Genomic DNA, 55,650 nt, shown 5'->3' on the forward strand with positions numbered 1-55,650 from the left:
GCCGGCGCCGTGTGGCGGGTCGTGGTCTTCTTCCTCGAAGCCGTGGTGTTCGCGCTCATCGGGCTGCAGCTCGTACCCGTGATCAAAGGCATCACCGGCTACCGGCCCTGGGAGGTCGCCCTCTACGCGGTGGCGGTGCTCGCCGCCGTCATCGCCGCCAGGTTCGGCTGGATCTTCGCGCTGGCGCCGCTCATCAGGGCGGCCCGCCGCACCCACGTCCCGCAGGCCGTCGTGCTCGGCTGGGCGGGCATGCGCGGCGTGGTCTCGCTGGCGGCCGCGTTCGCGATCCCCGAGAGCGTGCCCGCGCGCGACCGGGCGCTGCTGCTGTTCCTCACGTTCACCACCGTGATCGGCACGCTGCTCATCCAGGGCACCACGTTCCCCGCACTGATCAGGAAACTGCACGTCTCGAGCGAGAAGGAGCGCTACGACGACCTGCTCGCCGAGGCCGCCGCCCAGCAGGCGGCTCTGGAGGCGGGCCTGGCGGAGCTCGACCGGCTCGTCGCCGAGCTGGGCGACGAGCCCGACGAGATCCAGAAACAGGTCATCGACCAGCTCAGGGAGAAGTCGTGGCGGCGGTCGCTGACCGCCTGGGAACGCCTCGGCGGCGGCACCGGGCCCGGCGGCTCCGAGACGCCGAGTACGCTCTACCGCCGGTTGCGGCGCGAGATGCTGAAGGCCGAACGGCAGGTCTTCGTCCGCCTGCGCGACGAACGGCGGCTGGACGACGAGGTGCTGCGGCAGGTGATGACCCAGCTCGACTTCGAAGAGGCCATGCTCGACCGCTGACGTTTCCTGACAAGCGCGGCTGATAGACCGCTTCGGGCAGTGGTGCTCCGATGGGGCGGTCTCAGCCCATCTGGTTGTCCACGAAGCACCAGCGCCAGGTCTCGCCCGGCTGGAACGACTGGATGACGGGATGTCCCGTCTCATGGAAGTGCGCGGTGGCGTGCTTGCCGGGGGAGGAGTCGCAGCAGCCGATGTGGCCGCACTCCAGGCAGCGCCGCAGGTGCACCCACTGCCGCCCGTCGGCCAGGCACTCCTCGCACCCTTCCGGCGTCTTCGCGGGCGGGTCGCCCGCCTGTGACAGATGCTCGCACGTCGCCATGCGGAAATCCTATGCGCAGCCCGATGATCTTCCCCGGGCCGGGGCGAGGCGGGGGCCTGGGGACGCGTAGGATGCCTGCGCACGTCGAGGAGGCTGACATGGGAGTCACAGAGGGGACGACGACCGGGGTCCCGCCGGTCGTGGTGCGCCGGGCGCTGCCGACCGAGCCCGCCGTGCGCGCCTCGAAGTCCCTGTTCCTGGCCGAGGCCGAGCGGCAGGGGCTCAAGGCGGGCCGCCGCATGCTGTACGTGGGCCAGGAGCCCGCCCCCGCGCACATCGCCGAAGGCCTGCGCGTGCCGGCGGGCACCGGCGTCATCGCGCGGCGCAAGCTGCTGACCGCCTCCGACGTCCCCGTACGCATCGCCACCAGCTACTTCCGCGCCGACCTGTTCGCCGGCACGCGCATCGCCGAGCCCGGGTTCGTGCAGCCGTCGCTGCAGTCGGCGATCGAGTCGCTCGGCCACGCGTTCGGGCACGCCGAGGAGACGCTGATCGCCCGGCCGCCGACGGACTTCGAGCGCGAGACGCTGGAGCTGGCGGCGGGGGAGTGGGTCGTCCAGGTGCTGCGGACCAGCTACTCGGCGCAGGACGCCCCGATCCACGCCCTGGAGACGATCTGCGCCGCCACCCGGCACGTCTTCACCATCACCCAGGTGACGGGGCACGACGAGTTCTGACCTCTCCCGTGAGGGCGGAAAGTGTCGGTGGGCGGTGGAAGGATGCCGGGCATGCTCGTGAAGAACGTCGTGCTCACCGGCGCCGCCGGGCGGGTCGGGTCAGTGCTGCGCGAGCCCTTGCTGCGGCGGGTGCGCCGGTTGGTCTCGGTCGATCGGGTGCCGCTTGCCGCGCTCGCCGCGCACGAGGAGGTCGTGCGCGCCGAGCTGGGCAGCGCCGACGACGTGATGCCGCTGGTCGAGGGCGCCGACGCGGTGGTGCACCTCGCGGGCGTGCCGGACGAGGCGCCGCTGCCCGGCCTGCTCGAGGGCAACGTGCTCGGCACCCACCACGTGCTCGAGGCGGCCCGCCGCACCGGCGTGCGGCGCGTCGTGCTGGCCAGCAGCAACCGCCTCACGGGCTGCTACCCGGCCGCGCAGACCGTCTCGCCCGCGATGCCGCCCAGGCCCGACGGGCTCTACGGCGTCAGCAAGGTCGCCGTCGAGGCCTTGGGGCGGCTCTACGCCGACAAGTTCGGGCTCGAGGTGGTGTGCCTGCGCATCGGCAGCCTGGAGCCCGAGCCTTCCGATCCCCGCCACCTCGCCACCTGGCTCAGCCCGCGCGACTGCGCCGGGTTCGTCTGGGCCGCCGTGACCTGCCCCTCGGTGTCGTTCCTCGCCGCGTACGCGGTGTCGGCCAACACCCGCCGCTTCTGGGAGCTGGACGAGCGTCTGGGCTACCGTCCCGTCGACGACGCCGAGACGTACCTCGACCGGCTCCCCGGCGAGGCGGCCTCCTACCCGGGCGAAGAGCTCCAGGGAGGCGTCTACGCCTCCCCCGATTTCACCCTCCCGCATCTGCTCAGCCCGCAAAGGGCCCGAGGCTGACCCACTGCCCCGCGTGTCGGGGACAGTGGACCGCGGGTGAGCTCCGCGTCCGGCTGGTCCGGGTCTGGATCGGGTGAGTTGCCGTCCCTGGTGTGTCGGGGTCGTGGGTTGCTGGTGAGGCCCGTGTCCGGCTGGTCCGGGTCTGGATCGGGTGAGTTGCCGCCTCTCGCGTGTTGGGGCAGTGGGTTGCTGGTGAGGCCCGTGTCCGGCTGGTCCGGGTCAGGACCGGGCGCGCCGCGGCTCGCGCCGGGCTGCCTGCCCGCACTGACACCGGCGTCGGCCGGCACAGGCCTGCCTCCGCCGGCGGGGCGTCTGCCGAAGCCGGCGCTGGCGGCGGCTACGGCACAGGCCTGCCTCTGCCGGCGGTTCGGGCTTCGGCTCGGCGACGGCTCGGCGCTGGGCGGTCTCTGGCGGCGGGACGCATGCGCCGGGCGCGGCACCGACGCCGAGCCCGGCGCACCCCTGCTCGCGGGGCGTTCTGCGGCGGGCGCGGCACCGGCGGCGCAGGTCAGCGCTTGGGGTTCGGGCGCGGGGTCGGGGCCCTGGAGGCGGATGTGGAGGCGGATGTGGAGGCGGATGTGGAGGCGGATGTGGTGGCAGTGGGGGAGGGGGTGGCCGTGGTGGCCTCCTCGCCCTCGCCGTCCTTCTCCTTCTTGTCCTTCTTCTCCTTCGGGTCCGGCTCGGGGCGGCAGCCGATCGTGCAGCCCTCGAAGCGGCTGGTGATGATCGGCGTGAACGGGGTGGGCGGGACCTTGCGCAGCGCCTGGATCATGGTGTCGCGCCAGATCGGCCCGGGGACGCTGGCCCCCTGCACCGATCCGTAGTAGCGGCCCCCGATGGTCACTCCGGTCAGCTTGTACTGCTGCGAGCCGCGCGGGTCGCCGAGGCTGACGGCGCCCGCCAGGTCGGGGGTGAAGCCGGCGAACCAGGCCGAGGCGTACCCGTCGGTGGTGCCGGTCTTGCCGGCGGCGGGCCGCCCGATGCCGCCGACGCCCCGCATGGTGCCCTCGGTGAACACGCCGGACAGCACCTCGGCGGTGGCGTCGGCGATGGCGGGCTCCAGCGCCTGGCGGCACTTGGGGCGGTAGCGGGTGGTCTTGCCGTCCCTGTCGGTGATGTGGGTGATGGCCATCGGCGCGCAGTACGTGCCGCGCGCACCGATCGCCGCGTAGGCGGCGGCCACCGTCACCGGGTCGGTCTCGTTGATGCCGAGCGTGAACGTCTCGTACTCCTGCAGCTTCTTGCCGTCCGCGCGCCTGATGCCGAGCGACTTGGCGGTCTTGACGGTGTCGCAGAGGCCGACCCGCTGCTCCAGCTCCATGAAGAAGGTGTTCACGGAGTTCCAGGTGCCGCTGCGCAGCGTCTTCCAGCCGGGCGAGCCCTCGTCGTTGGTGACGGTGTGGGAAGGGTCGCCGATGTTCTGGCCCGCGCAGTTCTTGAACGTGGAGTACGCCGGCGCCCGGTAGCCCGCGCCCGCGGCGAGCCCGTCGTCCAGCTTCATGCCTTTCTTCAAGGCGGTGATCAGCGTGAACGTCTTCATCGTCGAGCCCGGCTGGAACCCGACTCCGCCTCCGTGCGCGGCGTCGGCGACCACGTTGTAGGAGATCTCGTTCTTGGCGGCGTCGGTGCCGTAGCGGCGGCTGGCGGCCATCGCCTTGATCGCGCCGCTGCCCGGCTCGACCAGGGCCTCGGCGGCCACGGGCCGGTCGGAGGCGTGGACGTAGCGCTTGATGGCGCGTTCGGCGGCGGCCTGCGCGACCGGGTCGAGCGTGGTCTTGATGGTCAGCCCGCCCCGGTTGAGCATGGCCAGCCGGGCCTTCGCGGTGCGGCCGAAGTCCGGGTTGCTGAGAATCTCATGCCGCATATAAAGGCAGAAGTAGGGATATTTGCTGCTTTCGCAGCCTCCGGGAAGCCGTGTCCCCTTGTATCCCAGCTTGGTCGCCTTGGCCGCGGCCGCCTCCTCCGGCGTGATCTTGCCCAGCTCCGCCATCCGGTTGAGCACCACGTTCCTGCGGTTCAGCAGCCGTTCGCGATGCTCAGGGCCGAGGTTGGGATCGGTGGCGTTCGGGTCCTGCACCGCGCCCGCCAGCGTGGCGGCCTGCGCCAGCGTCAGGTCGGCCGCGTGCACGCCGAAGAACCGCTTGGCGGCGGCTTCGACGCCGTACGCGCTCGCGCCGAAGTACGCGATGTTCAGGTACTTCTCGAGGATCTGGTCCTTGGTGTACTTCTGCTCGATCCCCATGGCGTAGCGCAGCTCGTTGAGCTTGCGCGTGTAGCTGGCCTCGACGGCCGCGTTCCGCTCCTCCTCGGTGTCGGCCGAGTTGAGCAGCACCTGCTTGACGTACTGCTGGGTGATGCTCGACCCGCCCTGGCTGGTGCGGCCCGTCTGCAGGTTGGTGGCCAGGGCGCGCAGCGTGCCCTCGATGTCGATCGCCCCGTGCTCGTAGAAGCGGTAGTCCTCGATGGCCACGATCGCGGTCCGCATCACCTCGGCGATCTCGTCGAGGCGGACGACCTCGCGGTACTCCTCGTAGAAGCGGGCGATCTCGTTGCCCTTGGCGTCCTGCACGATCGTGACCTCGGCCGGCGGTGGCTCGGCGAGGTCCACCGGCCTGAGGTTCACCTCGTCGGCCGCGGCCACGAACCCGGCCCCCATGCCCCCGACGGCCGGGATCACGATCCCGGCCACCAGGACACCCGCCCCTGCGGCGGCCGCGGCGAGCCGCAGCAACATGGTCCCCCGTCCGCGCATCAGAGCCTGCCGAGCCCGCGGGCCAGGACCGTCGCGGTCCGCGCGATCACCTTGTCGTCGACCGGCTGAGCGGCGTCCTTGCGGTTGGTGTAGATGGCGAGGATGATCGGCGCGCCGGACCGTCCGGACGGCCAGACGATCGCGATGTCGTTGGCCAGACCGCTTTCCCCGTTGGTGCCGGTCTTGTCGCCGATCGTCCATTTCTTCGGCAGCCCGGCGCGGATGCGCGCGTCGCCGGTCTCGTTCGCGATGAGCCAGCCGTTGAGCCGTGCGCGGTCCTTCGGGTGCAGCGCGTCGCCGTCGGCGAGCCTGCGCAGGTCACGGGCGGCGGCCGCGGGGGTGGTGGTGTCGCGCTTCTCCTTCGGCGTCCAGACGTTCAGCTCGATCTCCCAGCGGTCCAGCCGCGAGACCGGGTCCTTGAGCGTACGCAGGTACGTGGTCAGCCCGGCAGGACCGCCGATCTGCTTGAGCACCATGTTGCCCGCGGTGTTGTCGCTCTGCGTGATGGCCGCCTTGCAGAGCTGTGCGACCGTCAGCCCGTCCTTGACGTGCTTCTCCGTGGTCGGCGAGTGCGGCTTCAGCTCGGCCGCCGTCCACTTCACCCGCTTGCTCATCAGGCCGGGCGCGGAGGTGCGCGCCTTGTGCAGCGCGGCCCCGCACGCCAACGCCTTGAACGTCGACAGCAGCGGGAACCGCTCACCCGATCGGTAACCCACCGTCCTCCCCGTCGCCGTGTCGATCGCGTACGCCCCGATGCGCCCCTGGTAGGACGCCTCCAGCGCCCGCAGCTCCTTGCTCACCAACGCCTGCCCGGAAGGCTCCGCTGTGGCCGCCGCGGACGACGCGGTGGCCGGGCTCGCGGTCGCGGCCCCGCCCGCCAGCAGGGAGATCGTCAAAGCAGTCGCCTGCAGCGCGGCCGCAAGCCGCCGGGCACGAAGCTGTCGCATGCCATGTCCTTGCCGTCGTTCGATCAGATCAGAGGGCAGGAGCAAAGCAGACGCGAAAGCACCATGTCTAATAGCGATATCGCGAAAGCTTTCATATCGCTTTCCATATCTTTGCAGGTCAGAGTGGGTGATGGTGCTGAACGGAGGTCCGGTGGCGGGGGAGGTGCCCGGGTCGCGGGTGAGGGGACGGGTGGTGGGTGAGGGGTCCGGCGGTGGGTGGGTCTCGGGGGCAGGTCCGTGTCTCGGTAGGTGGGTGAGGTCCGGTGGTGGCTCGGGGTCTTGGAGGCGGGTTTGGGTGTCTCGGGGTGGCAGGTCCGGGTGTCGGTGGTGGGGTGAGGCCGGTGGTGGCGGGGGTGGTGGCGGGTCGGAGGGGCGGGGTCGGGTGCCGATGGTCCGGTGGGGGAGCCGAAGGTCGGACAGTGCAAGGGTGGGGGCGGATGGTGGAGTGTGCCGGGTGGTCGTGCGTGTCGCCGGACGCCACGGGATGGTGTCCGCTAGGTGTGCGTTCGGTCACGTCACGTGGCTGATCGCTTGGGTAGGGTCAAGGTATGCGTCCACTCAAGAGCCGGTATGTGCCCCTGGTCCTCGTCGCCTCGTGCGTGCTCGCCGCCGGTTGCAGCGACATCAACGAGACCATCGACAAGGCCCAGGCGTGCATCGAGGCGCCGAAGATCGTCTCTGAGCTGGCCGCCGAGCTCACCAAGCTGACCGACGACCCCAAGGCCATGGAGAAGGCGATCGACGACGCCGCGGCCAAGCTCAACGAGGTGGCCGACACTGCGGCCAACACCACGCTCAAGGAGGCGAGCGACAGCCTCGCCGCGACGCTGGCCGGCATCACGGTCGACGACGTCAACGACGCGGTCGACGCGGCGAAGAAGGTCGCCTCCGAAAGCGCCGATTACGTGGAACGGGTGGCCAAGGCCTGCAGCTGAGACACCGACAATCCCGGCTTCTCTAGGGGAAATGGGGACGAAATACCCTTTTTTCATGGAACCCGACCCGCGTTTCACCTTGGCCAATGAACGCACATTCCTCACCTGGCTGAGCACGGCGCTGGCGCTCAGCGCGGGTGGGGTGGCCATGGCGGCGGTGCCGGCCGACGTGTTCGTGCCGTGGATCCGTACGACGCTGGCCATCGTCCTCGTCACCCTGTCCGCGCTGGCGGCCGGCATGGCCTACCCGCGCTGGCGCAACATCCAGCGTGCGCTGCGCGACCAGGCGCCGCTTCCGCCGCCCGCGCTGGCGGCCGTCTTCGGTTACGGCGTCGCCGCCGTGGCCGTGGTCGCCCTCGTCCTGATCATTCTCTCGGCGCGGGCCTGACCGGCGAGGCCCGGCGTGGGGATGACCCCGGAAGAGGAGATCTGGGACCGGGGCCTGCAGAGCGAGCGCACCCGGCTGGCCTGGGTGCGCACGGCCGTGGCGCTGTCCACCGGCGGTCTCGGCGCGGCCGGCCTCGCATCGCGCAGCGGCCTGCCGGTGCCGGCGATCGCCGCGTTCGCGCTGGCCGCGCTCTGCGGCGGCGTGCTGCTGATCAGGACCAGACTGCGCTTCCGCCGGGTGCAGGCCGCCCTGCACCACGGCCGGCCCCTGCACTCCGGGGTGGACGCGCTCGCCGCCTGGCTCGGCACGCTCAGCGTGGTCGCGGGCGCTGTGATCTTCGTGTTCACCGTGAGGTGAGGCCGGGTTGCGGCAGGTCAGGAGGGAGGCGGACACTCGAAAGCAGGGGGTGACCTCATGAACGAAGAACTGAGGACCGTGCCTTTCGAGTGCCAGCGCTGCTGGTACGTCTGGGAGGAGGACTACGTCGTCAGGCACCAGGAGGATCAGCACGGCAACGCGGCCGAGATCTGGCTGCAGAACGGGCTGCCCGTCCCGCCGCCCTCGGCGGCCGCCGTCTGCCCGAAGTGCGGCTGCCAGAAGGCCAAGGTGTTCCCTGACGGCTACCTGACACGTCACCCGGAGCTGATCAAGCAGGCGGAGCCCGCACCCCCGGACGAGACGCCGCTGATCAGCCCGGTACGCCGGCCGCTGTACTGACGCCGGGTTCCGGCGCCGTGGTCGGCGCCGGAACCGGCCCGTTGAACCCCCTAGCTGAGGCTCTCCAGCCATGCCTGGTGCAGCCCGGCGAACCGGCCCGAGGCGGCGATGAGCTGGTCCGGCGGCCCGTCCTCGACGATGCGGCCGTGATCCATCACCAGCACCCGGTCCGCGATCTCCACGGTGGACAGCCGGTGCGCGATGATCAGCGCGGTGCGCTCGGCCAGGATCGTCCGCAGCGCCCGCTGCACCAGCCGCTCGCTCGGCACGTCGAGGCTGGAGGTGGCCTCGTCGAGGATGAGCACGGCGGGATCGGCGAGGAACGCCCGCGCGAACGCGACGAGCTGGCGCTGGCCCGCCGACATGCGGCCGCCGCGCTTGCCCACCTCGGTGTCGTAGCCGTCGGGCAGCGCCGAGATGAACTCGTGGGCGCCGATCGCCTTGGCGGCCTCGCGTACCTGGTGGTCGGTGGCGTCGGGGCGGCCGAACCTGATGTTGTCGGCGACCGTGCCCTCGAACAGGAAGTTCTCCTGCGTCACCATGACCACGGCCTGCCGCAGCGTGGCCTCGTCGAGCGAGCGGAGGTCCACGCCGTCGAGCAGGACGCGCCCCTCGGTCGGGTCGTAGAAGCGGGAGATCAGCTTGGCCAGCGTGGTCTTGCCCGCGCCGGTCGCGCCGACCAGCGCCACGCTCTGTCCTGCCGGGATGGTCAGGTCGAGGCGCGGCAGGATCGGCATCTCCTTGACGTAGGCGAACTCGACGCCGTCGAAGCGGACGTCGCCCTTGGCCCGGCCGCCCGGCAGCGCGGCGGGCTCGCGCGGCTCCGGCACGGAGGGCTCCTCCTCCAGCACGCCGGACAGCTTCTCCAGCGCCGCACCGGCCGACTGCAGCGTGTTGTAGAACTGGCTGATCTCCTGCATCGGCTCGTAGAACTGCCGCAGGTAGAGCATGAAACCGGCGAGCACGCCGACCTCCACCTCGCCGTGCAGGGCGAGGTAGCCGCCGTAGAGCAGCACCGCGCCGATCGTCATGTTGCCGATCAGCTTGATGCCGGTCATGAACGTCGCGCCGAGGATCATGCTGCGCGCGTTCGCCTCGCGGTAGTCCTCGTTGAGCTGCTCGAAGATTTCCTGGTTACGCGGCTCCCTGCGGAACGCCTGCACCGCGCGGATGCCGATCATCGACTCCACGAAGTGCACGATCACCAGGGCGACCGTCTCGCGGGTGCGCCGGTAGACGACCGCCGACTGCCGCTGGAACCACTTGGTGAACAGCAGCAGTAGCGGCAGCGGGATCAGCGCCACCAGACCGAGGTGGACGTCCAGCACCAGCAGCAGCACCGCCGTGCCGACCAGCGTCAGCACCGCCTTGACCAGCGCGTCGAAGCCCGACTGCACCAGCTCGGCGATGGCCTCGATGTCCGAGGTCAGCCGGGAGATCACCCGGCCTGAGGTGTACTGCTCGTGGAAGCTCAGCGACAGCCGCTGGAAGTGGTCGAACACCCTCCTGCGCAGCGTCAGCAGGATGTTCTGGCCGATCGCGCCCATCAGGCGCAGGAACGCCCGGCGGGTCAGCGCCTGGGTGACCGCGGCGGCCAGGATCACCGCGACCACGGTCACCAGCACCGTCGGGGCCTCGCCGCCGGTGATCGGCGGGATGCCCCGGTCGATGCCGATCGAGACCAGGAACGGGATCGACAGCCCGGCCGCGTTCGAGATCACGATGATCAGGACGAGCAGCGCGATCTTCTTGCGGTACGGCCTGAGCAGGTCGCCGAGCAGCCGCCGCGAGCGGGCCCGCAGCAGGACCGACACCTTCTCCGGCAGCTCGTCCTGGTCCTCGGACGCGACGCCGCGCCAGGAGGCGCTGGAGGCCTTCTTCTCGGGAGCCGTCGTGGTCATCGCAGCGCTCCTTCCGACGCGTCGTCGAAGTCGGCGTCCTGCGCCAGCAGCTCGCGGTACTCGGGCACCTCCGCCAGCAGCTCGCGGTGCTGGCCGACGTGGGTGATCGTGCCGTCGCGCAGCAGCGCGACCTTGTCGGCGAGCAGCACCGTCGAGGCGCGGTGCGCCACCACGATGCCGGTGGCGTCGCGCAGCACGTGGCGCAGCGCCTCCTCGACCAGGGCCTCGGTCTCGGCGTCGAGCGCGGACAGCGTGTCGTCGAGCACGAGGATGCGGGGCTTGCTGAGCACCGCCCTGGCCAGCGCGAGCCGCTGCCGCTGGCCGCCGGACAGCGACAGGCCCTGCTCGCCGATACGGGTGTCCAGGCCCCACGGCAGGTCGTAGACGAACATCGCCTGCGCGGTCTGGATGGCCTGCTCCAGCTCCTCCTCGGTGGCGTCGGACCGGCCGAGCATGAGGTTCTCGCGCACGCTCATCGAGAACAGCGTGGGCTCCTCGAACGCGGTGGCCACCACCTGGCGGAGCTGCTTCAGGTCGAGGTCGCGGATGTCCTGGCCGTCGATCGTGACCCGGCCCGATGTGGGGTCGAGCAGGCGGGGGACCAGCGCGGTGAGCGTGGTCTTGCCCGCGCCGGTCGCGCCGACGATGGCGACCGTCTCGCCGGGCTTCACCTCCAGCCAGACGTCGTGCAGCACCGGCTGCTCGGAGTCGGAGAAGCGGAAGCCCACGCCCTCGAAGCGCAGGTGGCCGCGGGGGTTCTCCAGCTTCTTCGTGCCGCTCTCGATGGCCGGGACGGTGTCCATGACCTCCATCACGCGGTCGGCGGAGGTCATCGCCTCCTGCGCCATGACCAGCAGGTAGCCGAGGCTCGCCACCGGCCAGACCAGCTGCAGCATCAGCGTCGTGAACGCGACCAGCGCGCCCAGCGTCAGCGCGCCGGAGCCGACGGCCAGCGCGCCCAGCAGCAGCACCAGCGCCAGCGTGATGTTGGGGACGATCTCCAGGAAGGAGAAAAACTTCGACGACAGGCGCACCTTGTCCATCGAGGAGTTGTAGACCTTGAGCGCGGCGTCGTCGTAGCGGTCGTAGACGTGGTGCCGGCGGCCGAACGCCTTGATCGTGCGGATGCCGATCGCCGACTCCTCGACGAACGTGGCGAGGTCACCCTGCTCGTCCTGGACCTGCCGGGAGATCTTGATGTAGCGCTTCTCGAAGCGCTGCGAGGTCCACACGATCGGCACGACCGAGGCCAGCACCAGCAGGCCGAGCGGCCAGTACTTGTTGAGCAGCAGGATCGTGACGGTGACGACCTGCAGCACGTTCATGACCAGGAACAACGCGCCGAACCCGAGGAAGCGGCGCATGGTCGACAGGTCGGTTGTGGCACGTGACAAAAGCTGGCCCGACTGCCAGTCGCCGTGGAAGGCCATGGGCAGCCGCTGCAGATGTGCGTACAGGTCGTTGCGGATGGCGGTCTCCAGGCCGAGCACCGGCTTGACCTGGATGTAGCGCCGGAAGAAGATCAGCAGCGCTTCGAGCGCGCCGACGCCGACCGCGAGCAGGCCCAGCGGGAGCAGCCCGTCGGAGTCGTGGTGGGCGATGGGCCCGTCGATGACCTTCTCGATGATGAGCGGAAAGATGATCACCATGGCGATGCCGACGAGAGCGGTCACCCAGATGGTGATCAGCCGTAAGACGTAGGGCCGTAGGTACGACCGCATGCGCCACAGGGAGTAGGCGCGGGATCGGGAGAGCCTGGAAGACGGCAGGGCAGGGCGAGGTTGGTGCGTATCGGGAGGCATCCCATCTAATCTAATACGTCGGATCAACCGATTTTCAGTGGCCTCCAGGTGGGTTTCCTGTACATGACGTGGGAAAACGTGAAAGGTCGTGCACTTTCGGCCGGTCCGTTAACCACGGTCGACGTCGGTGAAGGAGGGGGTCGATGATCGCGCAGAACGAGCTGCCATACCTGCGGCGCTGCGTCGAGCTGGCCCGTCAGGCGCTGGAGGAAGGCGACGAGCCGTTCGGCTCCGTCCTGGTTTCGGGCGACGGCAAGGTGCTCGCCGAAGATCACAACCGCGTCGCCTCCGGCGACCGCACGCGGCATCCCGAGTTCGCACTCGCCCGCTGGTCGGCCGAGAACCTCACGCCCACGGAACGTGCCAAGGCCACCGTCTACACCTCCGGCGAGCACTGCCCGATGTGCGCCGCCGCGCACGCCTGGGTCGGGCTCGGCCGCATCGTGTACGCCACATCCTCGGAACAGCTCGCCGCCTGGCTCGGCGAGCTGGGCGTGCCGCCACCACCCGTGCGCACGCTGCCGATCAACGAGGTCGCGCCCGGCGTGACCGTCGAAGGCCCGGTCCCCGAGCTGGCCGAGGAGGTGCACGAGCTGCACCGCCGGTTCCACGGCGGACGTCCGACACCCGTTTGACCTGGGGTTTGCTGGCAGCGTGGCACAGTCGGTCACATGGTCAACCGCCGCTCCATCAGGGCGAAGATGACGCTGGCGACCGTGGTGTCGTTCGGCGTCCTCCTGATGGGCGGAGCGGCCCTGATCTCGGTGACGTGGCCGACCAGGGCGCGAGCCGACCTGACGGAACAGGTGGCCACCGCCAGCCGGCACCTCACCACGATCATCGACAACCGGCGCTTCGACGACCCCATCCAGCCGCTGAACGGCATCGGCCTGCTGCAGGTCGTCACCTACGACGGCCGGGTGGTCGCCGCCAGCGCCGGGCTGGCCGGCCAGCCGCCGATCACGAACGCCCGGCCCACCGGCGGCGACTCCCAGGTGGAGACCCGCGTATGCCGGCCCGAGGGCTGCCTCATCGTGGTCGGCACCAGCAACCGCGCCACCGTCTACGGCCCCGTCGTCGCGTACGCGGCCGTCCGCGAGCCGTTCCTGCTGAACTCGCCGTACCTGCGCCTGGTGCTCTTCGCCTCGGCCGCGCTGCTGCTCGCGCTGATGGCGTGGGGCACCTGGTACGGCGTCGGCCGCGTGCTCGCCCCCGTCGAGGTGATCAGGAAGGGCCTGCAGCGGATCAACGCCGAGGACCTCAGCCGCCGCGTCGCCGTCCCCGACACCCAGGACGAGGTGGCCGAGCTCGCCCTCACCGTCAACGAGACCCTCGACCGGCTGGAAGACGCCGTCGACCGGCACCGGCGCTTCGTCTCCGACGCCTCCCACGAGCTGCGCACCCCCATCACCGGGCTCGTGGTCCGTCTGGAGGAAGGCCTGCACGACCGCAGCGAGGCCGACTGGCGGGCCGCGCTCGACGACGCGCGGCGGCTCGCCGACATCGTCGAGGACCTGCTGCTCATGGCCCGCCTCGACGCGGGCGCGCCGGTCAAGAAGAAACGCCTCGACCTCGACCGCCTCGTGGAAGATGAGGTGGCCCGCCGCCCCTCCCGGCTGCCCGTCACCGTACGCGCCGAGCCCGGCGTGTACGTCCGCGGCAACCGGCTCCGCCTCGCCCGCCTCCTCACCAACCTGCTCTCCAACGCCGACCGCTACGGGGACTCCAAGGTGGAGGTGCACGTGCGAAGCGACGGGGATCGGGCCGTGCTGGAGGTCGTCGACGATGGGCCCGGCATTCCCGAGGAGATGAGGGAGCGGGTGTTCGAGCGGTTCACCCGCCTCGACAAGACGCGGTCGCGGGACATCGGGGGGAGCGGGCTAGGGCTGCCGATCGCCAGGGACATCGCCAGGGAACACGGCGGGGACCTCACCATCGAAGGGCCGCAGACCCGCCTCGTCCTCCGCCTGCCCCGCGATTAGAGCTGCCGGTATCTTCACACGCTCGTCCACATCGGGCGTTCGTGCAGCGCCTCGAGCATGCGCAGCAACGGGTTGTACCTCGAATAGCGGCGGCCGGCCATGCGCATGAGCTCCTCGTAGCGGCGCAGCGCCCGGATCGGTATGTCGTCGCGCAGCCGGTCCCCTGTGGTCTCGTCCCAGCGGTCCCGGCACGCGAGTCCGGGCAGGACATCGAACAGTTCTGTCGTGTAGGTGCGGTCGTCGTGCTGGAGGAGCCCCATCGTGACCTCGAGCAGTTGCCGCATCCGTCACAGCCCGCCGGAGCCCGATGATCGCGTCCCTAGAATGAGCCATGCCCACTGAGCCTCTCTCCCGGAAACGGATCGTCGCCGCGGCCGTCGGGCTGATCGAGCGTGAGGGCGCGGACGCGGTCTCGATGAGGCGCATCGCGGCCGAGCTGGGCGTCGGCGTGATGTCGCTCTACAACCACGTCTCCAGCAAGGACGCGCTGCTCGACGGGGTGGCCGAGGCGGTGCTGAGCGAGATCGAGTTCACCGACGACCCGGGAGCGCCGTGGAGCGAGCGGGTGCGCGGCCAGGCGCGGGCGTTCCGGCAGATCGCGCATCACTACCCGCGCTGCACGATGCTCGTGGTCAGCAGGCAGCTGCGGTCGGCGGCCGGGCTGCTGCCGGTGGAGCGGGCGCTCGCGACGTTGCGCGAGGCCGGGTTCGACGGGCCAGGCGCGGTACGCGTGCTGCGCGTGTTCATCGCCTACATCGTGGGCTCGCTGCTGCGGGAGGTCGGGGTGACGCCGGCGTTCACGCCGGCGCAGACCAGGACGATCAGTGCGGACGGTGTGGATCCGGCGCTGTTCCCCGAGGTGACGTCGCTGGCTGGGCTCCTGGGGGAGTGCGATCACGAGGCGGAGTTCGAGTTCGGGCTCGACCTGCTGATCAGGGCGGTCGAAGAGATGGCGGGGAGGCGGGGGAGCGGAGCGGAGGAGGGCATCCGGTGAAGCGGCGCCGGATGCCCTCCGGAGCCTGCTAGTACCAGTTGTGTGCTCTGAAGTGTCCCCAGGCGCCGCAAGGCCTGCCGTACCTCCCCTTGATGTAGGCAAGGCCCCACCGGATCTGCGTCTCCGGGTTCGACTTCCAGTCGCGGCCGGCTCCGCGCATCTTGGTGGCCGGGAGGGCCTGCGGGATGCCGTACGCGCCGGATGACCGGTTGCGTGCCCGGTGGTTCCAGTTGCTCTCCCTGGTCCACAGGTTGTCGAGGCAGCGGAACTCGCGGAGGCTCCACGAGCGCTGGACGACGTGTCCCAGGGCGATCTTCTTGTTCCTGTTGGCCGGCCGGATGGCCGAGATCTTCGGCCGGGCCGATGTGGTCCAGGTCCTGACTTTGATCGGGTGCGTCTCGGCCGTGGCCTCGGTGACGCCCATGGCGGTGAATGCGCTGACAGAGATGATTGTGCCGGTGAGCACGCGTTTGCTGTCCAAATCGATCCTTGCTGCCGGGCCGCGTGCGGACGGGCGCGCTCGAGGCGCGCCCTGCCGGTCCGCGCCCGTGGCTCGGGCGCGGAGGGTCCGCGCGGCCCTCCGGGATCCTGCTACCGCCCGATCGCGCTGGGCGGCCCGGAGGGCACCGCGGCGTGTCCTTTAGCACGGTTTCTATTACGCACAGTCACCATCGGTCACTCACAGTGACACGCGAAGGGCGGGTGTTTGCGCGATCCTTGCGGATAAAAGGCCCCCTCGCTGGAGCGGGATTGCACGGTCCGCTCCGGAGCTGGGCGGGCCTTGGCGGAAAAAGCGCGCGAGCCTGGGGTTTGGGTCAGTACCAATGGTGGGACTGGAAGTGGCTCCAGGCCCGGCATGGCGTCTTGTAGCGCTGCTTGATGTAGCCGAGTCCCCAGCGGATCTGTGTGCGCGGGTTGGTGCGCCAGTCGCGCCCTGACGAGGCCATCTTGTGGCCGGGCAGCGCCTGCGGGATGCCGTAGGCGCCGGAGTAGCGGTTGCCCGCTCGGTGGTTCCAGCCGCTCTCCCGGGCCCAGAGCCTGACCAGGCACCTGAACTGGGCCGTGTCCCATCCGCGCTTGGCCACCATGGCCCGCGCGATGGACTTGTTCTTGCTGCTGGTCTGGGAGCTCTGCGCCTGTGCGGCCGAGGCGCCGCCGGCCGTCACGAGCGTGGCGGCCAGCACCAGTACGCCGGTACGGCGAAGCATGGGCATGCGGGTTCCCTTTCGAGGGGTTTCACGGACCGCGCCACAGTGCCCGAGCGATTTCCTTGACAGGGAATTGACCTTGTATACGAAGATCGTCAGTAAAGATCACGATATATACCGTCTTCTGGGGATTTGTCCGGAAAATGAGGACTGTGTCACAAATCTGGCCCTGACTCGTTCTGTAGGGTCGGATCATGAGCCTCAGTGACATCCCGCTGCGCACTCTCGACGACGCCCCCACCACGCTCGGCGCCCTCACCTCCGGCGGTCCCGCCCTGATCGTGAACGTGGCCTCGCGCTGCGGCCTGACCCCGCAGTACGCCGCTCTCGTCGAGCTCCAGCGCCGCTACGGCCCCCGCGGCTTCACCGTCGTCGGCATGCCCTGCAACCAGTTCGCCGGCCAGGAGCCCGGCACCGCCGAGGAGATCAAGGAGTTCTGCGCCACCACGTACGGCGTGGACTTCCCGCTCCTTGCGAAGGCCGACGTCAACGGCCCCGGCCGCCACCCCCTGTACGCCGAGCTGACCCAGGCCCCCGACGAGCAGGGCGAGGCCGGCGACGTGCAGTGGAACTTCGAGAAGTTCCTGGTGGACCGCGAGGGCAAGGTCGTGGCCCGCTTCCGCCCGCGCACCACACCCGACGACCCGGCGGTCATCGCCGCGATCGAGAAGCTCCTGTGAGCAAGCGGTCGCCAAGCGTTACGAAGTCATGACGCTAGGCGTGCCGGCCGGCGGGTAATCAACCCCGTTGTCTCAGGTCGGCCCGCAGGGAGCGTGATGACGATCAATACGTACGCCGGTAACCCGTACGCGGGATCGCCCTTCACCTACGCCGCCGAGCCCGCCGTGTCGCCGTATGCGATCGTCGAGCTCATGCCCGGTGTGCGCAACCTGTGCGAGTACGCCCGCGTGGCCCCGGGCGACCGGGTGCTGCTGCTCATGGAACACACCGTGGACCCGGTGGTCGTGCAGGCGATCGCCGCGGCGGCGGCGCTGCGCGACGCGGACGTGCGCATCCTGTCGGTGCCGCCGTTCAGCGCGGGCGGCTGGGACCGCGAGGCGCCGCTGCAGATCGAGACCGCCGCCTTCCACGAGGCCGACGTGGTGATCAGCGGCACCTGGTGGGGCGAGGTGCACACGGCGCCGCTGTTCTTCGACCAGATCAGGGCGCGCTCGGCCCGGTTCGTGTCGCTGCACATGACCGCGACGGCCGGCGCGCTGCTGACCGGTGCCCGGCTGCCCGTCGAGGTCTTCTACGCGCTGGTGGCCAGGGCGCTGCGGCAGCTCTCCACGGCCTCGACGATCAGGGTGACCTCCGCGCGCGGCACCGACCTGACGTTCGGCGGTTTCACGTTCGAAGACCCGGGGCCCGGCGGGCTGCGGCCAGGCGACTGGCGGCCGTTCCCGTACGGGGGCGTCAACTTCTGGCCGACCGAGACCGAGGGCGTGCTGGTCGTCGAGGACTCCACGGTCACCGGCGTCCCCGAGGAGCCGCTGCGCATCACGCTCGAAGGCAACCTCGTCCGCAAGATCGAGGGCGGGGCGGCCGCCGCGCAGCTGCGCAGGTACGCCCCCGAGGGCTTCTACATGCGACATGCGCTGTTCGGGCTCAACCCGAAGGTGCGGCTTTCCGGCGGCACCCAGTTCGAACGGGAGAAGCACGCCGGGGCCTTCTACTGCGGGCTCGACGGGCTCACCGGCGGCGTGCCGGTGACCTCGGGGCCCGGCTTCGCCCACTGCGACTGCCAGGTGGACCGGCCGACCGTGGTGGTGGACGGCGAGCTGTTCGTCGAGCACGGGCGGCTGCTGATGCTGGACGAGCCGGAGATCAAGCAGGTGGCCGCCAGGTTCGGCCCGCCCGAGGTGATCCTTGACGACAACCCGGTCCTGGTGCTGCCCCGCCGCTACACGGGCGGCGCCGCGTAACGAGAGCCGCCCGTCCGGCTCCCACGCCACGTGACAACGGCCGGCCGCGCAGGCTCAGACACCGCGCGAGAACGGCTCGTCGCGCAGGGCTCCGGCGTCGCGCGAACGGGCTCAGCGGCGCGGGCCGCAGCTGCCCCGGACGATCAGCTCCGTGGGCAGCACCACCGAGCGCTGCCGCCGCCCGCCCGAGCGCAGCACCAGCTCGGCCGCCCGATAGCCCATGTCGCGTCCCGGCTGCGCGACCACGGTCAGCGGCGGCGAGCACAGCTCGGCCCAGGGCACGTCGTCGTACATGATGAGCGAGACGTCCTTCGGCACCCGCAGGTCCAGCTCCCTGGCCGCGAGCACGGCCGCCTCGCCGAGCACGTTCCCGCCCGCCACCACCGCCGTCAGGTCGGGGCGGCTCTGGAACAGCCCGGAGGCGGCGGCGTAGGCGGAGTCGCGGCTGCCGGTGCCGAACACGATCAGCTCCTCGTCCACCGGCTCGCCCACCGCCTCCCGGAAGGCCGCCGCCCGCCGGTCGTGTCCGGGGCCGCCGATGAAGGCGATGCGCCGGTGGCCGAGCCCGCGCAGGTAGCGCACCGCCGTACGGATGCCGCCCCGGTCGTCGGCCACCACGGACGGCACGTCCAGCGGCTTCGAACGGGCGGGAGCGGGCGCGGCGCCGTCGAGCAGCAGCAGGTCGTTGACGGCGCTGACCGCGGGATCCTCCTCCGCGGGCGGCGCGGCGGGCAGCCGGTCGGCGAAGACCACCGTCATGCCGGCGCGGATCGCCGGCGCCCAGCTCTCCTCGTCGCCGGACGGCACCGCGATGAGCCGGTCGACGCTCTGCTCCAGCAGCATGCCGATCAGCTCGGACTCCTGCTCGGGGTCGCCTCCCGTGGAGCCGATCACCACCGGCTCGCCGGCCGAGCGGGCGCAGGCGAGCACGCCCTCGGCGAGCTGCGCGTGGAAGGTGTCGGTCAGGTCGGGGACGAGCAGGCCCATGCCGCCGGTGCGGCGCTGGCGCAGGTTCCTGCCGAGCGCGCTGGGGCGGTAGTCGAGCTGCGCGGCGACGGCCAGGACGCGCTCGCGGGTCTGCGGACTGGCCGAGCCTCCCGACAGCACCCGGGAGACGGTGGCGACGCCCACCCCGGCCGCCTCCGCCACATCTTTGATCGTCGCCCGCTTTGCCATGGAAACGATTCCATCATGGTTTCCGGTAAACGGAAAGTCTTAGAGGTGACAAAGGCTGGTCATGCCGTAACCCTTGACACTCATGTCCGTTTCGGGTGAGATGCTTGAAAACGTATCCACGCGAGTGGGAAACGGGACCAACATCCGGGCTGCCGCCCTGGAGCGCGAAGGAATGTCATGGCATCCATCGTTCTGACGAACGTCGACAAGGTCTACGCCGGTGGCGTCAAGGCCGTGAACGGACTCAACCTTGAAATCAAGGACGGCGAGTTCATGGTGCTCGTCGGCCCGTCCGGTTGCGGTAAGTCGACCGCGCTCCGGATGATCGCGGGTCTGGAGGACATCAGCGCCGGTGAGATCGCCATCGGCGGCAAGGTGGTCAACCACCTCCCGCCGAAGGACCGCGACATCGCGATGGTCTTCCAGAACTACGCGCTGTACCCGCACATGACGGTCGAGGAGAACCTCGCCTTCGGCCTCAAGCTCCGCAAGATGCCCAAGCCGGAGATCCAGAAGCGGGTCAACGAGGCCGCCAAGATGCTCGGCCTGGAGACCTACCTCAAGCGCAAGCCGGCCGCCCTCTCCGGTGGTCAGCGTCAGCGTGTCGCCATGGGCCGCGCCATCGTGCGTGAGCCGCAGGCGTTCCTCATGGACGAGCCGCTGTCCAACCTGGACGCCAAGCTCCGTGTCTCCATGCGCGCCTCGCTCAACCAGATGCACGAGCGCCTCGGCGTCACCACCGTCTACGTCACGCACGACCAGGTCGAGGCCATGACCCTCGGCGACCGCGTCTGCGTGCTCCGCGACGGCATCCTCCAGCAGGTCGACACCCCGCAGAACCTGTTCGACAAGCCCGTCAACCTCTTCGTGGCCGGCTTCATGGGCTCGCCCGCGATGAACTTCGTCACCGCCGAGCTGGTCCGCGACGACGGCCCCGCGGTGGCCTTCGCCGACATCAAGCTGCCGATCCCCGAGTCGACCTTCACCGAGAAGCCGGGCCTCGACCAGTACATCGGCAAGAAGATCATCCTGGGCATCCGCCCCTCCGACTTCGAGGACGCCGCCTCCGCCGGCAACCACGCCAACGGCTGGGCCACGCTGCCCGTCAAGGCGGAGGTCACCGAGGAGCTGGGCTCCGAGATCAACGTCCTGTTCCTGATCGACGCCCCGCCGGTCGAGCACAAGGACACCGTGGCCGCCGCCGACGCCGGTGACGACGACGACGCCTCGCTGCCGCTGTCGGGCGACAAGTCCCTGTGGACCGCCCGCGTCAACGCCCGCAGCCACGTGCGCCCCGGCCAGCAGATCGACCTGGTCGTCGACACGCACAACATGCACTTCTTCGACGCGTCCTCGGGTCTGGCCATCGGTCACGAGGCCAACCGCTGAGGCACCGGCCACCCATTCCCGGTCGCGAGTAGACGCGCGCGACCGTCCGGGCCCCCACCGCGACCCCCTCCCGCGGCGGGGGCCCCTTCTCCTTCAGGGGCCCCGGGCTCTGGGGGAGCCTCAGGCGTGTTCCCGCGGCCCTCAGCGGCCGATCCGCTGCGACACCTTCTCCTGCACGCTGCGCGGCACCAGCCGCCCGACCGCCACGATCGTCTTGTACCGCAGGTCGGGGATCGACACCCGCTTGCCGAGCGCGAGGTCCCGCATCGCGGCGCGCACCACGTCGTCCGCCTTGAGCCACAGGAAGCCCGGGATCGACGAGGTGTCCATCGAGGCGCGCTGGTGGAACTCGGTCCTGACGAAACCGGGGCACAACGCCATGATCTTGATGCGCGGGTTGCCCACCTCGGCGGCGGCCGACTGGCTGAAGTTCACCACCCACGCCTTCGAGGCGCTGTAGGTGCCCCGCGTGAAGAACGCCGCCACCGACGCCACGTTCACGATCGCGCCGCGGTCGCGCTCACGCATCCCGGGCAGCGCCGCCAGCGTCAGCCGCAGCACCGCCTCGCAGTGCACCTTGAGCATGCGCACCTCGCGCTCGACGGGAACGTCGGGGAAATGGCCCGCGTTGCCGAACCCGGCGTTGTTGATCAATAGATCGACGCCCTCGCGCACGCGTGACTCCACCTTCGCCAGCCCCTCCTCGGTGGCCAGGTCGGCGGGCAGCACCTCGACGGGGACGCCGTATCTCAGCTTGAGCTGGTCGGCGGTGCGGGCAAGACGGAGCTCGTCCCGCGCCACGAGGACGAGCGAAAACGCGTCGGCGGCCAGGCGCCGGGCGAAAGCGGCGCCGATTCCAGAGGTGGCGCCGGTGATCAGTGCGGTAGGCATGTCTGAACCCTAACGTTCACGGCACCCCCGCCGTATCGGCCCGCGCGGCGGCGAGCTCTGCGCGCTCAGCCCGCGGGGTCCGGTTCATCGCGCCGTTCCCGCCTGACGCGTTCGATCAGCGACTCGACCTGGTCGTTCAGCTTCGCGCCGCGGGCCCAGCCGGCGTAGGCGGTGAGGAAGACCACCACCTCGCGCAGCTCCGCCTCGTTCAGCTCTCCGGCGCGCAGTGCCACATCGAGCTGGACGTCGAGCAGGTCGTGCAGGCCCTGGCCGACGAGCAATCCGAACAGGAGCAGCCGGCGCTCCCTGACCGACAGCACCGGACGTGACCAGACCTCGGCGAACAACCGCTCGGCCGTCATGCCGAAGGAGTCGACGGTCTCCATGGCGGGTTCTGTCATTGCGCACTCCGCGGGTGTCGGAAGGGATCCTCATATCTTTCGCTACTTCCCGAGATGAACCAATGGAAGGTTGCATGAACGTTGGAACCCAGCGTTGCGAACCCGACCCCGGACCTCGGATGCCGTATTTCAAGTAAAGCCAACATGCGGCCAAGATTTGGTCAAGATTTTCTGTGGGTGATCGGGCTCCGAACACAGGAAAACGGGCACAACTTCTGCGGTGATCCGGCAATCGGAGGTAAGCCCTGGTGAAGACGGCACGGGCCGCGCTCGCGCGTGCCAGGCGCGGGTTCCTGCACGCTGCTCGGGGCGGCGTCGAGACGTATCTTCCCGGTGACGTCACGACCCGGTTCCACGACGTGTGGGGACAGGACCACGTCGTCGAGCGCGTACGCGAGGACATCGCCCTCTTCCAACGGCCCGAGGAGATCGAGCGGCGCGGCGGGCGCGCGCCCGGGGGCCTGCTGCTGTGGGGGCCGCCCGGCACCGGCAAGTCGCTGATCGCCGAGGCCGTGGCGGGGGAGACCGGCAGGCCGTACGTGCGGGTGGACTCGGCCGCGCTGACCGGCGTGCTCCAGGTGAGAGCGCTGTTCCGGAGGGTGCGCAGGCTCGCGGCGCGCCATGGCGGCGTCGTCGTCTTCTTCGACGGGGCGGACGCGCTCGGCGGCTCCGGCGTCCTGCGATCCCTCATCACCGAGCTGACCCGGCTCAACAGGCCGGCCCGCCCGCTGCCCGGCCTGCGTCCCGCGGTCCGCGCCTTCGTGATCATGACCGCCGGCCGGCCCGGCGCGCTCGACGAGGCGCTGCTGCGCCACGGCCGTATCGACCGCGTCTACGAGGTCGGCCGTCCGTCCCGGGCCGGGCGCGAGCGCATGATCCAGGGACACCTGGGCAAGGTGGCGCACCAGCTGACCGCCGAGCAGATCGGCAGGCTCGCCGCCGTCACCCCGCACGCCACCGGCGCCGACATCGAGGACCTGGTCAACGAGTCGCTCATCGCCGCCATCAGGGCCGGCAGGGAGGTCATCACCTGGCCCGACGTGCTGCGCGCCAGACGGCTCAAGCGGTTCGGGCCGGTCGGGGAGATCGAACCCGCCGAGCGGCACGCCCTGGCCGTGCACGAGGCCTGCCACGCCGTCGTCGCGTACGTGACCCGCCCCCACCGCGATCTCGACATGGTCACCGTCGAGAGCGGCGCCTGCCACCTGGGTCCGGCCGGCGCGGAGGACGCCCGATGGCGGTCGGAATGCGAGGCGGACATCATGGTCGCCCTCGCCGCGGTGGCCGGCGAGCGCATGCTCTTCGGCGGCGACAGCTCCGCCCGCCTCTCCGCTGACCTGCACGCCGCCGCGTACCTGATGGCCTCCATGGAGTCGCGCTGGGGGATGGGCGCCGGCCTCGCCTCCCTGCCCGCGCTCCAGGAGCTGGAGATCGGGCCCGCGCCCGACGCGCTCGGCGAGCGCGTCGAGGCCGGCCTCGCCCGGCTGCTCGAACGTACCGAGGAGCTGCTGCGCGAGCATCGCCGCGAGGTGCTGTGCCTGGCGCACGCGCTGGAGGCGCACGGGACGCTCGACGGTGACGACGCCGTCGCGGTCATCCGCGCCGAGCGGGGTCCGCTGATCGACGGCACCGGGTACGCCTCCGACGCGTTCTACCAGGCGCTGGAGGCCTACCACCGGGACGCCGTGAAGGCGCACTGGGAGCACCGCCCGATCGGCGGGGACCTGCCGGCGCCGCCCGCACCCGCCCCGCGGCCCGGGGCGCCGCGCGAGCGGCCGCAGTTCGTGCCCTGGGCCGCCGCGTCCCCGCCCCCGCAGCCGTCCGCTCGGCCACATGAGCAGCCGGCGGCTCCCGCGCCGCCGGCGTGGCGGCGGACGGCCGGTCGGGTCTGGACGGTCGTCGCGAGCGCGCTCGTGCTCGTGCTGGTGTCCCTGCTCACCGCGCTGGCCGTCACGAACACGCTGTCCGGTGCCGGCGGCACCGCCGAGGCGGGCGGCGCGACGGGCATCACGATCGTCGGGGCGGGCGGCGACGCGGCGGCCGAGCCCGGCGTCCCGTCGGCGGGGCTGCTGTTCGTGCTGTTCGTGGCGATCGTGGCGGTGATCGTCGGGGCCGGGCTCGCGTACGCGGCGGTCAGGCGCATGCGTACGGCGCAGCTCACCGCGGAACGCGAACGCGACCGGGCGCACGCCCGCGCCCAGTTCCTGGCCGCCACGCTGGACCCGGCCACGGCCATGCGGCTGCTCGGCTACGACGGCACGGGACGTACCTGAACCACCGGCCCCGCCATCAGGCCCCGAACCGTAACGCGAGGTCAGCGCTCGGCGACCACGATCATGCGGCGGCTGTCCATCGTGAGCGGCCCGCCGTCCGCGCCGAAGCCCCGCACGGCCGCGAACCCGGCGTCGAGCAGCCGGTCGCGCAGCTCGGGGAAGGTGAACATGCGCACGGAGTACGGCACGCGCCGGACCCGTCCGTCGCGGACGACCGTCCGCTCGACCACGTTCCTCCCGGCCAGCAGGTCGAGCCGGTGGCGGTCGACGAGCAGGTCGCCGTCGCGCTCGACCACCGTGGCCGCCTGGTAGGTGCGGACGACGGCGGCGTAGTTGTTGAGGTCGAGCGCGAGCCTGCCGCCCGGCCGGAGCGCCGCCGCGGCCTGGGCGAGCACGCGCCGGTCGTCGGCGTCGTCGAAGTAGCCGAACGCGGTGAACCAGCTGAGGACGCGGTCGAAGCGGCCCGTCCACGGCAGCCGCCGCATGTCGCCGTGCACGTAGTCGACGGTGACGCCGAGCTCGCCTGCCGTCGTGCGGGCGCGTTCGAGGAAGACCGGAGAGGAGTCCAGGCCGGTGACGCGGCAGCCGCGCGCGGCGAGCCTGTTCGCGATCCGCCCGTGTCCGCAGGCGAGGTCCAGCACCTCCATGCCGGGCTCCAGGCCGAGCAGCCGCCAGATCAGGTCGGCCTCCGCGTCGGCGCGGGCGTCGAGGTGATCGGCGAAGAAGTAGAGGTAGTCGTCTCCGAAGAGACCTTCGGCGTCGAACACAGGCTCTGCCATGGCGCTCCGTTCTGCCCGTCTTCCGGCTGATCCGTAACTGATCTGTACGGGTCCATGGTGGGATGGCCGCCGCACCGGGTACCACCCTGCCAGGAGTACGCGCACGCGAGCGGTCGCATCCCCCACGACGGCCCGGACAGCCGTGGGGGAGCCCGATGGACGTGTCAGCAGCGGTGTGGTGGCTGACGATCCTGGGGATCGTCGCGCTGCTGGCGTTCGACTTCTTCTTCCACGTCCGCAAGGCGCACGTGCCCACCCTGCGCGAGGCGACCGCCTGGTCCGCCCTGTACGTCGGCATCGCGCTGCTGTTCGGCCTCGGCGTGTGGTGGTTCGGCGGCTCGGAGCCCGGCGCGGAGTACTTCGCCGGTTACGTGACGGAGAAGGCGCTGTCGGTGGACAACCTGTTCGTCTTCCTCGTCATCATGAGCAGCTTCAAGGTGCCGCGCGCCGACCAGCAGAAGGCGCTGCTGTTCGGCATCGTCTTCTCGCTGCTCGCGCGCAGCGCGTTCATCCTGCTGGGGGCCGCGCTGATCAACCTGTTCTCCTGGGTGTTCTACGTGTTCGGCCTCGTGCTGCTGCTCACGGCGGGCAACCTGCTCAAGCCGGAGGGGGAGGAGAGCCACTCACCGGACAACCTCATGGTGCGCACGGCCCGCAGGCTCGTGCGGACGAGCGAGGAGTACGACGGCGACCGGCTGTTCACCACGCGGAACGGGCGGCGCGAGATGACCCCGATGCTCCTCGTCATGATCGCCCTCGGCGGCACCGACATCCTCTTCGCGCTCGACTCCATCCCCGCGATCTTCGGCCTCACCCAGAACGTCTACATCGTCTTCACCGCGACCGCGTTCTCCCTGCTGGGCCTGCGCCAGCTCTACTTCCTCATCGACGGCCTGCTCGACCGCCTCATCTACCTCACCTACGGCCTGGCCGTCATCCTCGGCTTCATCGGCGTCAAGCTGATCCTGCACGCGCTGCACGAGAACAACGTGCCGTTCATCAACGACGGCGAGCCGGTGAAGGTCGTCGAGATCAGCACCGGGCTGTCCCTCTGCGTGATCATCGGCGTGCTGGCGATCACGGTGATCGCCTCGCTGCTCAGCCCCCGCGGGCGCTCCCGCAACACGGTGTCGCGGGTGCGCCGGCACGCTCAGCAGTACCTGGACGTCGAGCGCGACCCGCAGGTACGCGAGGAGATCTACCGGCGGCTGCTCGATGAGGAGGCCCGGCTGCGCGAGCTGCCGGTCAGGGACCTCGACCTCGTCGACGACCGGCTCATCCACCTGGTGCGCCGCGCCCACGAGGAGCACGACAGAGCGTGACCGGCGCCTGAACGGGGCTCAGATGCGGATGCCGAGCCGGGCGATCGGCTCGACCAGTTCCTCCTCCTCGTACGCGAAGTGCGACGACAGCACCTGCACCAGCCGGTCCACCCCGGCCCGCACCTGCTCGATCGCCGCCGGATCCGCCAGCAGCGCCACGCACGCGGCGTCGAGGTCGCCGAGCATCTCGGCGATCACCTCGTGCTCCTGCTCCAGCTTCTTGATCACCGGTGCGAGCGTCGAGTCGCGCTCCAGGATCGCCGGGAACAGCGACTCGTCCTCGATCGTGTGGTGCACGGTCAGCAGCCGGTTGAAGGTGGCGCAGAACGTGCCCAGCGTCCAGTGGTTCTGCCGCACGCTCAGCCGGTTGATCGCCGAGCGCAGCGCGCCCGCGTCCGCCTGGCCCGCGGCCACCTGCTCCACCGCGTCCTGGACCTGCCGCAGCTCCTGCCGGTAGCCGTTGTGGACCTGCACGAGATGCTGACCCATGCGCAGCTGCTCGGGTGTGAGCGCGGCCGGGTCCTGCTTGGGCATGCGCGGGCGGCCGTCCTCGTCGAGGTCGGCCCAGGCGGGCGGGGGAGCGGAGAGCGTGACGGGGGCCTCGGCCGGCTCCTCCGGCTCGCCGCGCTCCTTGGTGACGGCCTCGCGGACGGCCGGCGCCACCTCTTCGGCGAACGTGCGCAGGTCCCGCTCGGCGTCCTCGCCGGGCGCCAGCACGAACCCGGTCATCCCCGTCTCGAAGACCAGCTCCGCGAGCTGCTCCGCCCACAGCGAGGCGGGGCCCTCCAGGAACCCGCGGCCGGGCAGCGGCGAGAACACGCCGCCCACGTTGTAGACCTTGCGGATGCCGGCCGGGTCGCGCCCCGCGTCCTCGGCCGCCGCGTCCAGCACCTTCGCCTGCCTGGCCGCCGCCTCGGGCGGGCTGTGGAAGGACGAGGTGATCCAGCCGTCGCCCATCCGCCCGGCCAGCTCCAGCATCCTGCGCTTCATCGCGCCGATCCAGATGCCGATCGGGTGCGCGGGGAACGGCCCCGGCTTGGCCCCGCGCAGCCGGTGATGCGTGCCCTCGAACGTCACGGGCGCCCCCGGCGTCCACAGCGCCCGCAGCACGGTGACGGCCTCGGCCAGCGCCTCGATCGACTCGCCGGGAGACAGCCGCCGCCCGCCCATCGCGGCGATCGCGTCCCGGAACGCTCCCGCGCCCAGCCCCAGCTCCACCCGGCCGCCGCTGAGCAGGTCGAGCGAGGCGGCCGCGCGAGCCAGCACGGCGGGCGGCCGCAGCGGCACGTTCAGGACGTCGGGGACCAGCCGGATCCGCTCCGTACGCGCCGCCATCACCGACAGCAGCGTCCAGGTGTCCAGGAACCCCTCCTGGTACGGATGATCCTGGACCCCCACCAGGTCCAGGCCGAGCCGGTCGGCCAGCGTCACGTGGCGTAGCAGCCGCGCGCGCCCCTCGGCCTCCGGCGACAGGAACGCGCCGAACCACAGATCGTGCATGTCGAAATCCCCCCGAGACGATGTTCGCACGCCGCCGTGAACCGCTCTCCGCTGCCCTCCGTCTTGAGGGTGTGCTGGGATTTCGCGCGCCGCTCGCCGCCGTCCTGCTCCTGACCTGCGCCGCCTGCGGCGGCGAGGTGGAGTGCACGGCGATCGGCACCCCGGTGGGGGTGGGCGTCACCGTGCGCGCGCCGCTCGCCGCCCGTGCGCAGGAGGCCGAGGTGGAGATCTGCTGGGACGGCTCCTGCCGGCGCGCCCGCATCGAGCTGCTGGCCGGCACGCGGGCGAGCGGCCAGGACTGCTCGGGCGGCACGTGCGCGGCGACGGCCGTGCCGACCGGCGACAAGCACGGCTTCGCCGGTGTCGCCGGGCTGCCCGCGCGGCCGGTGGAGATCCGGCTCACGCTGCGGGGCGAGGGATCGCGGCCGCTGCTCGAAGGTAAGGTGCGGGCCACCCCCAAGGAGCGCTATCCCCATGGTCCCCGGTGCGGCGCGGGTGGCCCTAACACCACTGTTACGGTCGGGGCAGATGGGAACGTGCAGGCGGAATCCTGATTAACACGGCGTTCACACTCGAGCAAAAACCGGGAAACGGCTGTCCGTAAGACTCGGCGTGGCTTGAGAAGAACCCCGAAAGGACCGCCGTGAGCTACAAGGCTGAGTACATCTGGATCGACGGCACCGAGCCGACGGCTCTGCTGCGCTCGAAGACGAAGATCCTGGCTGACGGCGCCGAGCCGCCGGTCTGGGGGTTCGACGGTTCCAGCACCAACCAGGCCGAGGGCCACTCCTCCGACCGCGTGCTGCGTCCCGTGTTCGTCTGCCCCGACCCCATCCGCGGCGGCGACAACAAGCTCGTGCTGTGCGAGGTCGAGGAGATCGACGGCGCGCCGCACACCAGCAACACCCGCGCTCTGCTGCGCCCGATCGCCGAGCAGTACGCCGCCCACGAGCCCTGGTTCGGCATCGAGCAGGAGTACACCTTCTTCAAGGGCAGCCGCCCGCTCGGCTTCCCCGAGGGCGGCTTCCCCGCCCCGCAGGGCCACTACTACTGCGGCGTCGGCGCCGAGGCCGTGTTCGGCCGGGAGATCGTCGAGCTGCACCTCGACCGCTGCCTCGCCGCCGGCCTGAAGATCTCCGGCATCAACGCCGAGGTCATGCCCGGCCAGTGGGAGTTCCAGGTCGGCCCGGCCGGTCCGATCGAGGTCGCCGACCACCTGTGGGTCGCCCGCTACCTGCTCTACCGGACCGCCGAGGAGTTCGGCGTCGAGGCCACCCTCGACCCCAAGCCCGCCCGCGGCGACTGGAACGGCGCCGGCGCGCACACCAACTTCTCCACCAAGGCGATGCGCGAGGGCTACGACGCCATCATCACCGCCTGCGAGGCGCTCGGTGAGGGCGACAAGCCGATGGAGCACGTCTCCCAGTACGGCGCCGACATCGAGCTGCGCCTGACCGGCCACCACGAGACCGCCCCGTGGAACAAGTACTCCTACGGCGTGTCCGACCGCGGCGCCTCCGTGCGCATCCCGTGGCAGGTCGAGGTGGAGAAGAAGGGCTACATCGAGGACCGGCGCCCCAACGCCAACGTCGACCCGTACGTCGTCACCCGCCTGCTGGTGAACACCTGCTGCGCCGCCCTGGAGAAGGCCGGCCAGGTCTGACCCGCGACGCTTTCCCGGCGGGCCCCGCTTCGTGCGAGAGCGGGGCCCGCCGGCGCGTTTCAGTCCAGGCGGAAGTCCAGGTCGGGGACGATGTCGGCGACGTCCATCTGCGCCTTCTGCAGCCGGCCCGAGTGGTCCCAGTTCATCGCCTGCCAGCGGGTGAACTGGTCGAGCACCCACATGCCCGACTGGCGGCTGCCGTTGCCCGACTTGCCGTTGCCGCCGAACGGCAGGTGCGCCTCCGCGCCCGAGGTCGAGTTGTTGACGCTGACCATGCCCGCCGAGATGCCCTCGCGGAAGCGGAAGGCGTTCTTGGCGTCGGTCGTGTAGATCGAGCTCGACAGGCCGTAGCCGGGCAGGTTGGCCAGCTCGATCGCCTCGTCCAGGGTCGAGAACGTCGTCACCCCGACGATCGGGCCGAACGTCTCCTCCATGAACAGCCGGTCACCCGGCCGCACGCCGTCCACCACCACCGGGTGGTAGTAGAGCCCGTCGGCGCCGTCGAAGCCGCCGCGCGGGTTGTCCTTCGTGATGCGGCCCTTCGCGGCCGTCGCCACGCGGTGGTGCGGCTCGATCCAGGTCAGGTACTCCTCGTAGCGGTCGGCGAACTTCTGGTCGAGCAGCGGGCCGGCCAGCACGTCCTCGCGCGGGTCGCCGATGCGGGCGGCGTCCACCGCGCGCACGAACCGCTCGAGGAAGTCGTCGTGGACGCTCTCGTGCACGATCACCGTGCCGAGGCTCGTGCAGCGCTGGCCCGCCGTGCCGAACCCCGAGAACAGCGCTCCCTCCACGGCCAGGTCGAGATCCGCGTCCGGCATGATCACCATCGGGTTCTTACCGCCCAGCTCCAGGCAGGGCGACTGCAGGTGGCGACCGGCCAGCTCGCCGATCTTCCTGCCGACCGCGCTCGAGCCGGTGAAGCCCACCTTCTGCACGCTGCCCGCCTCCAGGGCCAGCTCCAGGCCCCGGAACGTCTCCGCGCCGTCGGCGAACACGATGTTCAGCACGCCGTCGGGCAGCCCCGCCGCCACGAACAGCCGGTACATCGCGTGGGCCGAGGCCGCTGCGTACTCGGCGGGCTTCCACACCACCGCGTTGCCGCACAGCAGCGCCGGCACCAGGTACCACGACGGGACCGCCACGGGGAAGTTGCCCGCCGTCACCACCGCGGCCACGCCGACCGGCGTGCGGAAGGTGAACAGGTTCTTGTCCGGCATCTCCGACGGGACCGTCTGCCCGTACAGCCTGCGGCCCTCGCCCAGGAAGAAGTCGCAGGTGTCGATGATCTCCCTGACCTCGCCGAGCGCCTCACCGTACGGCTTGCCGATCTCCTCGGTCACCAGCGCGGCCAGGCGCTCGGCGTTCGCCTCGACCAGGCGCCCGATCGAGGCGATCACCCGGCCGCGCACCGGCGCCGGCACCTTGGCCCACTCGCGCTGGGCCTCCTTGGCCGTACGGCAGGCGGCGGCGAACGTCTCGGCGTCCGCCAGCCCGACCCGGGCCACGATCTCGCCGGTGCGGGCGGGGTTGACGGAGTCGTACGTGGACGCGGCCTCCGCGTCCTTGCCACCCACGATGGAAACGATCTGACGGCTCACCGCTGCCCTCCTCATAGTTCCTGCGGCTAGACAATCATCTCGCCGCAAAAATCCCAAGGCGGGCCGGGTGGGCGCGCCCTTTTCCGGGGCGTCCCGTTCCCGGGGTGCCTCGTCTTCGGGGTGCCTCGTCTTCGGGGTGCCTCGGCTGAGGCGCGGGCCGCGAGGCGGCCGGGCGCGGCACACCCCGGGGAAGACACGAGACGGCGGGACGCACCCGTGAAGAGCCGCTCCGGCCACGCGGTCATGCGTTCGACAGGATGAGCTCGGCGACGCGGCGCGGCACGCCCTCCGACAGCAGCGAGTGCCCCATCCCCTCGACCGCCTCCAGCCGTGCGCCCGGAATCGCGGCGGCCAGCGCCTCGCCGTGGGGGAGCGGGAGCAGCGGGTCCTCGGTGCCGTGCACGACCAGCGTGGGCGCCGTGATCGTGGCGAGCGGCGCGCGCCTGTCGTCGCTCAGCACCCGCCCGGCCAGGTCGTGGTTGGTCGCGGCCGCCGGGTTGGCCGCCTCGTCGTGGGCGTACTCGGCCAGGCGGCGCGCCGCCTCCTCGTCGAACGGCAGCGCGTCGCCGCTCAGCACCCGCCACGTCTCGACGCCTGCCGCGATGCTCTCCTCGCGGGTGGTGCGCGGGGTCGTCGCCGCGTTCTTGAGGTGGTCGAGGAAGCGCGGGTGGGGTGGCGGCAGCGTGCCCGGATCGGGGTCCTGGCCGCTCAGCGCGCGTGCCCAGATGGGGCCCTGGTCGACGTTCATGGGCGTGCTCATGACGAGGGTCAGCGCCGTGACGCGTTCCGGCCGGTGCACGCCCAGCCACTGCGCCACCGCGCCGCCGAGCGAGGCCCCGGCGATGTGGGCGGCGCCGATGCCGTACGCGTCGAGCACGGCCAGCGCGTCGCCGGCGAGGTCGGCGAGCGCGTACGGGTGCGTGGAGAAGTCGACCCAGTCGGAGCGGCCCGTGTCACGGTGGTCGAACCGGATCACCTGCCGCCCGCCGGACACCAGAACCTCCACCAGCGCGTCCGGCCAGCCGGGGCCGGGGGTCGAGGTGCCCATGACGAGCAGCACGGCGGGATCGGCCGGATCGCCGAATCGCTCGGTCCACAAACGCAGGTTCCCGGAATTGATGAATCGTGCTTCGTCGGCTGCCATGGCCGCGAATATAACCGCTAATTCTGCATTCATCGAATAAATGCAGAATTAGCGCAAATTGTGGTATAATAGATTTACCAAGAGCGGGAGGTCGGGACCGCCGCAATCGACTCGGAGATGTCGCGGTTCGTCATCGCCGCCAGCTGTCCGGCCAGGTCGGACAGCGCCCGCGAGGCCGCCAGCTCGTCCCCGATCCGCGGCACCGCCGGATCCGACGGGTTTCTCCGTGCGTGGCCCCTTCCTTCCACCCGCTGGCCACTGGTGGTGGTCAGCGTCGCGCGAGCCGAGGTGTCGTCGCCGACCTCGTCGAGCGCGATCCGTACGATCCATTCCTTCGTTTCCATGACCAACACCTCCTTCCAGCCGCCTTCCCGTGCGGCCCCCCTTAAACCTGTCCGCGGCCGACACGTCCTTCCGGCCGCTTTCGCGTGCGGCCCCCTTGAACCCTGTCCGTTGCGGGGCGGTGTGGGGTGTTCGTGCGGGGTGGAGCCGGATGGGCCGCATCCGGCGGAAGGTGCGCGCTCGCAACGCCCGCGCCGTCAGCTGGGGCGGCTCGGGGCGTGCCGGCGTGTCAGGCGGACGCGCGAGAGGGTGCGCCGGGTAGCGGTGTGAGGCGTTGACCGGCGGAGACGTCTAGGGCGCAGACGGGCGGAGATGCCTGGCCTGTCGTCAGGCGGAGAAGTCGGCGAAGTCGAAGCCCGGGGAGACGATGCAGCTCACCAGCACCGCTTCATCCCCGGCCGGGCGCGCCGACTGCCAGACCCCGCCCGGCACGGTCGCCTGCGGCACCTGGCCGTTCTCGACATCCGGGCCCAAGCTGACCACGGTGTCACCGATGGTGAGCGCCAGCGGCCCGCCCCGATGCCACAGCCACAGCTCCGCCGAGCGCACCACGTGCGGCACGGACTCCTCGCCGGGGTTCAGCAGGAAGTAGATGGCGGTGGCGCTGGCCCGCTCGCCCGGGTAGCCGTCCGGCCTGAACGTCACCGGCGAGCGCCACGTCTCCCTGAACCAGCCGCCCTCGGGGTGAGGCAGGAGATCGAGAGCCGCGGCGACGGGCGGCCGCTCGACGAAGGCGACGGGGGCGCCGGTCACGTCTCTGCGCAGAAAGCGACCGTCGAGGACGAGCTGACCTTCGAGCTTGCTGGCCAGCGCCTCCGCCTCGTCCGCCACCTCGATGGACGGGCCGTCAGGGTAGATCCGCAACTCCACACGCCGAGTCTAGGACGTACGGCTTCGAATCAGGACAAGACCCGACCGCAGCCTTATCCACTCGCAAGAGCGGCACAGCGCACCAGGGCGGCGCCGGCCGCGACGGCTCCTTCCGCTGCTACTGCCACCGGGCCGGGACAAACGTGGTGGGTCGATGACCGCGCCCTCCAAGCCAAGCCGGAGATCTGAGCCGGTCGGCCGACCACAGCTGAAGGGACGTCGGAAGGGAGCAGTCGAACCGGCGGGATGCCGGGTGTGTCCGGAGACGGTCTTCGGGTGGCGCTCGGCCGGCCGCGATGTCGTCTGGCGGCGAGGAGGCCGATCACGGGGGGAGAACGGGGCCGGGAACTGTCGGTGGGGCTGGCTAGTCTGCGGCAGGTGATCGAACGGTGGAGCCGTGATCAGGTCCTCACCCTCGCCCCCGACGCCTCGTCCCGCAAGGCGGCGCAGGGCGTGGCCGTGCCCGCGAAATGGCCGGTGCGCGGCCACACGGGCATGGTCGTCTACGGCGAGTGCAAGGGCAGCGGCGCCAGGCCCTACCTGGCGTGCGTCGACCTGAGCGCGCCCGCCTACCGCTGTAGCTGCCCGAGCCGGAAGTTCCCGTGCAAGCACGCGCTCGGGCTGCTGCTCCTGTGGTCGGAAGAGGCGGTGCCGGTTCAGGAGGCGGCGCCGCAGTGGGTGACGGAGTGGCTCGACGCCCGCGCCGCCCGCCGCGAAGCCGCCGTCACGAAAGCCGCCGACGGCCAGGCCGCCGCCTCGGATACGGCGGGGATGAGCACCATCGCCTCGGATAGCGCCGAGGGCAGAAGTACCGCCTCTGAAACCCCCGAGTGGAGGCCCGCATGTGCGACTCCCGCAGGGAGGACCGCGTCCGCGACCGCCGAGGGGGAGACCGCCTCCGGGACTCCCACGGGGAAGACCACATCTGCGGGCTCCGAGGGGAGGACCGCTTTTGAGACTCCTGCGGGGAGGACCGGGTTCGGGACCCCCGAGGGGTCTCAGAGGACCGAGACGAGCACCACCGTCGGTTCCACGAGTGCCATGCCGGCAGGGGATGGCGAGGCCCGGAGCGCGTCCCGAGGCGGCTCTGCCGGCAAGGGCGAGGCGGGTTCGAGCGGGCGAGGTGGTTCGCGCGGCTCGGCGGCGGAGTCCGTACGTCATGGGCGGGTCGCCGCCGGGCTGGCCGAGCTGGAGCGGTGGCTGGCCGACCAGGTGCGCCAGGGGCTGGCGGTGGCGGCCGAGCACGACTGGGAGGGCCTGGCCAAGCGGCTGATCGACGCGCAGGCGCCCGGGGTGGCGGGCATGGTGTCGCGGTTGCCGCGCGTACGAGCCGAGGAAGGCTGGCCGGAGCGGCTGCTGGAGGAGTACGCCCTGCTCAACCTGCTCGCCGTCGCCTACCGCCGCAGGGCCGAGCTGCCGCCGGACCTCGCGCGTACGGTGCTCATCCGCGTGGGGTTCCCGGTGACGAAGGAGGAGGTGCTGGCCGGGCCGGTGGTCCGAGACGTGTGGCACGTCCTCGGCCGCCGCGACGAGATGCAGGACCGGCTGACGGCCCGCCGGGTGTGGCTGCGCGGCCGTCACACGGGGCGGGCCGCCCTGATCCTGTCCTTCGCCCCTCAGGGGCAGCCGCTCGACGCATCTCTGGTGACGGGAACGGCGATCGACGCCGACCTGGCGTACTACCCGGGCGCCGCCCCGCTGCGCGCCCTGGTGGCGAAGCGCTACGCCGTGGCAGCACCCCGCCCCGCCACGGGGACGGTCCGTGCGACGGCGCCGGGCCCCGCAGGGACCGGCTCGACGCCCCCCGCACCAGCAGCAGAGGGGGCCGGTGCGGTGCCGCCTGGATCGGCGGGGACAGCTGGTTCGGCGCCGCTCGCACCGACGGCGGCGGGGACCGTGGTCTCGCCCGGGTCGGCGGTGGCGGGGACTGAGTCGGTGTCGTCAGGGTCGGCGGTGGGGGCCGGTTCGGTGTCGTTCGGGCCGACGCTGGCGGAGGCCGGTTCCGTGCCGCCGGGGATGACGGTCGCGGAGGCGCTTGACGAGATCACCAGAGTGCTGGCCGAGGATCCGTGGACCGAGTCCTGGCCGCTCGTGCTCAGGGACGTGATCCCTGACCGGCGCTCCCTCGGCGGCCTCCCGCTCCACCCGCGCTCCATCGAGCCGTGGCGGCTCATCGCCGTCTCCGGCGGACACCCGCTGACCGTGGCCGCCGAGTGGACCCCGGTCGGGCTACGTCCCCTGACCACCTGGGACGAAGAAGGAACAACGGTGATCTTGTGACTGGCCGAGACGACGAATCGCACGGGGGCGCTGTGACTGGGTGGGGCGACGAACCGGACGGCGGTGGCGTGACCGGGTGGGACGACCTGACCTCGACCGCGCTCGTGGGCACGGACCGCCGCCCGTACAGCGGCGACCTGCTGGAAGCGGCGGCCGTGGAGACCGTAAGGCGGCGAGCCGGCGCCCCCACCCCCGGCGCCCCCACTCCCGGCGAGCACGCGCACGCCGGCGAAGGGCTGGGTGACGCTGCCTCCGACGAGCACCTGCGGCCCAGCGGGAAGTCACGCGGCGCCGCGCCCGGAGCGGACCCAGATTCCGAGCACGAGCTGAGCGGCGCCGTGCCCGGAGGAGACACAGACTCCGGCGAAGGGCTGAGCGGCGCCGCGCCCGCCGAAGAACTCGGAGCCTCCGAGGATCGCGGATCCGGGGAGCGGGGGCCTGCCGGTGGCCGGGCTCCGGGGGAGGGGCAGGCAACCGTTGGGCGGCGGGTGCCGGTGGAGGGGCTGGTGACCCTTGGGCAGGGGGCGCCGGGGGAGGAGCGGGTGACCGTTCGGCGGCGGGCGGCGGAGGAAGGGCGGGTGACCGTTGGGCAGGGGGCGCCGGGGGAAGAGCGGGCGGCTGTGGGGCGGCGGGCGGCGGAGCGGTTGCGGCGGATCCTCGACGGCGAGCACGAGCGCCTGCTGCCCGAGTGGCTGGCCGCCGCGGCGGCGACCGGCCGCAGGGTGCCGCCGTACGTGCTGCCCGACCTGCTCGAACGCGGCCGGAGAGACCGCTCGATACGGGTGCACCTCGGCGTGCTGGCCGGGCGGCGGGGCCGCTGGCTGGCCGGGCTCAACCCGGCGTGGGACTACCTGCTGGACGAGCCCACGGGCGAGACGTGGGAGCTGGGCGGCGCCGCCGACCGGCGCGCTCACCTGAGCGCCCTCAGAGCGGCCGACCCGGGCCGGGCGCGGGAGCTGCTGGAGAGCACGTGGGAGCAGGAGGCGCCGGACGACCGGGCGAGGTTCGTGGAGGTGCTGGCCGAGAGGCTGAGCATGGCCGACGAGCCGTTCCTCGAGCGGGCGCTGGACGACCGCCGCAGGGAGGTGCGCCAGGCCGCCGCGAACCTGCTGACCCGCCTGCCGGAGTCGCGCATGTCCCGGCGCATGGCCGAACGGCTGCGCGCCTGCGTCACGATCGGCGGCGACGTCATCGCCGTCGAGGCGCCCGCGTACTGCGACAAGGACATGGAACGCGACGGCATCCGCCAGAAGCCGCCCCGCGGCATCGGCGAGCGCGCGTGGTGGCTGCAGCAGATCATCGCGCGCGCCCCGCTCAGCGCATGGGGCCACCCGCCCGCCCGGCTGCTCGCCATGAAGATCCCCGACTGGGACGCCGACGTGAAGAGCGCGTGGGTGCGCGCGGCGGTGCTGCAGCGGGATCCGGAGTGGGCGCGGGCGATGTTCGGCTGGGACCCGATCGCCGACCTGCTGGTGGCTCTGCCGCCGGAGGAGCAGCAGGAGCTGGCGGCCAGGTTCGTCGCGGAACGCGACCTCGACAGCCAGCTGATCATGGTGCTCGGCGGGGTGTCGTCCCCGTGGGGCGAGGGCCTGGCCACGGCCGTGCTCCGCAAGATCGTGAAAGTGAACGCCACGCAGCCGTGGAACCTCGCCGAGCTGGTCAAGCTGGCCGGCGAGCACATCGACCCGGCCCTGCACGAGCTGGCCGAGGACTTCTCACCGGCCGAACCCGTCCAGAAGGTCGCCGCCCTGCTGCGTTTCCGCGCTGACATGTACAAGGAGCTCACCCGATGACCGTTCTGCGTCCGCACGCGGAAGACCAGTACGCCGAGGAGCTGGCCCTCCTCGCCAAGGACGACGACCGTCCGAGGCCGCCGGGCTGGAAGCTGTCGCCGTGGGCCGTGACCACGTACATCATGGGCGACGGCGACCGCATCACCCCCAAGTACGTGGGCGCGCGCCGCATCGTCGAGGTCGCCGTCGCCACTCTCGCGACCGACCGCGCGCTGCTGCTGCTCGGCGTGCCCGGCACCGCGAAGACCTGGCTGTCCGAGCACCTCGCCGCCGCCATCAGCGGCGACTCGACGCTGCTCGTGCAGGGCACGGCCGGCACCGCGGAGGAGGCCGTCCGGTACGGCTGGAACTACGCGCGGCTGCTGGCCGAAGGCCCGTCGCTCGACGCGCTCACCCCGTCGCCGGTCATGCGGGCCATGGCCGAGGGCCGGGTGGCCAGGATCGAAGAGCTCACCCGCATGCCGTCCGACGTCCAGGACGCGCTGATCACCGTGCTGTCCGAGAAGACGCTGCCCATCCCCGAGCTCGACCGCGAGGTCCAGGCCCAGCGCGGCTTCAACGTCATCGCCACCGCCAACGACCGTGACCGGGGCGTCAACGAGCTGTCGAGCGCGCTGCGCCGCCGCTTCAACACCGTCGTGCTGCCCGTACCCGCCACCGCCGAGGAAGAGGTCGACATCGTCGCCCGCCGCGTCGCCCAGCTCGGCCGCTCGCTCGAACTGCCCGAGACGACGACGGGGCTCGCGGAGATCCGGCGGGTCGTGACCGTGTTCAGGGAGCTGCGCAACGGGGTGACCGAGGACGGCCGCACCACGATCAAGTCGCCGAGCGGCACCCTCTCCACGGCCGAGGCCATCTCCGTGCTGACCAACGGCATCGCGCTGGCCGCTCATTTCGGCGACGGGGTGCTGCGCCCGTCCGACGTGGCCGCCGGGATCGTCGGCGCGGTGGTGCAGGAGCCGGTGTCGGACCGGGTGGTGTGGCGGGAGTACCTGGAGACGGTGGTACGCGAGCGTACGGACTGGCACGACTTCTACCGCGCCTGCCGCGAGGTGTCATGACCACCCCACCCACGCCCTCGTCTTCGGCTCCCGGCACCGGCCCCGCCGTCCCGGGGCTCGGCGACGCCCCGGCAGGTTGCGGTCCGGCCACCGCTTCGCCGGCCGGTCCGCCTCCGCTCGGCGTCACTGCGGAAGGTGTCGCTTCGGCCGGCTGCGCTTCGGCGCGGGCGGCTTCGGGCGGTGCCGCGTGCGGCGGCCCGGGTTCGTGGCGCGGTGCCTTGGATGGCGGTGCTGCGTGCGGCGGCTCGGGTCCGTGGCGCGGTGCCTTGGACGGCGATGCCCGGAGCGCTGCCGGTGGCGGGACGCCGGGAGGCTCGGGTCCAGCAGCGGAGGCACTGGGCGGCGCGGCACGGGGAGCGACGGCCCCTGACAGGGAGATGGACGGCGACGGGGTGATACCGGGATTGATGGACGCCGGCAGGGCGACGGCCGCCGGGCTGCCGGCCAGTACCTGGGCTGGTGGCGCGGGGCCGGGTGGCGGAGACCCGCGGGTGTCCGTCCTCGGGGTGCGGCATCACGGTCCCGGGTCGGCGCGGGCCGTGCGGCGGGAGCTGGAGCGGCTGCGTCCCGACGTCATCCTCATCGAAGGCCCGCCCGAAGCCGACGCGCTGGTCGGGCACGCGCCGGACCTCGAACCGCCGGTCGCGCTGCTCGCCCACGTGCCCGGGGAGCCGTCGCGGGCGGCGTTCTGGCCGTTCGCCGCGTTCTCGCCGGAGTGGCAGGCGATCCTGTACGGCACGTCCGCCGGCATCCCGGTCCGCTTCTGTGACCTGCCCGCCGCCCACTCCCTCGCCGACAACCCCGCCGACGACCTCGCCGACGACCCCGCCGAGGAGACCGCCGAGTCCCCGCCGAGCGATCCCGCCGAGGCTCCGGCAGGCGGCCCAGCCGGGAGATCGGGCAGGCACGTGGCCGGGAGACCGGGTAACGGGGTGGCCGGGAGGCCGGGCGGCGGCGGGGCCGGGAGGCCGGGCGGCGGCGTGGGCGAGGACGCGGGGGGCGAGGACGCGGGGGGCGAGGACGCGGGGGGCGAGGACGCGGGGGGCGAGGACGCGGGGGGCGGGGGCGCGCAGGAGGCCGGGGAGGAGCCCGCGGCTCAGGCGGGGTCTCGGGATGCGCGGGTCGATCCGATCGGGGCGCTGGCGGCGGCGGCCGGGTACGACGATCCCGAGCGCTGGTGGGAGGACGTGGTCGAGCACCGGGGCGGTGACACGCCGTTCGCGGTGATCGCCGAGGCCATGGCCGCCGTACGCGAGGGGTACCGGCCGGACGAGCGGGAGGCCAGGCGCGAGGCGTACATGCGCAAGACCGTCCGCACAGCGCTCAAGCAGGGTTTCATCAGGATCGCGGTGGTCTGCGGCGCCTGGCACGTGCCCGCGCTGACGGAGCCCTTCCCGCCCGCCGCCGCGGACGACGCGCTGCTGCGCGGCCTGCCGAAGGTGAAGGCCGCGCTGACGTGGGTGCCGTGGACGTACGGGAGGCTGGCGTCCTGGAGCGGCTACGGCGCGGGGATCACCTCGCCGGGCTGGTACCACCACCTGTTCGAGACGCGCGACCGCCCGATCGAGCGGTGGCTGGCGCGGGCGGCGGAGGTGCTGCGCGAGGAGGGGCTGGCGGTGTCGTCGGCGCACGTCATCGAGTCGGTACGGCTGGCCTGGGCCCTGGCCGCGCTGCGCGGCCGCCCGCTGGCGGGGCTCGGGGAGGTCACCGAGGCGGCCAGGGCGGTGCTGTGCGAGGGCGACGACCTGGCGGTGGAGCTGATCCAGCGGCGCATGGTGGTCGGCGACCGGCTCGGGCACGTCTGCGACGGTGTGCCGATGGTGCCGCTCCAGCGTGACCTGCGCGACCGGCAGCGCACGCTGAAGCTCAGGCCCGAGGCGCTCGACCGGGAGATCGACCTGGACCTGCGCAAACCGCTCGACCTCGGCCGCAGCCACCTGCTGCACCGGCTGCGGCTGCTGGGGGTCGGCTGGGGCACGCCGGGGCAGGCGCGCGGGAAGGGCACGTTCAGGGAGACGTGGACGCTGCGGTGGCGGCCTGAGCACGATCTCGCGCTCATCGAGCACGCCGCCCTGGGCACCACCGTGGCCGCCGCCGCCGTGCGGCGCGCCCGCGACCTGGCGGCGGCCGGATCGGCGACGCTGGCGGACCTGACGGGGCTGGTGGAGCGGTGCCTGCTGGCGGACCTGCCGGAGGCGCTGCCTGACGTGCTGGGCGCCCTGTCGGCCAAGGCGGCGCTCGACACCGACGTCACCAAGCTGATGGCGGCGCTGCCCGCGATGGTGCGGGCCCACCGGTACGGCGATGTGCGCGGCACGTCGGCGGAGGGGCTGGAGGTGATCGTCCGGTCGATGCTGGAACGCATCTGCGTCGGCCTGCCGGTCGCGGTGACCGGCCTGGACGACGACGCGGCGGCAGATCTGCTCAAGCACGTGGACGCGGTGCACTCGGCGGTCGCGCTCCTCGACGCCGGCGCCGCGGGCACCCCTGCGGGCGGGCCAGGGCGCGGGGCGGCTCGGGGGCGGTGGATGGCGACGCTGCGCGGTATCAGCGATCGCCAGGACCTGCACGGGCTGATCGAGGGCCGGCTCACCCGGATCCTGCTGGACGCCGGTGAGCTGGACGACGCCGGTGACCGCATGTCCAGGGCGATGTCCAGGGGGCGGCCGCCGGTGCGGGCGGCCGCCTGGGTGGAGGGGTTCCTGGCGGGCGGCGGGCTGCTGCTGGTGCACGATCCGCGGCTGCTGGGGCTGGTCGACGAGTGGCTGACGGGGCTGTCCCGCGAGCAGTTCACCGACGTGCTGCCGCTGCTGCGCCGCGCTTTCGGGGCGTTCGCGGCACCCGAGCGCAGGGCCGTCGGCGAGCGCCTGCGCGCGGCGGGCCGCGACGGCGGCGCGGGCCGGGACGACGTGGACGAGCGCCGCGCCGCCCTCGCCGTCGCCACCGTCCTGTCGATCCTCGGCAGGCCGGCACCCGGAACGAGGCCATGCGAGTGATCGGCATCCGGAAGGAAGAGCATGCGGGTGGCCGGTATCCGGGGAGGCCATGCGGGTGATCGGTATCCGCGGAAGAGGCACGCGGGTGACCGGCACCCGGAACGAGGTCACACGAATGACCGGGAGCAGGAAGGGAGGGGCGTCGGTGAGCGGCGAGCGGGATGAGCGGATGCGGCGGTGGCGGCTGGTGCTGGGCGGGGGACCGGCCGACGGCACCGGTTGGGCGCTGGAGGGCGCGGACGCGCAGATGGACGCCGCGCTGGCGGCGCTCTACGACCAGGACGGCGCGGCCGGGACCGGCGACGGCGGGCGGCCGGACCGGCGGGAGGGCGGCCTGGGGGCGTCGGCGCCCCGGGTGGCCAGGTGGCTGGGCGACATCCGGAGGTATTTCCCGTCCACGGTCGTCCAGGTCATGCAGAAGGACGCCATCGAGCGGCTCAACCTCACCAGGCTGCTGCTGGAGCCCGAGATGCTGGAGGCCGTCGAGCCGGACGTGCACCTGGTGGGCACGTTGCTGGCGCTCAACAAGGTGATGCCCGACCAGGCCAGGGAGTCGGCCAGGGCCGTGGTGCGCACCGTGGTGGCCGAGCTGGAGCGCAGGCTGGCGCAGAGGACGCGGGCGGCGGTGTCGGGGGCGCTGGACAGGTCGGCGCGGACGTACCGGCCGAAACGGGTGGCCGACATCGACTGGGACCGGACGATCCGGGCGAACCTTAGGAACTACCTGCCCGAGAAGAACACCGTCGTCCCCTCCCGGCTGGTCGGGCATGCCCGCCGCCGGCGTGCGATGCAGCGGGAGGTGGTGCTGTGCGTCGACCAGAGCGGGTCGATGGCGTCATCGGTGGTGTACGCGAGCGTGTTCGGCGCGGCACTGGCGTCGATGCGGGCGCTGAAGACGTCGCTGGTGGTGTTCGACACGGCGGTGGCCGATCTCACCGACCGGCTGCACGACCCGGTGGAGCTGCTGTTCGGCACGCAGCTCGGTGGCGGCACCGACATCAACCGGGCCGTCGCCTACAGCCAGGGCCTCATCACCCGCCCCACGGACTCGATCTTCGTGCTGATCAGCGACCTGTACGAGGGCGGGGTCCGGGAGGAGATGCTGCGCCGGATCGCGGCGATGGCGCAGGCGGGCGTCCAGGTGATCGTGCTGCTCGCGCTCTCCGACGAGGGTGCGCCCTTCTACGACCACGAGAACGCGGCCGCGCTCGCCGCGATGGGGGTGCCCGCGTTCGCCTGCACCCCCGACGCCTTCCCGGAGCTCATGGCGGCGGCGATCGAGCGGCGCGACGTCGGCCGCTGGGCCGAGCAGCGCACCCCCGCTCCTTGAGCGTCCCGTCTCACGCGCCCGGCTCCTGGGGGCGGGCGTGGCGGGGCAGCAGGTACGACAGGGCGAACGTGAGCGCCAGCAGCCCGACTTCGACCCACACCGTGAGCTGCATGGCCGAGCCGAAGCTCCACCGGTCGGCGAGCAGGTGGAAGAAGAGCGTGCCGAGCAGCGCGGTGCCGAACGCGCCGCCGAGCTGCTGGATGCCGGTCAGCGTGCCGGAGGCGGAGCCGGTCTCGTGCGGTTCGACGCCGGCGAGCACGATGTCGAAGAACGGCGCCATGACGAGCCCCATGCCGACGCCGGCGAGCGCGAGGCCGGGGGCGAGCTGCAGGGTGGAGACGTCAGTGCCGGCCAGGTGAATGGTCAGGCCCAGCACGGCCGCACCGGCCGCCATGACGAGCGTGCCGATCTGCAGCAGGCCGCGGCCGAGCTTCGCCTGCAGACCCGACAAGGCCAGGCCGAAGCCGACGACGCCGCCGAGCGCCTGCGGCAGCGCGGCGAGACCGGCCTCGAGCGGGCTGAAGCCGAGCCCGAGCTGCGTGTAGAGGGTGAAGACGAGGCTGAAGCCGATCATGCCGGAGAAGAACGCGAGCCCGGCGATCAGGCCGCCGGTGAAGGCGCGCTTGCGGAACAGGCTGGGCGTGACGAGCGGGTCGCGTCCCGAGGCGGTGCGGCGGGCCTCGTACCGGCCGAAGAGCGCGAACACCGCGATCGAGGCGGCCATCGACACGAACGTCCAGGCGGGCCAGCCCAGCTCGCGGCCCTGGATGAGCGGGAAGACGAGCAGGAACGCGGCGAGCGAGACGAGCCCGACACCGGGCAGGTCGAGGCGGCTGGCGGTGGGGGAGCGGTATTCCGGCAGGTAGCGCAGTGCGGCGAGCACGGCGGCCAGGCCGAGCGGCAGGTTGATCAGGAAGATCATGCGCCAGCCGGTGCCGAAGAAGTCGGCGTCCACCAGCCAGCCGGCCAGCACGGGACCGCCCACGGACGAGATCGTCATGACCGGCCCGAACATGCCGAACGCCTTGCCCATCTCATGGGGCGGGAACATCTCCTTGATCAGCCCCAGGCCCTGGGGGATCATCACCGAGCCGAACAGGCCCTGAAGCACACGGCTGGCGATCAGCATCTCGGGGCTGACCGCGAGACCGCACAGCAAGGAGGCGAGCGTGAAGCCGGTTGCGCCGATCACGAACATGCGCTTCTTGCCGTACAGGTCGCCGAGGCGTCCGCCGGTGATGAGGCCGACGGCCATGGCGAGGGTGTAGCCGGCGCCGAGCCACTGCACGAGGCTTTCGGAGCCGCCCAGGTCCCGCCGGATGGTGGGCGCGGCGATCGTGGTGACGAGCGCGTCCAGAAGGTCCATGACCTCGGCGGCGAGGATCACGAACAGGGCGATCCACCGCCATCGATACGGTTGGACCCCGGCCTGCGCCGAGGCGGCGGTGACGGTCATGAGCGGTCTCCTTCGATAACGGCGTTCTAGTGAACGAACAGCGTTCGTATCGGAACACCGTTTTAGTGGCGAACGCTGTTCGTGTCAAGTACGCTGTTCGTATGGTGGATCGCAAAGGAGCGGAGGGCGTCCCGGCGCCGCCGTGGCGCAAGACGCGCAAGCCGGCACAGCCCAAGCGGCAGCTCAGCCAGGATCTGATCATCGAGGCGGGCATGCGGATCCTCGACGCCGAAGGGTTCGACGCGCTCAGCATGAGACGCGTGGCCCAGGAGCTCGAGACCGGCCCTGCCTCGCTCTACGCGCACGTCGCCAACAAGGACGAGCTGCTGGAGCTGATCTACGACCGGGTGCTCGGCGAGATCCGGCTCCCCGAGCGCGATCCGGCCCGCTGGAAGGAGCAGCTTCGCGAGTACGCGCTGGAGGCGCACCGCGTGCTCACCGCGCACGGCGACGTCGCCAGGGCGGCGCTGGCCACCGTCCCCACGGGCGAGAACTCCTTGCGCGCGGGCGAGTTCGTCTTCGGCCTGCTGGTGGAGGCCGGCATGCCGCCCAGGGAGGCGGCCATCGCGCTCGACCGGCTCTCCCTCTACATCGTCGGCGACGCCTACGAGGGGTCGGTGCTCTACGCCCGCATGCAAGCGGCCGGCTTCACCGACAAGCAGGAGTACTTCAAGTCGTGGATGGCCCAGATCACGGCCTACTACCGGGCGCTGCCGCCCGAGCGGTTCCCCCACGTCACCAAGTACGTCGACGACCTGGTGGACGCCGGCGGCGAGGAACGCTTCCGCTACGGGCTCGACCGCATGCTCGACGGCATCGAGGCGCGCATGCGGGACAGCCGGGCGTAGCCATGCCTTAGGCCCAATTGCCTAGGCCCGATGCCCGATGTGCCGGACGGGGCCGGCCCGTAGTTTGCCCGCATGACGTCGATTGTGGAGAAGAATGCGGCGGCCCCCGCCCTGGTGCTGTCCGCCGCTTACCGGGCATTGAGCATCGGGCTCGTGGCGCTGGTGACGCTGACGGCGTTCGAGGCCATGGCGGTCAACACCGCGATGCCGGTGGTGGCGCGCGACCTCGACGGCCTGCCCCTGTACAACCTCGCCTTCAGCGCCACCCTGGCGGCCAGTGTGATCGCGACCGTGCTGGGCGGGCGGTGGGCGGACCTGCGCGGGCCGATGCAGCCCATCGCCGCCGGGGTCGCCGCGTTCGTGGCGGGCCTGCTGCTGGCCGGGCTGGCGCCCACGATGGAGGTGTTCGTGGTCGGCCGGTTCGTGCAGGGCCTCGGCACCGGATTCATCCAGGTGTCGCAGTACGTGCTGGTCGCCCGCGCCTACCCGCCCGCGATGCACCCCCGCGTGTTCGCCGTGTTCTCGGCGGCCTGGGTCGTGCCGTCGATGGTGGGGCCGGCCATTGCCGGGTTCGTGGTGGAGAACGCCGACTGGCGGTGGATCTTCCTCGGCGTGACGCTCATCGTGATCCCGTCGGCGCTGCTGCTGTGGCGGGGCGCGGCAGGCCGTACGGACGGAGAGAGCCAGCCCCAGGCCGGCGGCGAACCCGCACCCGCGCTCGGCCGCAAGCTCGTCTGGGCCACGCTGACCGCCGTCGCCGCCGCGCTGCTGCAGTACGGCGGCGCGCTCAAGACGGCCGGCCTGCCCCTGCTCGCCGCGGGTCTCGTGCTGCTGGCCGTGGCCCTGCCCAAGCTGCTGCTGCCCGGCTCGCTGCGGGCCGCCCGCGGCCTGCCCACCGCGCCCGTCCTGCGCGGCCTGGCCTACGGCGCGCTGACGGCCGCCGAAGTGTTCATCCCGCTCATGCTCATCAACGAGCGCGGCCTCACCGCCACCGGCGCCGGCGTCGTGCTCACCATCGGCGCGCTCGGCTGGTCCACCGGCTCCTGGATCAAGGGCCGCGGCGTGATCGGCCACCTCCTCGCCATCCGAGGCGGCGCCGCCATGATCACCATCGGCATCGCGATGGTCACGCTCATGCTGATCGACGCCGTGCCGATCGCGGTCGCCTACCTCGCCATGGCCATCGCCGGGCTCGGCATCGGCGTGCTGCACCCCACGGTGTCCGTCCTGGTGCTGGAGATGTCCAAGGAAGGCGAGGAGGGCACGAACAGCGCGGCCGTGGGCGTCGGCGAATCGGTGTTCACCGTGGTGGCCGTCGCGCTCAGCGGCGCCCTGTTCACCGCGGCCGGCGGCAGCTACCTGATCGGCCTCGCCTTCACCGCGCTCCTCGCCGCCGGCGCCTGTTTGCTCGCCCCGCGTTTCGTGCACGCGGCGGCACCGGGCACTATGGAGGAAGCCGCGTCATAAAAAAGGGGGATGCATGCCGCGCGTGCGGGAGCTAGAGGTCTTCCGGCTTGTCCTGCCCTTCGGCAGGAAGACGGAGACCCTGCTCGTCAAGCTCACCGACCATGGAGGCATGGTCGGGTGGGGCGAGGCGACCGCTCCGCCGGCCAAGGCCTGGTCGAGGCTGGAAGAGACGCTGGCCGCGCTGCTCATCGGCGTCGACTGGGAGCATCCCGACACCGTGCCGAGCGGCGACAGCGCCGTCGACATGGCCTGCTGGGACCTGTGGACCAAGATGCGCGGCGTGCCGCTCGCCGAGGCGATCGGCGGCAGCCGCACCTCCCTCATGGCGACCGTGCGGCTCGGCCCCGACACCTCGGTCGAGAGCCTGGTGTCCCGGGTCAACCGGCATATCTGCGCCGGATACGGGCACGTCACGCTCGACGTCCGGCCGGGCTGGGACGTCGAGCCGGTTCGCGCGGTGCGGCAGGCGTACCCGGCGCTGACGCTGGCCGTCGACTGCGGCAACGCCTACACCGACCTCGGCCAGCTCGTCGCGCTCGACTCCTACGGCCTCGAGGTCATCGAACGCCCCTTCGCCGTCACCGACGTCTACTCCCACGCCGCGCTCCAGGACCAGGTGGCCGCCTCCGTCGCCGTCGAGGTGTCCTCGTCGGCCGAGCTCGACGACTTCCTCACCCTGCGCGCGGCCCGCGTCCTGCTGCTGCGCCCCTCGGCGTTCCCGTCGCTGTCGGAGGTCAGGCGCGCCCACGACCGCGCCGCCGCCGCGGGCTGGGACATCCAGTGCACCGGCGGCCAGGGCGCGGGCCTGGCCAGGGCGGCCACGGTCGCGGTGGCCAGCCTGCCGGGGTGCACGCTGCCGTGCGACGTGACCCAGCCGCCGCGTCAAAACCAGATCGTCACGCCCGTCGTCGGCGCGAACGCCGGGGTCATCGCGGTGCCGCTGACCCGCTCGGGGCTCGGGCATGACGTCGACGAGCAGCGACTGCGGCGGATGACCAAGGAGTCGTTCCACGCCTGAGGCGGGTCAGGGGGCGGGGATCGGGTTGCCGTCCTCGTCCCACCACTGCTCGCTCACCAGCTCGCCGCCTTCTTTGAGCTGCATCTCGTGGGCGAGCCGCCCGTTGCGGTGCCAGGTGCGCTCGCTCACCGGAAGGCCGCGCCGGTACACGCGCTCCAGCTTGAGCGTCTGGTCCGGCCAGTAGACCCGCTCCGGACCGTCCTGCAGCCCGTCGGTGTGGTGCGCCTCGGAGGCCAGCGAGCCGTCAGGGCGTGTTTCCACGGTGACTCCCGTGAGCGGCTGCCCGCGGTAGGTCACCCGGTCGTGGTCGTCGATGTCGGTCTCGGACAAGGGCACCCGAAGTGTCGTCATGGTGTCATCTTTCCGGGGATCGAGTCGATGGGGCCCAGTATGGCGGTGCAGTTCGCGCAGCAGGGCGCGGGCCTGCCTTCGCCCCCGCCGAAGAGGCGCCGGTTGTCGACCGTCAGCTCCCCCAGGTGCTCCCTGCCGGTGGAGAGTCCGGCCGCCTCCCGGGCCCAAAGCGCCTTGTTGGCCGACACGACCTCGGAGTGCGTCCCCGCGACGTCGGGGTGGGGGAAGCCGCCGCGATCGCCGGGCCCGTATTCGTAGGCCGTCGGATTGCGCGTGGCCTGCTCGCGCAGCTCGTCGAGCGGCCGCTGCAAGGTGGGGTGCAGGTCGTCGGGCATCCGATAAGGGATCGTGTGGTTATCGGCCTCGAAGAGCTGCCCTGTGCGGCGGTCGAGGAGGACGGAGTGCATTCGCCCGACCTCGGCCCGCGTGAAACCTTCTGCTCCTTCTTCGCGCAACTGCCGGTAGAGGGCGTTGCGCTGGGTGGCGACGTCTTGGACGTACTCGCGGACCGGGCGGCCGTTCACCGTGTCGATGAGGCCGTCGGGGCCGCGCGTGGACGGGAGCGTCCGCGGGTCGGGGAGGGGGTGGCCGGCGCGTTCCAGGGCGGAGCCGGCCTGCGCGAGGCGCTGCGCCTGCGGGCTCGGGATGCGCGGGGGAACGGAGGGGGAGCGGCCGATCAGGCGGCCGAACCCGGACCTGACGGCGCCGGCCGCGCCGCGGAGGGCGGCGGCCGCCGCGCGGAGCCCGCCCGCCAGGACCACGCCCTGGGCGATGATGCCGACGCTCTTGCCGCCGGGTAACGTGCCGATCCCGTCGAGGATCACCTGCCCGAGCCCGGCCTTGCCCTGGCGGTACTTGTTCAGCGAGTCGCCCAGCACCACCGCCCCCGCCACCACCGTGGCCCCGACCAACAGGGCGCCGGCCAGGCCGCCGGTGCCGACGATGAGGACGGCGATGCCCGCCACCATGGCGACGTTGCGCGCCAGATCGACGAAGTCGTCCCAGGAGCGGAACGGGGTCGAGAGGGTGTCCCACGCCTTGGCGAGCCAGGATCTGTTCTGGATGCCGCTGCCGGTCAGGGCCTGCTCGATCTCCTCGACGGCCCTGGCCTCGGCCTCGCCGCGCAGGCGGGCGGCCTCGTCGGCGATGCGGCGGGCGCGGGCCCTGTCGGTCTCGGCGGTGCGGGCGCGTTCCAGCGCGGGACGTACGGACGCCTGGACGGCGGGGCCGGCGGTGAGCACGGCGTGCTCGACCTCGCGCAGTGCGCGCAGGCCGCTCGCGGCGGGCACGTGGGCGGCGACCTCGCGTAACGCGCCCTGGTAGCGCTCGTACGCCGCGCCGCCCTGCCGCAGCGCCGCGCCCGCCTGCGCCTTGGCCTGTTCCAGCGCGCCCGCGTACGACATGAGGGCGTCGCCCGCCCCCTTGTACGCCCTGCCCAGCTTGGCCAGCTCGCCCGGCAGCGCGGACAGCGCCTCGGTGTAGGCGGCGGCGTAGTCGCCGCGCATGCGCAGCGCGCCGCTGCCGCCCGCGACCGTGTTCAGCCTGGCGGTGCCGGTGCCGGCCAGCGCGGCCTGGTCGAGCAGCCCGCGGGCGAGCGTGCGCACCTGGCCAGGGTCGCCCGGAGCCGGATCCTCGGCCAGCCCGAGCACCTGCCATCCGGTCGTCATGGTCATGACGCTCCCTTCCGGCAGGCTGTACGCGGCCGGCCCCGCCCGGGTTCAGGGACGCCCTCGAGGGATGCCGTTCAGGAATGCAGCGCGCGGGCCACGTGGACGCCGGTGATGATGTCGGTGATGCCGGAGAAGTGCTGTCCGGCCATGATGAGCGCGTCGCGGATGCCGGCCGTCTTGTCCACGATCCCGTCCGTGGGCGTGCCGGCGACGACGGCGAACGCGAGCGCCGCGAGGGCGAGCAGGTGGTTGCGGCGGTGCATGATGGACCTCCCGAGGCGGTGTGCGATCACGACACCGCCCAGGAGATCACGAGGACCTGGCTCGGGCGCGGGTGCGCCACAGGGGCCAGGCGCGTTCTTTACCCCTTGTTCGAGGGGGTGCCGCAGCCCTGGGTGAGGCCCTGCACCGGGTTGTCGCCGTCCTGCTTGACGCGCCTGTTCTTCTTCGGGCCGGGCGCCTTCGACGGCTCGGCCGTCCCGGAGGCGGACGGCGACGGGGAGGCGGTGGCGGCGACCGGCCGCTCGGCGCGGTCGGAGTCGCGGATCGCCTTCGCGGCCAGCGACCTGATGAGCTCCCAGTCGGGGTAGCCGGTGTTGATCAGCGGCGGGACGAACTGCAGGCTCGTCACCTTGGCGTTCTTCACCTTGAGCGCCAGCGGCACCAGGTGCTCCAGCATCGGCCGGGGGATGTCGGTCCTGATCAGGTCCTTCGTGGCCCGCGCGACCTGGTTGAACCTGGTCAGCAGGGTCGCCGGGTCGGCCTGGTCGAGCAGGGCGCCGAGCACGCAGCGCTGGCGGCGCATGCGGGTGTAGTCGTCGCTGAACGTGCGGGACCGGGCGTACCACATGGCGTCGGCGCCCTTGAGCCGGCGCGTGCCCGCCTTGACCAGCCCCTCGTTGTACCTGCCGAACACGACGTCCTGCTCGACGGTGATCGTGATGCCGCCGATGGCGTCGATGAGGCGGGCGAAGCCCCACATGTTGACCAGGGCGTACCAGTCGACGCGCAGGCCGAGCGTGTAGCCGATGGTGTCCATGAGGACCTTGGCGCCCTGGTGCTGTTTGCCGCCGAACAGCTCGGGGTGTGAGTCGGCGTACTCCCACACGCTGTTGAGCAGGTCGCTGCTGCCGCCGTTGGGGTCCTTCGGCAGGTCGAAGCCGTTGGGGAAGCGGCGGGCCATCGGCGTGCCCGGGCGGAAGCGCACGTCCTCGAGGTTGCGCGGGAGGCTGAACAGCACGGTGTTGCCGGTCCGCACGTTGACGCTGGCCAGGTGCATGCTGTCGGTGCGCACGCCCACCCGGTGGTCGTCGGCGTCGCCGCCCAGCAGCAGGATGTTGATGCGCCGGCGTCCCGCCCACGGGTCCTCGGGTTTCGGCGCGGGCGGTGTCGGCTCATCGACGGCCTCGACGGGGGGCTGGAAGATGTCGTCGAGGGCCTGCCGGTAGGTGCTCGCGGAGTGCGCGGCGTAGGCGAACGGCAGCACGACCACGATGGCGAGCAGCCCGGCCAGCGTGCCGACGAGCGCCTGCCCCGGCTGGCCGAGCCGGCCGGGCCGCAGCACCACGAACGAGTGGACGATCAGTGCGAACCAGGCCGCGCCCAGCACCCCCGAGCCGATCATGACGGCGGTGATCCACGAGTCCTGGGTGGCCGAGCCGAGCAGCGTGCCGAGGTCGTTGGAGAGGACGAACGCCAGCAGGCCGAGCAGCGCGACCGCGTACAGGGAGATCAGGACGAGGCCGGTCTTGCGCCGGCCGGCGCGCAGATGCGCGGCCCCGGGCGCCAGTGCCGCCAGCACGAGCCACCCGAGGACTCCCGCGGCGCTCGCTGGGGCGCTCCCTGCTTTCTTCGCCTGCTCCACGCCTTCCCCGTTTCCCCGCGTTCCACGATAGGTGCTCAGGCCGCTACTGGCGGTGAACCGCGTGGCGTGGTCGCCCCAGGCCTTATCGAGGCGGCGGCCTATGCACTTAATACGAAAAATGTCGTTATCGGGGGGTGAACTTCAGAAACCGAATAACATTCTGTGCATGGGGTTCTCTGAGATCGAGTACGAGGTGACCGATCGCATCGCCACCGTGACATTGAAACGCCCCGACCGGCTGAACGCCTTCACCTTTACGATGCGCGGAGAGTTGATCGAGGCGTTCGACCTGGCCGACGCCGACGACGACGTCCGCGCGGTGGTGGTCACGGGCGCGGGCCGCGCCTTCTGCGCCGGAGCCGACCTGGGCGGCGGCGGGGGCACGTTCAAGGGCCGCCGAGGGGGCGAGACCATCGGCGGCGCGCCGCGCGACGGCGGCGGCACGGTCGCGCTGCGCATCGCCCGCTCGCTCAAGCCCGTCATCGCCGCCATCAACGGCCCCGCCGTCGGCGTCGGCGTCACGATGACGCTGCCGATGGACGTCCGGCTCGCCTCGGAGAACGCCAGGTTCGGGTTCGTGTTCGCGCGGCGCGGCATCGTCACCGAGGCGGCGTCGAGCTGGTTCCTGCCCAGGATCGTCGGCATCTCCAAGGCCATGGAATGGGCCGTCACCGGCCGCGTCTTCCCCGCGTCCGAGGCGCTCGAAGGGCGGCTGGTCTCGCGCGTCCATCCCGCCGATGAACTGCTGCCCGCCGCGTACGAGCTGGCCAGGGAGATCGCCGACAACACCTCCGCCGTCGCCGTCGCGGCCATCCGCCGGCTCATGTGGTCGGGCCTGTCGGCCGCCTCGCCCTGGGAGGCGCACGCCGCGGACTCCCGCCTCATGGCCGAGCTGGGCGGCGCGCCCGACACGGTCGAAGGCGTCACCGCGTTCCTGGAGAAGCGGCGGCCCGACTTCCCCATGCGGGTCAGCGCCGACCTGCCGCCCGGGGTGCCCTCATGGCCGGACGATCCCTATGGTGTCTAGCATGTACGAGATCACCGTGCTGCCCATGCCCGACGACTTCGAGGGCGAGGTCGTGGCGACGCTGGTGTCCAGGAGGGCAGCGACCGCCTCCCGCAGGGCGGTGCTCTACCTCCACGGCTTCACCGACTACTTCTTCCAGGACCACCTCGCCGAGCACTACGTGCAGCGCGGCATCGACTTCTACGCGCTCGACCTGCGCAAGTACGGCCGATCCCTGCTGCCGCACCAGACCAGGGGCCTGATCAGGAGCGTCACCGAGTACTTCGCCGAAATCGACGAGGCCGTGCGCATCATCAGGCGCGACCACGACGAGCTGACCATCAACGCCCACTCCACCGGCGGGCTGGTCGCCGCCCTGTGGGCCGACCGGGTGCGCGGCCGCGGCCTGGTGCAGGGGCTCGTGCTCAACAGCCCGTTCTTCGACCTCAACGTGCCCACGCCGTTAAGGCTGGCGGCCGACCTGCTCGAGACGCCGCTGTCGTACCTGAAGTGGGCGCTGCCGCTGCCGTCCAGCAACGTCTACGGCCGCACCCTGCACCGCAGCCACGGCGGCGAGTGGGACTACGACCTGGAGCTGAAGCCGCTCGGCGGCTTCTCCGTGCACGCCATGTGGCTGGCCGCCATCAGGCGCGCGCAGCGGCGGCTGCATGCCGGGCTGTCGGTGGACGCCCCGGTGCTGGTGCTCGCCTCGGCCACCGGCCTGCGCGTGCGCGACTTCGTCCCCGAGGCGCGCTCGGCCGACGTCGTGCTCGACCCCCGCCACATCGCCCGCTGGTCCACCTCGGTCGGGCCGCACGTGACGTGCGTGCGCATCCAGGACGGCGTGCACGACCTCGTGCTGTCCGCCGAGCCCGTGCGCAAGCAGGTCTTCGCCGAGATGGACCGCTGGATGGCGGCCTTCGTCCACCAGGACGCTCAGCAGGACGCTCACCAGGGTGTTCGCCAGGGCCTTCACCAGGGGAAGGAGAACAGCCCGTAGTAGGCCGCCGCCATCAGCAGCAGCCCGGTCCCGCCGAGCACGCCCCCGACCGAGACGTACTGCCAGCGGGTGGGCTGCAGGCCCTCGCGCAGCGCCGACACGTACGCCGCCACCGCCGTGACCTCCTGGATCAGCATGAGCACGGCGAGCAGCCGCACCACCAGCCAGCCGGCCAGCACGGCCGGCCAGGCGCCCGCCTGGTTGACCGAGAACAGCACCAGCAGCGTGATGAACGCCGCCACCGAGGCCAGCAGGCCGAGCCCGGTCCACGCCATCCTGGACAGCCGGCGCCGGATCGGCGCCCACAGGCGGGCGTTGGTCTCGACGGGGGTCTGGTCGCGGTGGCGCAGCCGCACGACCATGGCCGCGACCGGGCCCGCCACGTAGCCGACGGCGGCCAGGCCGATCGTCAGCCCGAGCATCGTGCCGCCCGCGTACCAGGGGGCGGCGGGCACGTCGCTCGCCTCGAATCGCTGAACGGGGGTCGCGCCCGCCATGTGGACCGCCGGCTCGGCCGTGCCCGGCAGGCCATTGATCCAGTTGGCCAGGGTCTCCAGGTAGCCCGCGGTGAAGTCGCCGCCGTTGACCCGCATGGCGTGGTCGCCCTTGGCCATGAAGCGGATCGTGTACTTGTCGTTGCCCGCCTTCTCCAGGGCCGTGATGAGCGCCTTGGTGGACTCGACGAAGGGGATCGAGGGGTCTGTGGTGCCGTAGAACGCCAGGACCGGCTGCTTGACCCGGCTTAACGCGGGCATCGCGTCGTAGCGCAGGAAATCGAAGCCGACCCCGCCCATCGCCCTGGTCAGCAGGTCGCGCACGCCGACGGGGGCGCGCAGCCGCAGCAGCTGCTCGTTCAGCGCCCAGGCGACCTGGCGCAGCGGGGAGACGTTGGGCGAGGACACCAGCACCACGAAGCCGACGGACGAGCTCTTGGCCGCCGCGATCGGCACCACCCAGCCGCCCTCGGACACGCCCCACACGCCCACGAGGTCCGGGTTCACCTCGGGCCGCGTGCGCAGGTACTCGACCATGCGCAGCGCGTCGTCCGCGAGCAGCCCGAAGTCGCGGTGGCGGAAGTCGTATCCGACCGTGCGCTTGTCGAACGCGATCGTCACCACGCCCGCCCTGGACAGGAACTCCGCCTGCGGCGTGAACTCCGTACGCGAGCCGTTGCCCGACCCCGACACGAACACCATCGCCGGATGCCGTCCCGGAGCCACCGGCACCCGCAGCGTGCCCTCCAGGCGCTGGCCCTCCGCCTGGACCGAGATCTCCTCCTCGCGGAACTCGTGGACGGCCGCGACGGGCTTCAGCTCCTCGGCAGGCTGCGGCGGGATGGCCTGGAACGCGGGATCGACCTTCAGCGGCGGCGGATCGAACGCGGGTGGAAGGACGTAACCAACCGTCGCAAGAGCCACCAGCACCAGGCCGGCGGCGACGCTCAAGGTGCCACGGCCAGTGCGCATCGGCCTCCCCATGTGCGTTGGTTTGCCCGCCGATCTTCCAGAGTACTCCCGGCGCGTGGGACAGGAGAGACCCCGTATGTCGGTGAGACCTGTTAGCTTCCTGCGACATGCGGATCCTGCACACCTCCGACTGGCATCTCGGGCGCTCCTTTCACCGCGAGAGCCTGCTCGCCGGGCAGGCCGCGTTCATCGATCACCTGGTCGAGACCGTGCGATCCGAGCGGGTCGACGTGGTGGCGGTGGCCGGCGACGTCTACGACAGGGCGCTGCCGCCCGTCGACGCCGTCGCCCTGCTCGACGACGCGCTCGCCAGGCTGCGCGGAGCGGGCGCCCGCGTGGTGCTGATCAGCGGCAACCACGACTCGGCGCTGCGGCTGCGGTTCGGCTCGCAGCTGTTCGAGGCGGCGGGCGTCCACGTCCGTACCTCGCCCGACCAGTCGTGGGAGCCCGTCGTGGTGGACGGCGTCGCCTTCTACGGCATTCCCTACCTGGAGCC

Annotated in this window: 51 protein-coding genes (2 of these 51 cut by a window edge); 28 read left to right on the forward strand and 23 right to left on the reverse strand. The window is 71.8% G+C overall.

What is annotated here, in order from left to right:
* Positions 1–789: the 3' portion of a Na+/H+ antiporter gene (locus tag ACGFIM_RS27485; RefSeq protein ID WP_393205361.1), read on the forward strand. Its footprint begins 780 nt before the window's first position; only the last 789 of its 1,569 coding nucleotides appear in the window; the start codon falls outside the window, past its left edge; it ends in the stop codon at positions 787–789.
* A gap of 61 nt (positions 790–850) precedes the next feature.
* Here the strand turns inward: ACGFIM_RS27485 and ACGFIM_RS27490 are convergent, their stop codons facing one another.
* The gene (locus tag ACGFIM_RS27490) at positions 851–1,108 is read right to left on the reverse strand and encodes a ubiquitin carboxyl-terminal hydrolase 14 (protein ID WP_393205363.1); all 258 of its coding nucleotides are present in this window, start codon (positions 1,106–1,108) and stop codon (positions 851–853) included.
* A gap of 98 nt (positions 1,109–1,206) precedes the next feature.
* Here ACGFIM_RS27490 and ACGFIM_RS27495 point away from each other — a divergent pair, with 98 nt between their 5' ends.
* Complete coding sequence (locus ACGFIM_RS27495; RefSeq protein ID WP_393205366.1) at positions 1,207–1,785, forward strand: GntR family transcriptional regulator; 579 nt, start codon at positions 1,207–1,209, stop codon at positions 1,783–1,785.
* A gap of 51 nt (positions 1,786–1,836) precedes the next feature.
* Positions 1,837–2,649 (forward strand): NAD-dependent epimerase/dehydratase family protein, encoded by an 813-nt coding sequence (locus tag ACGFIM_RS27500; protein ID WP_393205369.1) that lies wholly within the window; start codon positions 1,837–1,839, stop codon positions 2,647–2,649.
* Between the two features lie 508 nt (positions 2,650–3,157).
* Here the strand turns inward: ACGFIM_RS27500 and ACGFIM_RS27505 are convergent.
* Together ACGFIM_RS27505 and bla are read right to left on the reverse strand one after the other, a co-directional pair.
* The gene (locus ACGFIM_RS27505) at positions 3,158–5,383 is read right to left on the reverse strand and encodes a transglycosylase domain-containing protein (RefSeq protein WP_393205372.1); all 2,226 of its coding nucleotides are present in this window, start codon (positions 5,381–5,383) and stop codon (positions 3,158–3,160) included.
* A 17-nt stretch (positions 5,384–5,400) separates the two neighbouring features.
* Positions 5,401–6,348: a class A beta-lactamase gene (bla, locus tag ACGFIM_RS27510; protein ID WP_393205375.1), complete on the reverse strand. Its 948-nt coding sequence runs from the start codon at positions 6,346–6,348 to the stop codon at positions 5,401–5,403.
* A gap of 548 nt (positions 6,349–6,896) precedes the next feature.
* On the opposite strand from bla, the gene ACGFIM_RS27515 reads away from it, so the two are divergent.
* From ACGFIM_RS27515 to ACGFIM_RS27530, 4 genes are read left to right on the forward strand one after another with little or no spacing between them, the layout of a single operon-like run.
* On the forward strand, positions 6,897–7,283 hold the full coding sequence (locus ACGFIM_RS27515; RefSeq protein ID WP_393205378.1) for a hypothetical protein: 387 nt from the start codon (positions 6,897–6,899) through the stop codon (positions 7,281–7,283).
* 55 nt (positions 7,284–7,338) lie between these two features.
* Positions 7,339–7,671, forward strand: coding sequence for a YidH family protein (locus tag ACGFIM_RS27520; RefSeq protein ID WP_393205381.1), 333 nt, complete (start codon positions 7,339–7,341; stop codon positions 7,669–7,671).
* Between the two features lie 21 nt (positions 7,672–7,692).
* A complete protein-coding gene (locus ACGFIM_RS27525) occupies positions 7,693–8,028 on the forward strand; it encodes a DUF202 domain-containing protein (protein WP_393205918.1) in 336 nt (111 codons plus the stop codon).
* 57 nt (positions 8,029–8,085) lie between these two features.
* A complete protein-coding gene (locus tag ACGFIM_RS27530; RefSeq protein WP_393205385.1) occupies positions 8,086–8,388 on the forward strand; it encodes a hypothetical protein in 303 nt (100 codons plus the stop codon).
* 50 nt (positions 8,389–8,438) lie between these two features.
* Here ACGFIM_RS27530 and ACGFIM_RS27535 read toward each other — a convergent pair whose 3' ends face one another.
* Together ACGFIM_RS27535 and ACGFIM_RS27540 are read right to left on the reverse strand one after the other, a co-directional pair.
* A complete protein-coding gene (locus ACGFIM_RS27535; RefSeq protein WP_393205388.1) occupies positions 8,439–10,289 on the reverse strand; it encodes an ABC transporter ATP-binding protein in 1,851 nt (616 codons plus the stop codon).
* Positions 10,286–12,010 (reverse strand): ABC transporter ATP-binding protein, encoded by a 1,725-nt coding sequence (locus tag ACGFIM_RS27540; RefSeq protein ID WP_393205391.1) that lies wholly within the window; start codon positions 12,008–12,010, stop codon positions 10,286–10,288. The genes ACGFIM_RS27535 and ACGFIM_RS27540 overlap by 4 nt, the downstream gene beginning before the upstream one ends.
* A 224-nt stretch (positions 12,011–12,234) precedes the next feature.
* Here ACGFIM_RS27540 and ACGFIM_RS27545 point away from each other — a divergent pair, with 224 nt between their 5' ends.
* Positions 12,235–12,726: a nucleoside deaminase gene (locus tag ACGFIM_RS27545; RefSeq protein ID WP_393205394.1), complete on the forward strand. Its 492-nt coding sequence runs from the start codon at positions 12,235–12,237 to the stop codon at positions 12,724–12,726.
* Positions 12,727–12,762: 36 nt separating this feature from the next.
* The gene (locus ACGFIM_RS27550; protein ID WP_393205397.1) at positions 12,763–14,073 is read left to right on the forward strand and encodes a sensor histidine kinase; all 1,311 of its coding nucleotides are present in this window, start codon (positions 12,763–12,765) and stop codon (positions 14,071–14,073) included.
* Positions 14,074–14,087: 14 nt separating this feature from the next.
* Here ACGFIM_RS27550 and ACGFIM_RS27555 read toward each other — a convergent pair whose 3' ends face one another.
* Entirely contained in the window at positions 14,088–14,357 is a 270-nt protein-coding gene (locus tag ACGFIM_RS27555) for a hypothetical protein (protein ID WP_393205400.1), read from the reverse strand.
* A gap of 47 nt (positions 14,358–14,404) precedes the next feature.
* Between ACGFIM_RS27555 and ACGFIM_RS27560 the strand changes: the two genes are divergently transcribed.
* Complete coding sequence (locus ACGFIM_RS27560; protein ID WP_393205403.1) at positions 14,405–15,067, forward strand: TetR/AcrR family transcriptional regulator C-terminal domain-containing protein; 663 nt, start codon at positions 14,405–14,407, stop codon at positions 15,065–15,067.
* Positions 15,068–15,095: 28 nt separating this feature from the next.
* On the opposite strand, the gene ACGFIM_RS27565 is transcribed toward ACGFIM_RS27560, so the two are convergent.
* Together ACGFIM_RS27565 and ACGFIM_RS27570 are read right to left on the reverse strand one after the other, a co-directional pair.
* Positions 15,096–15,548, reverse strand: a complete 453-nt coding sequence (locus ACGFIM_RS27565; protein ID WP_393205406.1) for a transglycosylase SLT domain-containing protein — start codon at positions 15,546–15,548, stop codon at positions 15,096–15,098.
* A 334-nt stretch (positions 15,549–15,882) separates the two neighbouring features.
* Positions 15,883–16,281, reverse strand: a complete 399-nt coding sequence (locus tag ACGFIM_RS27570; RefSeq protein WP_393205409.1) for a transglycosylase SLT domain-containing protein — start codon at positions 16,279–16,281, stop codon at positions 15,883–15,885.
* 188 nt (positions 16,282–16,469) lie between these two features.
* On the opposite strand from ACGFIM_RS27570, the gene ACGFIM_RS27575 reads away from it, so the two are divergent.
* Positions 16,470–16,955, forward strand: a complete 486-nt coding sequence (locus ACGFIM_RS27575) for a glutathione peroxidase (protein WP_393205412.1) — start codon at positions 16,470–16,472, stop codon at positions 16,953–16,955.
* A 96-nt stretch (positions 16,956–17,051) separates the two neighbouring features.
* Positions 17,052–18,200: a hypothetical protein gene (locus ACGFIM_RS27580; protein WP_393205415.1), complete on the forward strand. Its 1,149-nt coding sequence runs from the start codon at positions 17,052–17,054 to the stop codon at positions 18,198–18,200.
* 111 nt (positions 18,201–18,311) lie between these two features.
* Here ACGFIM_RS27580 and ACGFIM_RS27585 read toward each other — a convergent pair whose 3' ends face one another.
* A complete protein-coding gene (locus ACGFIM_RS27585; protein WP_393205418.1) occupies positions 18,312–19,376 on the reverse strand; it encodes a LacI family DNA-binding transcriptional regulator in 1,065 nt (354 codons plus the stop codon).
* Between the two features lie 177 nt (positions 19,377–19,553).
* Here ACGFIM_RS27585 and ACGFIM_RS27590 point away from each other — a divergent pair, with 177 nt between their 5' ends.
* Positions 19,554–20,765 (forward strand): ABC transporter ATP-binding protein, encoded by a 1,212-nt coding sequence (locus tag ACGFIM_RS27590; RefSeq protein WP_393205421.1) that lies wholly within the window; start codon positions 19,554–19,556, stop codon positions 20,763–20,765.
* Positions 20,766–20,906: 141 nt separating this feature from the next.
* Here ACGFIM_RS27590 and ACGFIM_RS27595 read toward each other — a convergent pair whose 3' ends face one another.
* Positions 20,907–21,656, reverse strand: a complete 750-nt coding sequence (locus tag ACGFIM_RS27595) for an SDR family NAD(P)-dependent oxidoreductase (protein ID WP_393205424.1) — start codon at positions 21,654–21,656, stop codon at positions 20,907–20,909.
* A 65-nt stretch (positions 21,657–21,721) separates the two neighbouring features.
* Entirely contained in the window at positions 21,722–22,057 is a 336-nt protein-coding gene (locus ACGFIM_RS27600) for a carboxymuconolactone decarboxylase family protein (RefSeq protein WP_393205427.1), read from the reverse strand.
* A gap of 248 nt (positions 22,058–22,305) precedes the next feature.
* On the opposite strand from ACGFIM_RS27600, the gene ACGFIM_RS27605 reads away from it, so the two are divergent.
* A complete protein-coding gene (locus tag ACGFIM_RS27605) occupies positions 22,306–24,330 on the forward strand; it encodes an AAA family ATPase (RefSeq protein WP_393205430.1) in 2,025 nt (674 codons plus the stop codon).
* Positions 24,331–24,371: 41 nt separating this feature from the next.
* Here ACGFIM_RS27605 and ACGFIM_RS27610 read toward each other — a convergent pair whose 3' ends face one another.
* Positions 24,372–25,109: an SAM-dependent methyltransferase gene (locus ACGFIM_RS27610; protein WP_393205433.1), complete on the reverse strand. Its 738-nt coding sequence runs from the start codon at positions 25,107–25,109 to the stop codon at positions 24,372–24,374.
* A 155-nt stretch (positions 25,110–25,264) separates the two neighbouring features.
* On the opposite strand from ACGFIM_RS27610, the gene ACGFIM_RS27615 reads away from it, so the two are divergent.
* Entirely contained in the window at positions 25,265–26,431 is a 1,167-nt protein-coding gene (locus tag ACGFIM_RS27615) for a TerC family protein (protein WP_393205436.1), read from the forward strand.
* Positions 26,432–26,449: 18 nt separating this feature from the next.
* Here the strand turns inward: ACGFIM_RS27615 and ACGFIM_RS27620 are convergent, their stop codons facing one another.
* Positions 26,450–27,931, reverse strand: coding sequence for an LLM class flavin-dependent oxidoreductase (locus ACGFIM_RS27620; RefSeq protein ID WP_393205438.1), 1,482 nt, complete (start codon positions 27,929–27,931; stop codon positions 26,450–26,452).
* 71 nt (positions 27,932–28,002) lie between these two features.
* Between ACGFIM_RS27620 and ACGFIM_RS27625 the strand changes: the two genes are divergently transcribed.
* On the forward strand, positions 28,003–28,485 hold the full coding sequence (locus ACGFIM_RS27625) for a hypothetical protein (protein WP_393205441.1): 483 nt from the start codon (positions 28,003–28,005) through the stop codon (positions 28,483–28,485).
* An 89-nt stretch (positions 28,486–28,574) separates the two neighbouring features.
* On the forward strand, positions 28,575–29,594 hold the full coding sequence (glnII, locus tag ACGFIM_RS27630; RefSeq protein WP_393205444.1) for a glutamine synthetase: 1,020 nt from the start codon (positions 28,575–28,577) through the stop codon (positions 29,592–29,594).
* Positions 29,595–29,653: 59 nt separating this feature from the next.
* Here the strand turns inward: glnII and ACGFIM_RS27635 are convergent, their stop codons facing one another.
* From ACGFIM_RS27635 to ACGFIM_RS27650, 4 genes are all read right to left on the reverse strand, one after another.
* Positions 29,654–31,192 carry an aldehyde dehydrogenase family protein gene (locus ACGFIM_RS27635; RefSeq protein WP_393205447.1) on the reverse strand — a complete coding sequence of 513 codons (1,539 nt, stop codon included), beginning with the start codon at positions 31,190–31,192 and terminating at the stop codon, positions 29,654–29,656.
* A gap of 241 nt (positions 31,193–31,433) precedes the next feature.
* On the reverse strand, positions 31,434–32,336 hold the full coding sequence (locus ACGFIM_RS27640) for an alpha/beta fold hydrolase (protein WP_393205450.1): 903 nt from the start codon (positions 32,334–32,336) through the stop codon (positions 31,434–31,436).
* A 74-nt stretch (positions 32,337–32,410) separates the two neighbouring features.
* Positions 32,411–32,680: a DUF1876 domain-containing protein gene (locus tag ACGFIM_RS27645; RefSeq protein ID WP_393205453.1), complete on the reverse strand. Its 270-nt coding sequence runs from the start codon at positions 32,678–32,680 to the stop codon at positions 32,411–32,413.
* Positions 32,681–33,005: 325 nt separating this feature from the next.
* The gene (locus tag ACGFIM_RS27650; RefSeq protein WP_393205456.1) at positions 33,006–33,548 is read right to left on the reverse strand and encodes a cupin domain-containing protein; all 543 of its coding nucleotides are present in this window, start codon (positions 33,546–33,548) and stop codon (positions 33,006–33,008) included.
* 378 nt (positions 33,549–33,926) lie between these two features.
* Between ACGFIM_RS27650 and ACGFIM_RS27655 the strand changes: the two genes are divergently transcribed.
* The 5 genes from ACGFIM_RS27655 to ACGFIM_RS27675 all read left to right on the forward strand — a co-directional run bounded on the left by ACGFIM_RS27655 (position 33,927) and on the right by ACGFIM_RS27675 (position 43,008).
* Positions 33,927–35,828, forward strand: coding sequence for an SWIM zinc finger family protein (locus ACGFIM_RS27655; protein WP_393205459.1), 1,902 nt, complete (start codon positions 33,927–33,929; stop codon positions 35,826–35,828).
* Between the two features lie 68 nt (positions 35,829–35,896).
* A complete protein-coding gene (locus tag ACGFIM_RS27660) occupies positions 35,897–37,621 on the forward strand; it encodes a DUF5691 domain-containing protein (protein ID WP_393205462.1) in 1,725 nt (574 codons plus the stop codon).
* A complete protein-coding gene (locus ACGFIM_RS27665) occupies positions 37,618–38,682 on the forward strand; it encodes an AAA family ATPase (protein ID WP_393205465.1) in 1,065 nt (354 codons plus the stop codon). The genes ACGFIM_RS27660 and ACGFIM_RS27665 overlap by 4 nt, the downstream gene beginning before the upstream one ends.
* Positions 38,683–39,173: 491 nt before the next feature.
* Positions 39,174–41,678, forward strand: coding sequence for a DUF5682 family protein (locus tag ACGFIM_RS27670; RefSeq protein ID WP_393205468.1), 2,505 nt, complete (start codon positions 39,174–39,176; stop codon positions 41,676–41,678).
* 169 nt (positions 41,679–41,847) lie between these two features.
* Entirely contained in the window at positions 41,848–43,008 is a 1,161-nt protein-coding gene (locus ACGFIM_RS27675; RefSeq protein WP_393205921.1) for a VWA domain-containing protein, read from the forward strand.
* A gap of 10 nt (positions 43,009–43,018) precedes the next feature.
* On the opposite strand, the gene ACGFIM_RS27680 is transcribed toward ACGFIM_RS27675, so the two are convergent.
* Complete coding sequence (locus tag ACGFIM_RS27680) at positions 43,019–44,464, reverse strand: MFS transporter (protein WP_393205471.1); 1,446 nt, start codon at positions 44,462–44,464, stop codon at positions 43,019–43,021.
* Positions 44,465–44,565: 101 nt separating this feature from the next.
* On the opposite strand from ACGFIM_RS27680, the gene ACGFIM_RS27685 reads away from it, so the two are divergent.
* From ACGFIM_RS27685 to ACGFIM_RS27695, 3 genes are all read left to right on the forward strand, one after another.
* A complete protein-coding gene (locus ACGFIM_RS27685; RefSeq protein WP_393205474.1) occupies positions 44,566–45,312 on the forward strand; it encodes a TetR/AcrR family transcriptional regulator in 747 nt (248 codons plus the stop codon).
* 72 nt (positions 45,313–45,384) lie between these two features.
* Positions 45,385–46,779, forward strand: coding sequence for an MFS transporter (locus ACGFIM_RS27690; protein ID WP_393205477.1), 1,395 nt, complete (start codon positions 45,385–45,387; stop codon positions 46,777–46,779).
* A 13-nt stretch (positions 46,780–46,792) separates the two neighbouring features.
* Entirely contained in the window at positions 46,793–47,797 is a 1,005-nt protein-coding gene (locus ACGFIM_RS27695) for an enolase C-terminal domain-like protein (protein WP_393205480.1), read from the forward strand.
* 6 nt (positions 47,798–47,803) lie between these two features.
* On the opposite strand, the gene ACGFIM_RS27700 is transcribed toward ACGFIM_RS27695, so the two are convergent.
* The 4 genes from ACGFIM_RS27700 to ACGFIM_RS27715 all read right to left on the reverse strand — a co-directional run bounded on the left by ACGFIM_RS27700 (position 47,804) and on the right by ACGFIM_RS27715 (position 51,619).
* On the reverse strand, positions 47,804–48,148 hold the full coding sequence (locus tag ACGFIM_RS27700) for a toxin-antitoxin system YwqK family antitoxin (protein ID WP_393205483.1): 345 nt from the start codon (positions 48,146–48,148) through the stop codon (positions 47,804–47,806).
* Positions 48,145–49,821 carry a hypothetical protein gene (locus ACGFIM_RS27705; RefSeq protein WP_393205485.1) on the reverse strand — a complete coding sequence of 559 codons (1,677 nt, stop codon included), beginning with the start codon at positions 49,819–49,821 and terminating at the stop codon, positions 48,145–48,147. Before ACGFIM_RS27705 ends, ACGFIM_RS27700 begins: the two co-directional genes overlap by 4 nt.
* Positions 49,822–49,892: 71 nt before the next feature.
* Entirely contained in the window at positions 49,893–50,081 is a 189-nt protein-coding gene (locus ACGFIM_RS27710; RefSeq protein ID WP_393205488.1) for a hypothetical protein, read from the reverse strand.
* Positions 50,082–50,179: 98 nt separating this feature from the next.
* Positions 50,180–51,619 (reverse strand): LCP family protein, encoded by a 1,440-nt coding sequence (locus ACGFIM_RS27715; RefSeq protein ID WP_393205490.1) that lies wholly within the window; start codon positions 51,617–51,619, stop codon positions 50,180–50,182.
* A 229-nt stretch (positions 51,620–51,848) separates the two neighbouring features.
* On the opposite strand from ACGFIM_RS27715, the gene ACGFIM_RS27720 reads away from it, so the two are divergent.
* Both ACGFIM_RS27720 and ACGFIM_RS27725 read left to right on the forward strand, forming a co-directional pair.
* Positions 51,849–52,709, forward strand: a complete 861-nt coding sequence (locus ACGFIM_RS27720; protein WP_393205493.1) for an enoyl-CoA hydratase-related protein — start codon at positions 51,849–51,851, stop codon at positions 52,707–52,709.
* A 1-nt stretch (position 52,710) separates the two neighbouring features.
* Positions 52,711–53,688, forward strand: coding sequence for an alpha/beta hydrolase (locus ACGFIM_RS27725; RefSeq protein WP_393205496.1), 978 nt, complete (start codon positions 52,711–52,713; stop codon positions 53,686–53,688).
* On the opposite strand, the gene ACGFIM_RS27730 is transcribed toward ACGFIM_RS27725, so the two are convergent.
* Positions 53,661–55,154: an alpha/beta hydrolase family protein gene (locus ACGFIM_RS27730; RefSeq protein ID WP_393205499.1), complete on the reverse strand. Its 1,494-nt coding sequence runs from the start codon at positions 55,152–55,154 to the stop codon at positions 53,661–53,663. The genes ACGFIM_RS27725 and ACGFIM_RS27730 overlap by 28 nt on opposite strands.
* Positions 55,155–55,261: 107 nt before the next feature.
* Here ACGFIM_RS27730 and ACGFIM_RS27735 point away from each other — a divergent pair, with 107 nt between their 5' ends.
* On the forward strand, positions 55,262–55,650 hold the beginning of the coding sequence (locus tag ACGFIM_RS27735) for an exonuclease SbcCD subunit D (RefSeq protein WP_393205502.1). 730 nt of this gene lie beyond the right edge of the window; only the first 389 of its 1,119 coding nucleotides appear in the window; its start codon is at positions 55,262–55,264; its stop codon lies beyond the right edge, outside the window.

Source organism: Nonomuraea sp. NPDC049309 (assembly GCF_043196965.1).
GTDB classification, from domain to species: Bacteria; Actinomycetota; Actinomycetes; order Streptosporangiales; family Streptosporangiaceae; genus Nonomuraea; species Nonomuraea fastidiosa.

What these genes read in the sequence shown, in the direction of transcription:
- ACGFIM_RS27495 (WP_393205366.1), top strand. Translation starts at nt 1,207, where the DNA reads ATGGGAGTCACAGAGGGGACGACGACCGGGGTCCCGCCGGTCGTGGTG.
- ACGFIM_RS27615 (WP_393205436.1), top strand. Translation starts at nt 25,265, where the DNA reads ATGGACGTGTCAGCAGCGGTGTGGTGGCTGACGATCCTGGGGATCGTC.
- ACGFIM_RS27705 (WP_393205485.1), bottom strand. Translation starts at nt 49,821, where the DNA reads ATGACCATGACGACCGGATGGCAGGTGCTCGGGCTGGCCGAGGATCCG.
- bla (WP_393205375.1), bottom strand. Translation starts at nt 6,348, where the DNA reads ATGCGACAGCTTCGTGCCCGGCGGCTTGCGGCCGCGCTGCAGGCGACT.
- ACGFIM_RS27685 (WP_393205474.1), top strand. Translation starts at nt 44,566, where the DNA reads ATGGTGGATCGCAAAGGAGCGGAGGGCGTCCCGGCGCCGCCGTGGCGC.
- ACGFIM_RS27695 (WP_393205480.1), top strand. Translation starts at nt 46,793, where the DNA reads ATGCCGCGCGTGCGGGAGCTAGAGGTCTTCCGGCTTGTCCTGCCCTTC.
- ACGFIM_RS27720 (WP_393205493.1), top strand. Translation starts at nt 51,849, where the DNA reads ATGGGGTTCTCTGAGATCGAGTACGAGGTGACCGATCGCATCGCCACC.
- ACGFIM_RS27675 (WP_393205921.1), top strand. Translation starts at nt 41,848, where the DNA reads ATGCGGCGGTGGCGGCTGGTGCTGGGCGGGGGACCGGCCGACGGCACC.
- ACGFIM_RS27610 (WP_393205433.1), bottom strand. Translation starts at nt 25,109, where the DNA reads ATGGCAGAGCCTGTGTTCGACGCCGAAGGTCTCTTCGGAGACGACTAC.
- ACGFIM_RS27580 (WP_393205415.1), top strand. Translation starts at nt 17,052, where the DNA reads ATGACGATCAATACGTACGCCGGTAACCCGTACGCGGGATCGCCCTTC.
- ACGFIM_RS27545 (WP_393205394.1), top strand. Translation starts at nt 12,235, where the DNA reads ATGATCGCGCAGAACGAGCTGCCATACCTGCGGCGCTGCGTCGAGCTG.
- ACGFIM_RS27585 (WP_393205418.1), bottom strand. Translation starts at nt 19,376, where the DNA reads ATGGCAAAGCGGGCGACGATCAAAGATGTGGCGGAGGCGGCCGGGGTG.
- ACGFIM_RS27535 (WP_393205388.1), bottom strand. Translation starts at nt 10,289, where the DNA reads ATGACCACGACGGCTCCCGAGAAGAAGGCCTCCAGCGCCTCCTGGCGC.
- ACGFIM_RS27490 (WP_393205363.1), bottom strand. Translation starts at nt 1,108, where the DNA reads ATGGCGACGTGCGAGCATCTGTCACAGGCGGGCGACCCGCCCGCGAAG.
- ACGFIM_RS27645 (WP_393205453.1), bottom strand. Translation starts at nt 32,680, where the DNA reads ATGGAAACGAAGGAATGGATCGTACGGATCGCGCTCGACGAGGTCGGC.
- ACGFIM_RS27525 (WP_393205918.1), top strand. Translation starts at nt 7,693, where the DNA reads ATGACCCCGGAAGAGGAGATCTGGGACCGGGGCCTGCAGAGCGAGCGC.
- ACGFIM_RS27595 (WP_393205424.1), bottom strand. Translation starts at nt 21,656, where the DNA reads ATGCCTACCGCACTGATCACCGGCGCCACCTCTGGAATCGGCGCCGCT.
- ACGFIM_RS27540 (WP_393205391.1), bottom strand. Translation starts at nt 12,010, where the DNA reads ATGCGGTCGTACCTACGGCCCTACGTCTTACGGCTGATCACCATCTGG.
- ACGFIM_RS27620 (WP_393205438.1), bottom strand. Translation starts at nt 27,931, where the DNA reads ATGCACGATCTGTGGTTCGGCGCGTTCCTGTCGCCGGAGGCCGAGGGG.
- ACGFIM_RS27500 (WP_393205369.1), top strand. Translation starts at nt 1,837, where the DNA reads ATGCTCGTGAAGAACGTCGTGCTCACCGGCGCCGCCGGGCGGGTCGGG.
- ACGFIM_RS27710 (WP_393205488.1), bottom strand. Translation starts at nt 50,081, where the DNA reads ATGCACCGCCGCAACCACCTGCTCGCCCTCGCGGCGCTCGCGTTCGCC.
- ACGFIM_RS27590 (WP_393205421.1), top strand. Translation starts at nt 19,554, where the DNA reads ATGGCATCCATCGTTCTGACGAACGTCGACAAGGTCTACGCCGGTGGC.
- ACGFIM_RS27665 (WP_393205465.1), top strand. Translation starts at nt 37,618, where the DNA reads ATGACCGTTCTGCGTCCGCACGCGGAAGACCAGTACGCCGAGGAGCTG.
- ACGFIM_RS27505 (WP_393205372.1), bottom strand. Translation starts at nt 5,383, where the DNA reads ATGTTGCTGCGGCTCGCCGCGGCCGCCGCAGGGGCGGGTGTCCTGGTG.
- ACGFIM_RS27570 (WP_393205409.1), bottom strand. Translation starts at nt 16,281, where the DNA reads ATGCCCATGCTTCGCCGTACCGGCGTACTGGTGCTGGCCGCCACGCTC.
- ACGFIM_RS27550 (WP_393205397.1), top strand. Translation starts at nt 12,763, where the DNA reads ATGGTCAACCGCCGCTCCATCAGGGCGAAGATGACGCTGGCGACCGTG.
- ACGFIM_RS27725 (WP_393205496.1), top strand. Translation starts at nt 52,711, where the DNA reads ATGTACGAGATCACCGTGCTGCCCATGCCCGACGACTTCGAGGGCGAG.
- ACGFIM_RS27575 (WP_393205412.1), top strand. Translation starts at nt 16,470, where the DNA reads ATGAGCCTCAGTGACATCCCGCTGCGCACTCTCGACGACGCCCCCACC.
- ACGFIM_RS27560 (WP_393205403.1), top strand. Translation starts at nt 14,405, where the DNA reads ATGCCCACTGAGCCTCTCTCCCGGAAACGGATCGTCGCCGCGGCCGTC.
- ACGFIM_RS27515 (WP_393205378.1), top strand. Translation starts at nt 6,897, where the DNA reads ATGCGTCCACTCAAGAGCCGGTATGTGCCCCTGGTCCTCGTCGCCTCG.
- ACGFIM_RS27730 (WP_393205499.1), bottom strand. Translation starts at nt 55,154, where the DNA reads ATGCGCACTGGCCGTGGCACCTTGAGCGTCGCCGCCGGCCTGGTGCTG.
- ACGFIM_RS27520 (WP_393205381.1), top strand. Translation starts at nt 7,339, where the DNA reads ATGGAACCCGACCCGCGTTTCACCTTGGCCAATGAACGCACATTCCTC.
- ACGFIM_RS27600 (WP_393205427.1), bottom strand. Translation starts at nt 22,057, where the DNA reads ATGACAGAACCCGCCATGGAGACCGTCGACTCCTTCGGCATGACGGCC.
- ACGFIM_RS27680 (WP_393205471.1), bottom strand. Translation starts at nt 44,464, where the DNA reads ATGACCGTCACCGCCGCCTCGGCGCAGGCCGGGGTCCAACCGTATCGA.
- ACGFIM_RS27700 (WP_393205483.1), bottom strand. Translation starts at nt 48,148, where the DNA reads ATGACGACACTTCGGGTGCCCTTGTCCGAGACCGACATCGACGACCAC.
- ACGFIM_RS27640 (WP_393205450.1), bottom strand. Translation starts at nt 32,336, where the DNA reads ATGGCAGCCGACGAAGCACGATTCATCAATTCCGGGAACCTGCGTTTG.
- ACGFIM_RS27530 (WP_393205385.1), top strand. Translation starts at nt 8,086, where the DNA reads ATGAACGAAGAACTGAGGACCGTGCCTTTCGAGTGCCAGCGCTGCTGG.
- ACGFIM_RS27555 (WP_393205400.1), bottom strand. Translation starts at nt 14,357, where the DNA reads ATGCGGCAACTGCTCGAGGTCACGATGGGGCTCCTCCAGCACGACGAC.
- ACGFIM_RS27690 (WP_393205477.1), top strand. Translation starts at nt 45,385, where the DNA reads ATGACGTCGATTGTGGAGAAGAATGCGGCGGCCCCCGCCCTGGTGCTG.